57 protein-coding genes (1 of these 57 cut by a window edge) are annotated in these 55,759 nt (G+C 62.1%); 39 read left to right on the plus strand and 18 right to left on the minus strand.

The genetic code is table 11. The annotated features are described in order from the left end of the window. Together NG898_RS01590 and NG898_RS01595 are read right to left on the minus strand one after the other, a co-directional pair. Positions 1 to 675: the start of a metallophosphoesterase gene (locus tag NG898_RS01590; protein WP_252690809.1), read on the minus strand. Its footprint begins 840 nt before the window's first position; the window shows 675 of its 1,515 coding nt (coding positions 1-675); it begins with the start codon at positions 673 to 675; its stop codon lies beyond the left edge, outside the window. A 186-nt stretch (positions 676 to 861) separates the two neighbouring features. After that, positions 862 to 1,074 carry a hypothetical protein gene (locus NG898_RS01595; protein ID WP_252690810.1) on the minus strand — a complete coding sequence of 71 codons (213 nt, stop codon included), beginning with the start codon at positions 1,072 to 1,074 and terminating at the stop codon, positions 862 to 864. Positions 1,075 to 1,468: 394 nt separating this feature from the next. Between NG898_RS01595 and NG898_RS01600 the strand changes: the two genes are divergently transcribed. The 13 genes from NG898_RS01600 (at position 1,469) to NG898_RS01660 (ending at position 13,086) form a co-directional block, all read left to right on the plus strand. Then, complete coding sequence (locus NG898_RS01600; protein WP_252691599.1) at positions 1,469 to 1,834, plus strand: sugar dehydrogenase complex small subunit; 366 nt, start codon at positions 1,469 to 1,471, stop codon at positions 1,832 to 1,834. Positions 1,835 to 2,094: 260 nt separating this feature from the next. Beyond that, entirely contained in the window at positions 2,095 to 3,345 is a 1,251-nt protein-coding gene (icd, locus tag NG898_RS01605) for an NADP-dependent isocitrate dehydrogenase (RefSeq protein WP_004631917.1), read from the plus strand. A 178-nt stretch (positions 3,346 to 3,523) separates the two neighbouring features. Continuing rightward, positions 3,524 to 4,771, plus strand: a complete 1,248-nt coding sequence (locus NG898_RS01610) for a tyrosine-type recombinase/integrase (RefSeq protein WP_252690811.1) — start codon at positions 3,524 to 3,526, stop codon at positions 4,769 to 4,771. A gap of 107 nt (positions 4,772 to 4,878) precedes the next feature. Then, positions 4,879 to 5,628 (plus strand): histone H1/H5 family protein, encoded by a 750-nt coding sequence (locus NG898_RS01615; protein WP_252690812.1) that lies wholly within the window; start codon positions 4,879 to 4,881, stop codon positions 5,626 to 5,628. Positions 5,629 to 5,738: 110 nt separating this feature from the next. Beyond that, positions 5,739 to 6,044 carry a helix-turn-helix transcriptional regulator gene (locus NG898_RS01620; protein WP_252690813.1) on the plus strand — a complete coding sequence of 102 codons (306 nt, stop codon included), beginning with the start codon at positions 5,739 to 5,741 and terminating at the stop codon, positions 6,042 to 6,044. Between the two features lie 467 nt (positions 6,045 to 6,511). Beyond that, positions 6,512 to 6,772: a helix-turn-helix transcriptional regulator gene (locus NG898_RS01625; RefSeq protein WP_252690814.1), complete on the plus strand. Its 261-nt coding sequence runs from the start codon at positions 6,512 to 6,514 to the stop codon at positions 6,770 to 6,772. Beyond that, the gene (locus tag NG898_RS01630) at positions 6,750 to 7,508 is read left to right on the plus strand and encodes a hypothetical protein (protein ID WP_252690815.1); all 759 of its coding nucleotides are present in this window, start codon (positions 6,750 to 6,752) and stop codon (positions 7,506 to 7,508) included. Before NG898_RS01625 ends, NG898_RS01630 begins: the two co-directional genes overlap by 23 nt. 12 nt (positions 7,509 to 7,520) lie before the next feature. Next, entirely contained in the window at positions 7,521 to 7,739 is a 219-nt protein-coding gene (locus tag NG898_RS01635; protein ID WP_252690816.1) for a hypothetical protein, read from the plus strand. Between the two features lie 51 nt (positions 7,740 to 7,790). Continuing rightward, positions 7,791 to 8,057: an Ogr/Delta-like zinc finger protein gene (locus tag NG898_RS01640; protein WP_252690817.1), complete on the plus strand. Its 267-nt coding sequence runs from the start codon at positions 7,791 to 7,793 to the stop codon at positions 8,055 to 8,057. A 248-nt stretch (positions 8,058 to 8,305) separates the two neighbouring features. Next, positions 8,306 to 8,482: a hypothetical protein gene (locus NG898_RS01645; protein WP_252690818.1), complete on the plus strand. Its 177-nt coding sequence runs from the start codon at positions 8,306 to 8,308 to the stop codon at positions 8,480 to 8,482. Then, positions 8,475 to 8,813: a DUF1484 family protein gene (locus NG898_RS01650; protein WP_252690819.1), complete on the plus strand. Its 339-nt coding sequence runs from the start codon at positions 8,475 to 8,477 to the stop codon at positions 8,811 to 8,813. Before NG898_RS01645 ends, NG898_RS01650 begins: the two co-directional genes overlap by 8 nt. 8 nt (positions 8,814 to 8,821) lie before the next feature. After that, on the plus strand, positions 8,822 to 11,623 hold the full coding sequence (locus tag NG898_RS01655; RefSeq protein WP_252690820.1) for a toprim domain-containing protein: 2,802 nt from the start codon (positions 8,822 to 8,824) through the stop codon (positions 11,621 to 11,623). A 1,163-nt stretch (positions 11,624 to 12,786) separates the two neighbouring features. Then, positions 12,787 to 13,086, plus strand: a complete 300-nt coding sequence (locus tag NG898_RS01660) for a hypothetical protein (RefSeq protein WP_252690821.1) — start codon at positions 12,787 to 12,789, stop codon at positions 13,084 to 13,086. Positions 13,087 to 13,472: 386 nt separating this feature from the next. Here the strand turns inward: NG898_RS01660 and NG898_RS01665 are convergent, their stop codons facing one another. After that, complete coding sequence (locus NG898_RS01665) at positions 13,473 to 13,658, minus strand: hypothetical protein (RefSeq protein ID WP_252690822.1); 186 nt, start codon at positions 13,656 to 13,658, stop codon at positions 13,473 to 13,475. A 235-nt stretch (positions 13,659 to 13,893) separates the two neighbouring features. Here NG898_RS01665 and NG898_RS01670 point away from each other — a divergent pair, with 235 nt between their 5' ends. Both NG898_RS01670 and NG898_RS01675 read left to right on the plus strand, forming a co-directional pair. Beyond that, entirely contained in the window at positions 13,894 to 16,536 is a 2,643-nt protein-coding gene (locus tag NG898_RS01670; protein WP_252690823.1) for an AAA family ATPase, read from the plus strand. A gap of 24 nt (positions 16,537 to 16,560) precedes the next feature. After that, positions 16,561 to 18,825, plus strand: coding sequence for an nSTAND3 domain-containing NTPase (locus NG898_RS01675; protein WP_252691600.1), 2,265 nt, complete (start codon positions 16,561 to 16,563; stop codon positions 18,823 to 18,825). A gap of 450 nt (positions 18,826 to 19,275) precedes the next feature. Here the strand turns inward: NG898_RS01675 and NG898_RS01680 are convergent, their stop codons facing one another. Continuing rightward, on the minus strand, positions 19,276 to 20,025 hold the full coding sequence (locus NG898_RS01680) for a GntR family transcriptional regulator (protein ID WP_252690824.1): 750 nt from the start codon (positions 20,023 to 20,025) through the stop codon (positions 19,276 to 19,278). After that, on the minus strand, positions 20,022 to 21,716 hold the full coding sequence (locus NG898_RS01685) for a sigma-54-dependent Fis family transcriptional regulator (protein ID WP_092972714.1): 1,695 nt from the start codon (positions 21,714 to 21,716) through the stop codon (positions 20,022 to 20,024). The genes NG898_RS01680 and NG898_RS01685 overlap by 4 nt, the downstream gene beginning before the upstream one ends. A gap of 447 nt (positions 21,717 to 22,163) precedes the next feature. On the opposite strand from NG898_RS01685, the gene NG898_RS01690 reads away from it, so the two are divergent. After that, positions 22,164 to 23,540: an OmpP1/FadL family transporter gene (locus tag NG898_RS01690; protein ID WP_252690825.1), complete on the plus strand. Its 1,377-nt coding sequence runs from the start codon at positions 22,164 to 22,166 to the stop codon at positions 23,538 to 23,540. A gap of 48 nt (positions 23,541 to 23,588) precedes the next feature. Here the strand turns inward: NG898_RS01690 and NG898_RS01695 are convergent, their stop codons facing one another. The 7 genes from NG898_RS01695 to NG898_RS01725 all read right to left on the minus strand — a co-directional run bounded on the left by NG898_RS01695 (position 23,589) and on the right by NG898_RS01725 (position 30,158). Next, a complete protein-coding gene (locus NG898_RS01695; protein WP_252691601.1) occupies positions 23,589 to 25,367 on the minus strand; it encodes a sigma-54-dependent Fis family transcriptional regulator in 1,779 nt (592 codons plus the stop codon). Between the two features lie 252 nt (positions 25,368 to 25,619). Continuing rightward, complete coding sequence (locus NG898_RS01700) at positions 25,620 to 26,651, minus strand: 2Fe-2S iron-sulfur cluster-binding protein (RefSeq protein ID WP_252690826.1); 1,032 nt, start codon at positions 26,649 to 26,651, stop codon at positions 25,620 to 25,622. A 37-nt stretch (positions 26,652 to 26,688) separates the two neighbouring features. Then, the gene (locus NG898_RS01705) at positions 26,689 to 27,678 is read right to left on the minus strand and encodes an aromatic/alkene monooxygenase hydroxylase subunit beta (RefSeq protein WP_252690827.1); all 990 of its coding nucleotides are present in this window, start codon (positions 27,676 to 27,678) and stop codon (positions 26,689 to 26,691) included. Between the two features lie 12 nt (positions 27,679 to 27,690). Beyond that, positions 27,691 to 28,005, minus strand: coding sequence for an MmoB/DmpM family protein (locus NG898_RS01710; RefSeq protein WP_045202760.1), 315 nt, complete (start codon positions 28,003 to 28,005; stop codon positions 27,691 to 27,693). A 19-nt stretch (positions 28,006 to 28,024) separates the two neighbouring features. Continuing rightward, positions 28,025 to 28,360 carry a monooxygenase system ferredoxin subunit gene (locus NG898_RS01715; protein WP_045202761.1) on the minus strand — a complete coding sequence of 112 codons (336 nt, stop codon included), beginning with the start codon at positions 28,358 to 28,360 and terminating at the stop codon, positions 28,025 to 28,027. Positions 28,361 to 28,367: 7 nt separating this feature from the next. After that, positions 28,368 to 28,628 (minus strand): toluene-4-monooxygenase system B family protein, encoded by a 261-nt coding sequence (locus NG898_RS01720; RefSeq protein WP_045202762.1) that lies wholly within the window; start codon positions 28,626 to 28,628, stop codon positions 28,368 to 28,370. 24 nt (positions 28,629 to 28,652) lie between these two features. After that, positions 28,653 to 30,158 (minus strand): ferritin family protein, encoded by a 1,506-nt coding sequence (locus NG898_RS01725; RefSeq protein ID WP_252690828.1) that lies wholly within the window; start codon positions 30,156 to 30,158, stop codon positions 28,653 to 28,655. Positions 30,159 to 30,866: 708 nt separating this feature from the next. On the opposite strand from NG898_RS01725, the gene NG898_RS01730 reads away from it, so the two are divergent. From NG898_RS01730 to NG898_RS01830, 21 genes are all read left to right on the plus strand, one after another. Beyond that, positions 30,867 to 31,076: a phenol hydroxylase subunit gene (locus tag NG898_RS01730; RefSeq protein ID WP_045202764.1), complete on the plus strand. Its 210-nt coding sequence runs from the start codon at positions 30,867 to 30,869 to the stop codon at positions 31,074 to 31,076. A 55-nt stretch (positions 31,077 to 31,131) separates the two neighbouring features. Then, positions 31,132 to 32,139: an aromatic/alkene monooxygenase hydroxylase subunit beta gene (locus NG898_RS01735; protein WP_252690829.1), complete on the plus strand. Its 1,008-nt coding sequence runs from the start codon at positions 31,132 to 31,134 to the stop codon at positions 32,137 to 32,139. Positions 32,140 to 32,174: 35 nt separating this feature from the next. Continuing rightward, complete coding sequence (locus NG898_RS01740; protein ID WP_012430589.1) at positions 32,175 to 32,444, plus strand: MmoB/DmpM family protein; 270 nt, start codon at positions 32,175 to 32,177, stop codon at positions 32,442 to 32,444. Between the two features lie 45 nt (positions 32,445 to 32,489). Continuing rightward, on the plus strand, positions 32,490 to 34,034 hold the full coding sequence (locus NG898_RS01745; protein ID WP_252690830.1) for an aromatic/alkene/methane monooxygenase hydroxylase/oxygenase subunit alpha: 1,545 nt from the start codon (positions 32,490 to 32,492) through the stop codon (positions 34,032 to 34,034). Then, positions 34,031 to 34,396 (plus strand): phenol hydroxylase subunit P4, encoded by a 366-nt coding sequence (locus NG898_RS01750; protein WP_252690831.1) that lies wholly within the window; start codon positions 34,031 to 34,033, stop codon positions 34,394 to 34,396. The genes NG898_RS01745 and NG898_RS01750 overlap by 4 nt, the downstream gene beginning before the upstream one ends. Positions 34,397 to 34,399: 3 nt before the next feature. Continuing rightward, on the plus strand, positions 34,400 to 35,464 hold the full coding sequence (locus tag NG898_RS01755) for an NADH:ubiquinone reductase (Na(+)-transporting) subunit F (RefSeq protein WP_252690832.1): 1,065 nt from the start codon (positions 34,400 to 34,402) through the stop codon (positions 35,462 to 35,464). A 15-nt stretch (positions 35,465 to 35,479) separates the two neighbouring features. Then, positions 35,480 to 35,845, plus strand: coding sequence for a 2Fe-2S iron-sulfur cluster-binding protein (locus NG898_RS01760; RefSeq protein ID WP_252690833.1), 366 nt, complete (start codon positions 35,480 to 35,482; stop codon positions 35,843 to 35,845). Positions 35,846 to 35,868: 23 nt separating this feature from the next. Then, positions 35,869 to 36,813 (plus strand): catechol 2,3-dioxygenase, encoded by a 945-nt coding sequence (locus NG898_RS01765; protein WP_252690834.1) that lies wholly within the window; start codon positions 35,869 to 35,871, stop codon positions 36,811 to 36,813. Positions 36,814 to 36,871: 58 nt separating this feature from the next. Beyond that, entirely contained in the window at positions 36,872 to 37,324 is a 453-nt protein-coding gene (locus tag NG898_RS01770; protein ID WP_252690835.1) for a GlcG/HbpS family heme-binding protein, read from the plus strand. A 49-nt stretch (positions 37,325 to 37,373) separates the two neighbouring features. After that, positions 37,374 to 38,828: a 2-hydroxymuconic semialdehyde dehydrogenase gene (locus NG898_RS01775; protein ID WP_252690836.1), complete on the plus strand. Its 1,455-nt coding sequence runs from the start codon at positions 37,374 to 37,376 to the stop codon at positions 38,826 to 38,828. Beyond that, positions 38,825 to 39,676: an alpha/beta fold hydrolase gene (locus NG898_RS01780; protein WP_092972736.1), complete on the plus strand. Its 852-nt coding sequence runs from the start codon at positions 38,825 to 38,827 to the stop codon at positions 39,674 to 39,676. The genes NG898_RS01775 and NG898_RS01780 overlap by 4 nt, the downstream gene beginning before the upstream one ends. A 25-nt stretch (positions 39,677 to 39,701) precedes the next feature. After that, on the plus strand, positions 39,702 to 40,484 hold the full coding sequence (gene dmpE, locus NG898_RS01785) for a 2-oxopent-4-enoate hydratase (RefSeq protein ID WP_045202774.1): 783 nt from the start codon (positions 39,702 to 39,704) through the stop codon (positions 40,482 to 40,484). Between the two features lie 31 nt (positions 40,485 to 40,515). Continuing rightward, entirely contained in the window at positions 40,516 to 41,307 is a 792-nt protein-coding gene (dmpH, locus tag NG898_RS01790) for a 2-oxo-3-hexenedioate decarboxylase (protein ID WP_252690837.1), read from the plus strand. Between the two features lie 37 nt (positions 41,308 to 41,344). Further along, entirely contained in the window at positions 41,345 to 42,280 is a 936-nt protein-coding gene (locus tag NG898_RS01795; protein ID WP_252690838.1) for an acetaldehyde dehydrogenase (acetylating), read from the plus strand. Positions 42,281 to 42,293: 13 nt separating this feature from the next. Continuing rightward, positions 42,294 to 43,340 carry a 4-hydroxy-2-oxovalerate aldolase gene (dmpG, locus tag NG898_RS01800; RefSeq protein ID WP_045202777.1) on the plus strand — a complete coding sequence of 349 codons (1,047 nt, stop codon included), beginning with the start codon at positions 42,294 to 42,296 and terminating at the stop codon, positions 43,338 to 43,340. A gap of 19 nt (positions 43,341 to 43,359) precedes the next feature. Then, complete coding sequence (locus tag NG898_RS01805) at positions 43,360 to 43,569, plus strand: 2-hydroxymuconate tautomerase (protein ID WP_260780134.1); 210 nt, start codon at positions 43,360 to 43,362, stop codon at positions 43,567 to 43,569. A gap of 1,133 nt (positions 43,570 to 44,702) precedes the next feature. Continuing rightward, a complete protein-coding gene (gene cydP, locus NG898_RS01810) occupies positions 44,703 to 44,882 on the plus strand; it encodes a cytochrome oxidase putative small subunit CydP (protein WP_092972754.1) in 180 nt (59 codons plus the stop codon). Beyond that, positions 44,879 to 46,435 (plus strand): cytochrome ubiquinol oxidase subunit I, encoded by a 1,557-nt coding sequence (locus tag NG898_RS01815; protein ID WP_252690839.1) that lies wholly within the window; start codon positions 44,879 to 44,881, stop codon positions 46,433 to 46,435. Before cydP ends, NG898_RS01815 begins: the two co-directional genes overlap by 4 nt. Before the next feature lie 10 nt (positions 46,436 to 46,445). Beyond that, a complete protein-coding gene (cydB, locus tag NG898_RS01820; RefSeq protein ID WP_252690840.1) occupies positions 46,446 to 47,588 on the plus strand; it encodes a cytochrome d ubiquinol oxidase subunit II in 1,143 nt (380 codons plus the stop codon). Between the two features lie 23 nt (positions 47,589 to 47,611). After that, positions 47,612 to 47,740, plus strand: coding sequence for a cytochrome bd-I oxidase subunit CydX (gene cydX, locus NG898_RS01825; protein ID WP_024974957.1), 129 nt, complete (start codon positions 47,612 to 47,614; stop codon positions 47,738 to 47,740). Then, entirely contained in the window at positions 47,737 to 48,024 is a 288-nt protein-coding gene (locus tag NG898_RS01830) for a cyd operon YbgE family protein (RefSeq protein WP_252690841.1), read from the plus strand. The genes cydX and NG898_RS01830 overlap by 4 nt, the downstream gene beginning before the upstream one ends. 118 nt (positions 48,025 to 48,142) lie before the next feature. Here the strand turns inward: NG898_RS01830 and NG898_RS01835 are convergent, their stop codons facing one another. The 3 genes from NG898_RS01835 to NG898_RS01845 form a co-directional block, all read right to left on the minus strand. Then, complete coding sequence (locus NG898_RS01835; protein WP_252690842.1) at positions 48,143 to 48,763, minus strand: DUF4126 domain-containing protein; 621 nt, start codon at positions 48,761 to 48,763, stop codon at positions 48,143 to 48,145. A 78-nt stretch (positions 48,764 to 48,841) separates the two neighbouring features. Continuing rightward, positions 48,842 to 49,297 carry a YjjA family protein gene (locus tag NG898_RS01840; RefSeq protein WP_252690843.1) on the minus strand — a complete coding sequence of 152 codons (456 nt, stop codon included), beginning with the start codon at positions 49,295 to 49,297 and terminating at the stop codon, positions 48,842 to 48,844. A 191-nt stretch (positions 49,298 to 49,488) separates the two neighbouring features. Beyond that, positions 49,489 to 49,692 carry a cold-shock protein gene (locus NG898_RS01845; protein ID WP_004631953.1) on the minus strand — a complete coding sequence of 68 codons (204 nt, stop codon included), beginning with the start codon at positions 49,690 to 49,692 and terminating at the stop codon, positions 49,489 to 49,491. 575 nt (positions 49,693 to 50,267) lie between these two features. Here NG898_RS01845 and clpS point away from each other — a divergent pair. Both clpS and clpA read left to right on the plus strand, forming a co-directional pair. Beyond that, complete coding sequence (gene clpS, locus NG898_RS01850; protein WP_011002382.1) at positions 50,268 to 50,594, plus strand: ATP-dependent Clp protease adapter ClpS; 327 nt, start codon at positions 50,268 to 50,270, stop codon at positions 50,592 to 50,594. Then, entirely contained in the window at positions 50,591 to 52,879 is a 2,289-nt protein-coding gene (clpA, locus tag NG898_RS01855; RefSeq protein ID WP_252690844.1) for an ATP-dependent Clp protease ATP-binding subunit ClpA, read from the plus strand. The genes clpS and clpA overlap by 4 nt, the downstream gene beginning before the upstream one ends. A gap of 72 nt (positions 52,880 to 52,951) precedes the next feature. Here the strand turns inward: clpA and dut are convergent, their stop codons facing one another. The 3 genes from dut to coaBC are packed head-to-tail and all read right to left on the minus strand — an operon-like array spanning position 52,952 to position 55,643. After that, positions 52,952 to 53,398, minus strand: a complete 447-nt coding sequence (gene dut, locus NG898_RS01860) for a dUTP diphosphatase (RefSeq protein ID WP_252690845.1) — start codon at positions 53,396 to 53,398, stop codon at positions 52,952 to 52,954. Further along, positions 53,395 to 54,441 (minus strand): LLM class flavin-dependent oxidoreductase, encoded by a 1,047-nt coding sequence (locus tag NG898_RS01865; RefSeq protein WP_252690846.1) that lies wholly within the window; start codon positions 54,439 to 54,441, stop codon positions 53,395 to 53,397. The genes dut and NG898_RS01865 overlap by 4 nt, the downstream gene beginning before the upstream one ends. Beyond that, positions 54,438 to 55,643, minus strand: a complete 1,206-nt coding sequence (coaBC, locus tag NG898_RS01870; RefSeq protein WP_252690847.1) for a bifunctional phosphopantothenoylcysteine decarboxylase/phosphopantothenate--cysteine ligase CoaBC — start codon at positions 55,641 to 55,643, stop codon at positions 54,438 to 54,440. Before coaBC ends, NG898_RS01865 begins: the two co-directional genes overlap by 4 nt. Between the last annotated feature and the right edge of the window lie 116 nt (positions 55,644 to 55,759).

Here is a 55,759-nt window from a genome sequence, read left to right on the forward strand (position 1 = left end):
GCCGGCCACGTCGGGCGGGCAGGCGTTTTCGCGGTAGTGGTAATCGCCCACGTGCAGGACGAGGTCGGGGTTCATCTTGGCGGCCGTGGCGGCAGCGCTGGCAAACGGCCACGACAGCGGGTCGTTACACGCCTGGAACGTGTTGCTCGACTTCTTCATGCGGCAGCCGGTGTCCGCCAGGATCACCACGCGCTGCGGGTTCGCCTTGGGCAGGGGCAGCACGCGCGCGCCGATCGACGCGGCCTTGGCCGTGGATGCCACGGTGGCTTCGCAGGCGTTCACAGGGAAGGACGAAGCTTTCGAATCGCTGGCGGCGCTGGCCGTGGTGCGCTGTGCGGGGGTGCCGGCGGCCACACGCAGCGTCATGCGCGTGGAGGTGCCGTCCACCGTCAGGAGCGGGCAGACCGAGCTGTCGACGGGCGAGGCGCTGTTCGTGTAGCTCGTGACGGCGCGCACGACAGCCTGGTTGCTGTCGCCGATCTCCACCCAGGCAGCCTGGATGTTGGCATCAGCCGTAGCTGCGTCCGACGGCGTGGCCGTCGACACCGGCGTCGAATCAGACGACGAGCCACCGCAGCCGGCAATCACGGCGGCAGCGGCCAGCGCGGCAAGAGAGAGCATCGTGAACACGGTGCGTTTTCGCCGCACCGGAGCGAACATCGATCGGAATTCCATTGCGCCATCCCTGTTTCTTGTTGTGAGGAACGGGCAAGGTACTCAAGCTTGATGGCGCTATTTTGACAGCCCTGCATGCGCGGCCGGTATTTCCGTTCGGCAGGCGAGGGCGAAAAAAAAGCAGATGCATGAGCACCTGCTTTTTCTGTATCGACCGAGCCGCGTGGGCCCGGCAGAAACACAAGCTTATTGCTTGGCGGCGTCAGCAGCCGGAGCCGAAGCGTCAGCAGCCTTCTTGGCAGCCTTCTTGTGGTGGTGCTTCTTGGTCTTCTTGGCCTTCGGAGCAGCCTTTTCGGCAGCAGCCGGAGCAGCAGCTGCGTCAGCAGCCGGAGCGGAGGCTTGAGCGAACACACCGGTGGCGAACAGGCCGGCGATCAGGGCAGCGATCAGCTTCTTCATGGTGAATCCTTTTATAGATCAGTGAGTTAACCAACGACCCGCTAAATGAGTCATCTGCAATAACGCAGGCCGTTACAGGCGCGTTGACACGTTGCACTGAATTTTTTGTGGGGGCAGACAGAAGAATCCTTACTTCCTGATCCGCGATGTGGCGCATGTTGCGCTGCGCAAGAAAGATGCCCGCCCCCCAGCTTGGGCGCCCGCGTTTCGGAGCGGTCTGATTGGATGGCGGCGCTTGCACCCCCAGAATGCGAGCCGATTTTGCTCAAGGCTTGCCGTGTCTCTCCCGCCGTCATCTTCCCGTCCCGCCAAGCCCGCCGCCCCGGTTCTGCCGGCCCGTTTCCGGCGCCGCGATTTTGTCCTGGGTTGCGGCGCGTTGATTGTGCTGGGCGCCGTGCCCGGTTTGTGGCCGCCTTCGCACGGCGCTTCCGCCCTCGACGATTTCATGCTCGTGTCACAGACGATTTCCGGCGCGCCGCTGGATCGCCACGCTGGGCTGTCCTGTTTCAGCCATCTGCACCGGAGTGACGATCGCTTTATCGAGCACATCCAGACGCTTGCGTGGTTGGTGCGCCGGCATCCGGGCGTGGATGCTGCCCGCCTGGTCCGCTTGCTTGATGCTGACAACGCGCGCGATCTGCGTGCCGCGTTGGTCCGGGTGGTGGACGCCTGGGGCGCCCTGCGGGATCCGGAAGCCGCCTCGGCCGATGTTCGCGCCTTGATGGCGTGCGCTTCCGATACCGGCCGGACGGGCCGTTGACGGCGCCCGCTCAGGGGCTCGAAGTATGGCGGATGGTGAAATTTTCCGGCATAATGCGGAATTCACTCTTGTGTCTTATATAAGAGTTGCGGCTTGCGCCAGATGCGAGATTTTGTGCGGTGCATCGTGAGCGCGTCATCGTAGGCCGTTAGAATCGCCAGTTCATTGCAGCGCGCCACGCCGGCCAACCCGTGAGCGGCGCGCTGTGCTGTCAACCCCCACCGTCCACCCGCTACCTGCGGTCTGCACTGGAGTCGTCCATGTATCAACACATCAAGGTCCCGGCCGGCGAGAAGATCACTGTCAATCAAGACTTCTCCCTGAACGTTCCGAACAACCCGATCATTCCTTACATCGAAGGTGACGGCACCGGCTTCGACATCACCCCGGTGATGATCAAGGTGGTGGACGCAGCGGTTGAGAAGGCTTACAAGGGCGAGCGCAAGATTTCGTGGATGGAAATCTACGCCGGCGAGAAGTCGACCAAGGTGTACGGCCCGGACGTGTGGCTGCCGGAAGAAACCCTGCAAGTCCTGAAGGACTATGTGGTGTCGATCAAGGGCCCGCTGACGACGCCGGTGGGCGGTGGCATCCGTTCGCTGAACGTGGCGCTGCGCCAAGAACTGGACCTGTACGTCTGCCTGCGCCCGGTGCGCTACTTCAAGGGCGTGCCTTCGCCGGTCAAAGAGCCGGAGAAGACCGACATGGTCATCTTCCGCGAGAACTCGGAAGACATCTACGCCGGCATCGAATTCGAAGCCCAGAGCGACAAGGCCAAGAAGCTGATCAAGATTCTGCAGGACGAGTTCGGCGTCAAGAAGATCCGCTTCCCGGAAACCTCGGGCATCGGCGTCAAGCCGGTCTCGCGCGAAGGCACGGAGCGTCTGGTGCGCAAGGCCATCCAGTACGCGATCGACAACGACAAGCCGTCGGTCACGATCGTGCACAAGGGCAACATCATGAAGTTCACGGAAGGTGGTTTCCGTGACTGGGCCTACGCGCTGGCACAGAAGGAATTCGGCGCCGAGCTGATCGACGGCGGCCCGTGGTGCAAGTTCAAGAACCCGAAGACGGGCAAGGAAATCATCGTCAAGGACGCGATTGCCGATGCCTTCCTGCAGCAGATCCTGCTGCGTCCGGCCGAGTACTCGGTTGTGGCCACGCTGAACCTGAACGGCGACTACATCTCCGACGCCCTGGCTGCGCAAGTCGGCGGTATCGGTATCGCCCCGGGTGCCAACCTGTCGGATTCGGTGGCGATGTTCGAAGCCACCCACGGCACGGCTCCGAAGTACGCAGGCAAGGACTACGTGAACCCGGGTTCGGAAATCCTGTCGGCTGAAATGATGCTGCGTCACATGGGCTGGACGGAAGCCGCTGACCTGATCATCTCGTCGATCGAGAAGTCGATCCTGTCGAAGAAGGTCACGTATGACTTCGCCCGCCTGCTGGAAGGCGCGACCCAAGTGTCGTGCTCGGGCTTCGGTCAAGTGATGATCGACAACATGTAAGATCGTTTCGCCAGGTTTCACGGCGAACCAGAAACCCCGGTTGATCAACGATCTCCGGGGTTTTTTACATTTCAGATCCTACCAGGCGATATCATGGCAACCCTCATTTAGTGAGGGCAATTGTGAGGTTGATTGGGGGTGATAAACCCTCGCTAACCTCACTTCTGAGGGTGATCCCATGCGCCACTTTAACTATGTCCTAACCCCCACGCGGATCAACAACGCCAAGCCGAAAAAGAAGCCCTACAAACTGACCGACGGCGGGGGCCTGTTCGTGTTGGTCTCCCCTGGCGGGGCAAAAAATTGGAAGTACCAGTACCCCTTGGACGGTAAGCGTCCCGACGTCTCTATTGGGCGTTATCCAGAAGTCAGCATTGCGGATGCCCGTGACCGGCACGCAGAGTATCGGGCGATGGTTGCGCGCGGCGAAGACCCGGCTGCACATAACCGTGAAGTGAAGGCTGACCGCGCAGCACGTGAGGCGCTGGATGCGGATGACCGCTCGTTCAAGGCGTTCTCTCTCAAGTGGGTCGATGAGCGCCTGGCAGGGAAGACGGAGGGCTACCGAAAGCAAATCCACTCCCGCTTGGCTCGATTCGTGTGGCCAGCCATCGGGCGCAAGCCGCTAGCAGATGTGAAGCCGGCCCATGTATTAGCCATCATTGAGGAGCTTCGTGCCACGCCGAATACGGCTGAGGGCGTGCGCGGAATCATCCAGCAGTGCTACGACTATGCCGTGCAGAAGCTTTTGGTAGAGTCCAATCCAGCTCGCCCGTTGCGAGGCGTGATTACTGTCCCAAAGGCGGTACACCACCGACACCTCTCCGAATCCGAGCTGGGCGCGTTCTGGCGTGCGCTTGGTAAGCAGGGGGCGCACCCATCAACGATTGCCGCAGCGCGCATGCTCGTGTACAGCATGTGCCGAAAAAACGAGGTGTTGCGCGCCCGCTGGGCGGAATTCGATTTCGACAGGGCGCAGTGGGACATTCCTGCAGACAGGATGAAGTCGCGGAGGCCGCACCGCGTCTTTCTATCTAGACAGGCGGTAGAGCTACTTGAAATTCAGCGAGCAGTGAGTGGCGGCTATGAGTATGCGTTTCCGTCGCCGTCCATCCCGACAGTCCCGCTTGCGGACGCAACGTTGAATCATCTTTTCAAGCGTTTGGAGTTCGGGGTGCATGAATTCTCCCCGCACGGTACGCGTGGAACAGCAGCGACACTGCTGCGTGAACATGGGTTCGGCCGTGACGTTGTGGAATTGCTGCTCGCCCACACCGAACGTAATCAAACGGCGGCAAGCTATCACCATCACGAGCTAGAAGCGGAGCGCCGACGCGCGTTGCAGTACCTGGCAGATGAGATTGACCGGCAAGCAGCTATCTCCGCTGCGGGAAACATAGTCAATCTCGCCGAAAAAGCAGCTTGATAGCTATTGAGCCCGGTTTAGGCGTTGAGCGCAGAAAGCGGCGGGTGTGCTTGACCTGTATGCCGACAACCAGGCTTTTATTGCCGACATCTGGCACCAGTCTTCCGATGAATGCCCTTATCCAAATCGGTGGAGGGCAGGTTGAGGCGCATCTCCGACATTTTGAATTCTTGAATCACGTAAGGCATGCAATGAGAGATCTGTCTAAGGCCATAGTTGGAAGCAACCTTCGCAAGGTCGTGGACGTATGGGCAGAGGTTCAAGAAATCTTGGGCGTAGAGCGATCACGGGCGGCAGCCATTGTCGAGCGAGCGTTCAACGAATCGGATATGGAGCTCTACCTGGACGATCAAGTCCTTGGGCTCTGGTTTCCTCGCGAAGATCGGGACAGCAAGCAGCAGCTCATGAGTGACTTGGCCCTCTCCGACTTCGCGTCAGGCCGCGAAGACGATGCAGCAGGGTGGAGCAACTGGCGCTTGCATCCGGCCGATTGCGACAGGATCTTGAATCAAGTGCGGTCCATTGCAGGGCGGGGTGTCAGGTCGGCGCCTTCGGATTTTCTCGATCCAGCCCATCCCCGATACGCTCCGAAGCTAGCAGCTGCAGTTTCGGCATGGCGAGCCATTGAGGACGGTAAAGGGGCTTCACCAAAGCAGGCTATTGCGAAGTGGTTGCGTGAACATGCGGACGAATTCGGCCTGTCAGACGCCAATGGCAAACCAAACGAGACAGGCATTGAGGAGGTGGCAAAGGTAGCTAACTGGCAGCTGACAGGGGGAGCGCCGAAGACTCCTGACAGGCCGTCACCCAATGCTGCGGGCTTAGGAACAACCATACCTCCCTCCGCAGACAACTGACCTCCCCCAACCTTGGCTCCAGGGTAGGGGTTTTCTTCACCTGCCCGGCTATTTGCCGCGTCGCCGTAGCTGTTCAATTCGTGTCGCATCAACGCTTGAGGTAACGCGACATGAAATCAAACCTGAACGGCACACCAGCCGCTATTCCCCAGGGCATCAAGCCCCGTAGCAACCCGACCGGTGCTCTTCCGGAGACTGGCTATGTCCGCCAGTCCCAGCTAATTCCATCCGTCCTGCCGTTTTCTAGTACGACTCTTTGGCGGAAAGTGAAGGACGGTTCTTTCCCCGCGCCGACAAAGCTCTCTTCGCGTGTCACCGCTTGGCGTGCCGAAGACGTGCGCGCTTACCTTAGCGACCCAACAGGCTATCGCGGGCACGTAATGCACGAAGGGCCATGCGAGGGCACATGTGCATAAGCCAGGTGCATAAATCCGCATAGTTTTCTGCGGCCGCCAATGCCGCGCAGCGCCACGGTGCGTGCCGCTCCGAGAAGGTTATGCACGCGCATAAAAACCACTCGATGAAGCGCGCCGGTGAGGCGGGGTCCCAACGGCGCGCGGTAGGTGCGCGCACGTCTGGTGCCTCGTCACCACCTCCACGCACGAACGTGGCCGCAGCGGCGCTGTAGCGGCCCGCAGGCGCTCGCCAAGCGCGGCGACATGCCGAGCAACCCTTGCGGCACGCAGCGCCTCTGCGGCCTTGTGGCGCCGCGCTTGCGCTGCATCTGCCTATCGGTCAGGCGCCGCAACGTTGTCCACCCATGGGGCACAACATTCCTGCATTGCCCCAAGCCGCGCGCTTGCCGAGACTGGCAAGGCTCTGAGCAGTACCGAGCACCGCCGAGCAATTCCGCTCGATTCCAACCCATCGACGAGGAACGCAAATGATCCGTTCGCACATCGAGGCGCCCAACACGCGAGCCGCCACTGCAGCCATACACGGCAAGGCGGGCGTGTTGGCTGAGCGCTTCATGCGGCTGCCGGAAGTGAGCGCCACGTGCGGCTTGCCCACGTCGTCCATCTACGACGGCATGCGCCGTGGCGACTTCCCCAAGCCCGTGCCACTCACCGGTAAGACCGTCGCGTGGCTCGCATCCGAGATCCACGAGTGGATGGCCAGCCGTGTCGCAGCCCGTCAACCCTGAAAGCCTTTCCATGCAGACCACAACACCGCAACTACCGCCCGAGCTCCAGGCGCACGTGGAGCAGTACCAAGACATACGCGCCAGCTTCGAGACTGCGCGCGATGAGGCCGACCGAATCGATGCCGAAATAGAGCATCAACGCAAAGCGGCAGAGGGAGCAGAAAGCGAGGCCACCGAGGCCCGCGAAGAAGTCGCCCAGCTGCTGCGGAAACCCGGCACGTCAGCCAAAGAGATTCAACGACTCAAGGCGAAAGAGCGTGCGGCCTACACGCTCGCCGAAGACTACCGTTCAGTGATGGCCGAGCTTGAGGCAGCACATGAGGAGGCAGCTGAGAAAGCGGGCATCGCCAAAGACAAAGAGCGTCGATGTTACGTGGCCCTTTTGAGCACCTATGCCGATGAGCTCATTAAGCAAGCCTGCACCACGTTGGAGCCCTTGTATCGGGCGATTCGAATGCAGCAATGGGCCTTCGCGGCGCAGACAGGGCGGGGCATGGCTCAGTGGGAACACTGGACCGACAGCGCCCGCAATGCTGCTCTGTCAGTCATGGACGGCCATATCCAACGGGGTCTCCAGTCGTTCAAGTTCGATGTCGAGGGGGATCCCTTGTTCCAGGCTGCGCAGCGCCCCGCTGGCCTGGGCCGATTCAAAGAAATGACCCCTGCCACCATCCACTTTAGGCGGGTGACAAAGCAGCTAGCCGCTGCACAACAGCAGCAATCCATCAACCACTAACGGAGCCCAACCATGTCGATTCACCACTGCCCTGGCTGCAACAGCCTGACCGCCCCTAACGGCACCATCCTCCGCTCCGACGGCCAACGCGAAGCGCTCTACCGCTGCAACGGCCACAGTTGCGGCACAGTTTTCTCCCACGCGCTGCCTGTAGGCGCCGCGCCTGACGACAGCATCCAAACCTACCGCCAGGCACGCAACGAGCAAGACGTGATCCGCACCGACTGCTAACGCCACCGCCATTGCCGGCACCACGCCGGCAATGCGCTCTCCTTTGAAGCCATGAAGATCAATTGCCCTCACTGCAGCAGCGTCGCGAACATCCGCTCCAGCCGGCGGGTAACGCGATTCACAAGAGAGCTCTACTGCCAGTGCTGCAACCTGGAATGCGGCCACACGTTCGTTGCGCTGACGGAAGTTGTGCGCACGCTGGCACCGAGCAACACGCCCGATCCAGAAGTCGCGCAGCAGTTGGCAGCGCGATCAGCAGCCGGCGCAGAGCAACACGTCAACGGTTGTGAGCTCAGCTTGACACCACTTGCCCGATGACCAAAAATCTAGCTGTCACCGAAACAGCGGTGGCCGGGTGTGGAAACCCGATCTCTACAGGCGGACAGGCCGCGTTCGCGGCATTTTTTTCGTCCGTATCGCCTTCGCACGCCCTTTTTATGGCGGGCCGGGCGGGGCCAGCTTCGGCTGGGCCGGTTTCCTGTAGGCCGGTTTTCCACCCCCGCTGTCTGGCCCGCCACCCTCATGTGGAAATGAGCGGCGGGTCTCCACTTCTACAGGAGGCCGCAATGCCTAACGCTTTCGCTCGTCCTGAGCAAACCGCTTTCCCGCAAATTATTGCCATCGTTCGCGCTGCACTGCGCGACGCCGTTGCAGCGCCCGATGACCGCGCATCACTCGATGTTGCTGGCGCCGCGCTTCTTGCCGTGGCCGCAATCGCAAAGGCGGAGGTGGCACATGGATAAGCACATGGACGCCACGCCTAGCCTCGCGATGATGCAGCAGCGCCAGCTCGTTTCTCAGCTCGTGCACCAGGTGCAGCAGGCAAGCAGTCGCGCTGCAGCGCAGTTCGGCGCACCACTGGAGCAATTGCTTGATGTGGGCGAGCTCATCCGCCAAACCACCGAGCAAAGCTGCGCCGAGCTCTGGCGTGTGAGCGCTGGGCTTGACGGCATCCTGCGTCTTCTCGACCTGCAGAGCGACCGCTCGGCTGAACACGAAAGCCTGCATTGCTTGCTTGCTCCGCTCAAACAACAGTTGGACCGTGCCCTGTGTAACGTCCACGACATGCTGTGAGGGGCGCCATGCAGACGCAACACAATCCGGCCATGCGTGACTGGTTCGACCAGCTCAAAGGTGGCATCGACCTGCACGACCTGGCAGAGCGCCTGGACCTGCGCCGCACTGCCGCCAACGGCAACTATCACAGCCCGCACCACGCAGACAGCAGCCCGTCGCTGTCGATCTTTGAAAAGGGCCGCGCCTGGAAGGATTGGTCGCAAGACGTTGGCGGCTCCTGCATCGACTTGGTGCTGCACTGCCGGCCCGAAGTGGAGACGCCGCTTGAAGCGGCAAAGCTGCTCGGCGAGTGGTACGGCATCCCCGCACCTGCGCCCGCGCAAAGCAGCCTGCCAGCCCGCAAGAGCACAGAGGAATACATCGCCGAGCGGTGCAGGGCGAACCCTGAGCCCGCTGTCGCCTACCTGGCCAGCCGCGGCATTGATGAGGCCGTCAGCCGCCGCGCCATCCAGACCGGCGCACTCGGCTGGAACACCTGGAACAGCAACAAGGTGCCCGCTGGCGAGCCCGGCCATGGTGGGCCGGCTGCTGCGTTCATCGTGCGTGCGGCGGCATCCGCTGCCGTTGTCGCCGTAGACCTGCGTTATGTCGACGCCACGCTCAACGGCAACGTCAAGACGCAGTGCCAGGGCGAAAAGCTCGGCCACGGCTGGACAAGCGATTGGCGCCGCCTGCAGCGGGCACGCACCGTGTACATCGTCGAGAGCCCCATCAACGCGCTATCGGTGGAGTGCTGCCACTTGCCGGAAGGCTGTGCAGCCTTTGCCATTCGCGGTACCGCCAACGTGGATAAGATCGACTGGTCGTTTCTGCGTGACAAGCGCGTAGTGATCGCGCTCGACCATACCGACGCGGTGAATGAGCGCACAGGTCAGCGCCCCGGCCTGGCTGCGGCATGGAAGCTGTCGGAAGTGCTGACCGCTGCCGGCATCGGGTCGATGCTGGTTGACATGCAGGATTGGGAAGAGGGCGAGGATATCAACGACGTGCTCAAGGCATATGGGGCGAGCGAGCTCACTGCGCGCATGGGTGCGTTGGAGCCGTGGCTTATTCCCGGTATGCCAGGCGGCGGCGAGCGCATGAAGGGAACGCGTCGCATCTTCCTGCCGCTGCACGATTTCAGCGTGTACTGGCGCTTCCGCGTCAAAGAGGATTTCACGCACTACGTGGGGAAGTACAAAGAACCCGAGGACGACGACGGAGGGACGAGCCCCACAGAAGAGCTCGCAGACTTGTGCTCGTTCCGCGTCGCGGGCATTTCACGCCTGCGTATCCAAAGCCATCTGGCCACCATCAACGGCACACCCGACACGCAGCCCGAAACCGTGTTCGGCATCAGCGCCCAAGTGCCGCGCTTCGGTGCGGCGTTGCAGCGCGAAGTGGCCAGCAACGACCGGCTCTACAACCTGGAATGGTGGCGCGGCAAGTTCGGCCATATCTGGATGCCGGCGCAGTTCGCACGCATGGTCAACGTTCTGGAGCGCGCTGCCGAGCTCGGTGCCCGCGACGTGGTGAACTTCGTCGGCGTGGCATGGCGCGACGGCGAGCTCGCCGCAATGGAGGGCAGCGACTGCTATTTCCTGGAGCCGCACAAGCAGTGCCTGTATCACAACATGGCATTCCCGCGCGGCAGCCGGCAGAACGCCCGCGCCGTCATCGCGGCCTATCAATCCACTTTCCACAACAACGCAGCCGCTATCGCGCTTGTGTGGGGGCTTGGCGCGCACCTGAAAACGGTGCTCGGCTTCTACCCGCATCTGCAGATGCAGGCTGAGAAAGGCTCGGGCAAATCGAAGCTCCTGGAGAGCCTGCAAACCACGCTCGCTTTTCAGGTGTTGTCGGGCCAGATGCTCAAGACCGACCACCGCCGCCGCGCGTCCGTCTCCTGGACATCGCACCCGGTGGGGTGGGATGAATTCTCGAAGCTGCCCAAGATGGTGCTGTCCGATATCGACGGCTTGCTGCAGTCCACCTATCGTTTCGAGTTCACGCGCGTCGGTGCCGCACTCACGCCGTACCTTATGTGCGCGCCGGTGCTGCTCGCCGGCGAAGAGGTCGACGTGGAAAGCCTGCAGTCGAAAATCTGCCGCACGTCGCTGTCTGTCGCCAAGCAGGGCGACATCATCCCGCATACCCTGCCGCAATTTCCCGTGTGGGAATGGCTGCAGTTCATCGCGCAGATTGATCCGGCGCGCATCCGCGATCTGCACGCTGCGTTCCTGGACGTGTGCAAAAAGCGCAGCCGCGCAGAAGCCAGCGACGCCACCGCGCGCCGCATGATGGAGAACTACGCTGCCATCATGACCGCTTGGGCGCTTCTGGCGGAGTTCGCAGAGATCGACGTCGACCAAGGCGCGTTTGTGGACGATGCGCTGGCCGAGATGAACGCGCACATCGCCGAGACCAACGGCTCACGCCAGCCGTGGGTGTGGATCATGGAAATCTTGTTGTCGGAGCTCGACGCCGGCCGCTACCAGTATCCGCATTGCTGGGACACGATTCAGACCGACAGCGGCCGAGAAATGGCGCTGTTCCTGCGGCCAAGCCACGTGATGGACCACCTCTCAACGGCGCCGCACCTGCGGCCCAAGTTTGATGGGCTGCCGATCAAGACGGCGCGGGTGTTCAAGCAGCAACTGCTGCAGTCTGGCGTGGTCGCCGTGCACAACGGCAAACAGATGGACGATGTGGAGAAGCGCATCTTCAACCGCCGGCACGGGCACATGACTGCGTTGAGTCTGGCCAAGATGGAGAAGCTCGGGCTGTACGCGTCGCCGGCGCCATCGGACCACGGCATACCGCCGTAGCGCCTGGCCGCAGCTATCCAACGGAGCCCGCCTTGTGCGGGCTTGTTTTCTTCCGGACTTGTCGCCATCCCCCACAGGATATCTAGGGGCGAGAGACGGGCTGCGTTCGACCAAGAGCGGACGTCACAATAGCGCTGCGGAGCTACGCCCAATGTCAAACCTGAATCCCGCCCACACGTAGCCTTTAAGGAGGCACGGGGTAGCATGCAGCTTCTGGCGCTCTACCCGGCGGAATTGATGGACTGCACTCCGGCGTCGGCGCCTCGCGGAGCGACAAGTTCAAAGCCTTCAAAGGCGCCATCCAACGGCGACCTATTCTGACTCACGCTTAAGCCCCCTCTCAAAAGGGCAATCAATTCCGTGCGCATCAATCTGAACGCTCGTTTTCCGCGCTGTGAAATTGCTCGGCGGAAAATATTCATACTGAACTTTTCGCATCAATCATAAAAATTCTAGCGCCAGCCAAAAATTGGGATGTGCATCGAGATTGATAAAAAAAGAAGTATTTTTTTTGATCAACTTGCACACTTTGCATCACCCACAAAACGTCACCAGCAAACGGTTTGGTTGCCTCCTCAGCACCGTCCGTGTCGGCGGAACAACAGGGTGCAAAAAAAATTCCGCTTAAAGAAGTTATCAAATGAGTAACACATCAACCTAGAAACCGCATGGCCGAGCGGTTTGCGGCAGATTGAATGGATAACATGTATCAAACGAGCCGGCGACAACCTCGCCAAACTATCACTCGCCTCATTGCAAACTTTTGTTGGGCCGCTCTAGAATGAGCGCTAATTACCCGTTGTCACTCTTATGCCAGAGCGTGTCAGGTAGAGGAACTATGAAAAGACTTTGAGAGGGCCACCGGCAAACGTGCCGTTGCTGGTGCGCCAACAAAAAGGAAAGGCCCGAGCAGCGCCGCAACCACGCCAATGGATGCGCTACTCAGGCCTCAGGCACTGCGCTGAAGATTCCGGCGCCAGCTAGCTGGCGCTGGTCGCGCTTTTTCGCGTGTCGCGTATATGCGCTCGCTTTTTAGTGCGACTGATCTTCAGAGCTCCATTTTAGGTGCGACCTCTCCTAATCCGAAAGATTTTTCGCAAATCACCGGCTTTGGAAGGGCGACTGTCTGATTTTTGCCGCAACGCGCGGCAAGGAGCACTGTTATGCCCAAGTTTGTTGTTCGAGTGACCATTCATGATGGTCGTGAGCAGGACTATCAACGGCTGCACGAAGCGCTGGAAGCCATTGGCTGTCTTCGTAGGGTCATGTCTGGCGATGGTCGATGGTACCAATTGCCAGACGCCACGTACGTCTACAAGCCATCCACGCCCGCCAACGCAGAATCGGTACGCGATCGCGTGGCTCCGATTGTGAAGCTCACCGTTCCCCGCACGACGGCGCCAGAAGTGTTTGTGGCCGAGTATTCATCGTCGGCGTGGTCTGGTCTCACCGTAGTGAAGTAGGAGAGTTGTGCTGCGGTCGACCCGCACTTCTGCCGGTCGACCGCCCCTGATCCTTTGCGCACCGGCAGCCGACACCAGTCCGTCCATGCCGCACCCATCGACAAAAGCGCACCACCACCTCCCCACCCGTTCACCTCCCGCATGCGCTTCTGCAGCGGCCCAATGTCACTGAGCGCAGATACGGCGTCGGCCGATTCGACAAAGCTCCAACGAGCAGCCCCATGAGGGCGGAGCGCTATGCCCGATCGCTTCACGGGCGACCATGCGCCGTTGGCTGGTGCTTTGGTCTTCCATCGGGATACACGCAAACTGACAAAACCCGTGGCACCGTGTAGTTCTCCGCCTAACCCATTGATTTATAAAGAAAGGGGTGCCACGGTTTTGCCTCAAGATGCCACGGTTTCGGTCCAATCCGCCACATGGCCATTTTTGCCTGCCGTCCCTACTTCTTTCTTTTTTCCTTTAAAAATCAAAGAGAAAGAGAAAGAAGGCGGAGAAAAAGAGAGGAACGGGCGTGCCACGGTTTCGAGGGATTGCCTATTTTTTAGGCCACGGAATTGGAGGTGTGCCACACCCCATTTCGTGGCATTCCGTGGGCGGCAAATTCGTTGTAGCGTAAGGCTTTGCGGGCAATGTGAGCGGGTGTGCCACGGTGCCACAGTTTTTTTTGCCTGTGTGGTCCGGAACTCGTGGGTTTTGGGCGCCCGATAGTCCCCGAGCGCAGCCCTGCGGCCCGGAGCAGCAGGACGTCTTCAGGCAGATTTATCTGCACATAGCTGCGTGTCTTGAACTGGAGGGTGAAGCCTCATGACTCAGCCGGTGTTCAACATCTTTGACGCCCTGTCTGCTTGGGGCAAGACACTTCCTACTTGGCAGCATTTTCTGCTGAGCAAATTGGTGGAGGAAGTCGAACTGTCGGACGCCGTGCTCGATGAGGTCTTTTCTGAGTACTTGATTGACCAGAACCTGGCTGGTCCCGACGCCGCTCGTGTTGCTTGGGACCTCGCACTCCCTCAGTTCAAGCTCGGTGCTCCTGCAGTGGCGAGTACCCTGACGAGGATGACTGGCGTCTCTGGTGTCAACGCGCTGACGACCGGTGAAACGCTAAGCTTCGGCCCCAAGCTCACGGTGATCTACGGACCCAACGGGGCGGGAAAATCCGGCTATGCGAGGGTGCTGAAATCCGCATGCTTTACGCGATCAAAGGATATCGGAATCCTGGGCGACGTGAAGGTTGTGAAGAGCAAGCAGCCAAAGCCAACTGCGAAGTTCTCCTTCGACGACGGTTCCACGGTGGACTTCATTCATCAGGAACCCTGCCAACGAATGCGAGATGGCTTCGCGGTCTTCGACTCGAGCTGTGTACGTGTGCATCTGGACGGCCGTAACACTTTCCAGGTCATGCCGTATCTGTTCGATGTCTTCCCGCGCATGGTGGCGGCATTCACCGAGGTGCAGACTAAACTCCGAGACCAGATCACGCGGCGCACGCCCGCCGCCGACAAGTACGTCATCCAGGACAGCACATCTGAAGTCGCGATAGCACTCTCTGCTCTCAGTGCAAAGACCGATCTTGCTCGGCTGAACGAGCTCGCTGTGTATAGTGAAGCCGAAGCTGCCCAGCTCTTCGCGATCGAACAAAAATTGGTCGAGTTGCGGACTACGGACCCGAAAGAGATCGTCAAGAGGAACGAACAGCGCATTGCCGACCTGAAGGCCGTTCATGCGTCCATCGGTGCCCTGACGCAATCGGTGCAACCGTCGCTTGTGCAAGGCATTGCTGAAGCGGCGTCGAAGATAACGGTGCTTGTGGAGCAAGGTGCGGCCCTTTCAGCCGCCCGTTTTGGCGGAGAGCCGGTTCAACCTGTCGGAACCCGTGCATGGCTGGATCTGCTGGGCGCTGCGATCATTTATGGTGAGGAAGCGTATCCAGGCGCCCCATTTCCTCCTCAGATGGACGGTGCGCGCTGCGTGCTATGCCAACAGACCCTAGATGCCGCCAGCGCGGATCGCCTGACCAAGTTCTACCAGACGGCTACTAGCGATGTAGAAGCTCAACTTGCTAATACTAGACGCACGCTGAAATCGCTCAGCCAGGCGCTTGGTAACGTAGGACTGTCATTTTTTCGCGAGGAAAGCGCCGCGCGACGCACCGTGGAAGAACTCGATGCAGCACTGGCGGCGGACATCGTTAGCCACGTGGAGGGCTTTCGGACAGTTGTAGGTGTGCTGGCCGATGCGGTGGCGGCAGAGACGCCTCCGGCACTGTCGCTGCTCGCATGTGACGCTGTGTCGGACCGCCTGTCCGCGATCGCAGATCGACTGGATCAAGACAACGTAAGGCTCCGGCAGAGCGATCCTCAGGTGTTGATCGACGCGCTGCTTCTGGAAATGCAACTGCTTAAGGACCGACAGTGGCTGGCCGGTCAGTATGTTGCCATGGCGGAAGCGGTCGAAGATCTGAAATGGGTGGCAAAAGCGAATGCATGCCTTCGCAGCCTGCCCGCCATCCAGCGCGATGTTACAAGCAAGCAGAAGGCCTTGGCCAAGGAACTCGTTGCACAGGGCTTCATCGCCCGATTCAACGAGAACTGCGCCGCGCTTCGGCTGACACTGCCGGTGCAATTCAGGTTTGCCGGCGAGGCAGGGACCACGGATCGAAAAATTGAAATTGCAAACGCCGGGATGACCGGGGTCGATCCTTCGCAAGTGCTCAGCGAGGGAGAGCAGACGGCCGCTGCGCTGGCCGACTTTCTGACGGAGGTGGAACTCAATGGCGCTTGTGCCGGCGTAATCTTCGACGATCCAGTAACGTCGATGGATCATGTTCGCAAGGAAGCGATCGCGCAGCGCCTGGTGGCTGAAGCCAATAAGAGGCAGGTCATCGTCTTCACGCACGACATCCTGTTTACAAACTACCTCGCGACCGCTGCCCAAGAGAAGGGGGTGGCATTCGCCGGACGCACAGTATGGCGCGATGATGCCAATTTGCCGGGGGCCATCGACCGGCTGGCTTTTCCACACGAACACTATGAGGGGGCTGCGCATGATCGGGCCAAGGGGCACTACGAGTCGGCGCGGACCTTGACAGGCGACCCGCAGCGGGATGCCTTGGAAAAGGCCTGTGGCAGTCTGCGAACTGCCTATGAGGATTTCATCCAGAGGAGGCTGTTCCACAACGTGGTGCGGCGTTGGCGCGAGAACATTCCCTACACGGTGAATCAGGTGTACTTCGACGAAGCGATTGCGGCCCGCATTCATGATCGGATGGTCGCGCTATCGCGCTACATCGATGCGCATTCCCATTCGGAGGATTTTCATGAGGTGCCGCTCACAGTCGATTTTGTTAAGAGCGAACTGGTCAATTTCGATGCGATCAAGTCGGATTACAAAAAGGCCCGCACGGAATGGGAAAAGACGAGGCCAACTGCCACAACTGTCTTCAATTGAGTCGCTTTTGGAAAACGCTTGAACATGTATGACCTACACCGATTGGGGTGGAACAGCTTCCAGCAGCTTTGTCTGACCATCGCCCGGGAGATTCTTGGGCAGACGGTGCAGTCATTCTTGGATTCGAATGATGCGGGGCGCGATGGTGCTTTCGCGGGAAGCTGGACCCCGTCACCAGGACAGCACTTCAGCGGCAACTTCGTCATCCAATGCAAGTTCTCCAGCAAAGCGGGAAGTTTGCTGACGAAGTCCGGCATCGCGGATGAAATTCCCAAAGTTCGCAAGCTCGTTTCCAGTGGACTTTGTGATGTCTACATCCTGATGACGAACGCCGGTGTGTCCGCAAAGCAGGAGGCTCAGATCAAAGCTGCGCTGAACGACGCCGGAGTGCGGGACGTGCTGATTTGCGGGGCCACTTGGATTGAGGACCAGATCAGAGAGAACGCGCGGCTGCGGATGCTCGTGCCTCGCGTCTATGGTCTCGGCGATCTGAGCCAGATTTTGGACCAGCGGGCCTACGCTCAGGCTCGCGCCGTTCTTGAATCGTTACGTGATGAGTTGGCCAAGGTCGTCATCACGGAGTCCTACCGCAAGGCCGTCAATGCGCTCGACAAGCATGGGTTCGTCTTGCTGATTGGTGAGCCTGCTGCAGGCAAGACGACGATCGCTTCAATGCTAGCGATGGCGGCCGCCGACAAATGGAAGTCATCGGTTCTCAAATTGGCCGAACCTGCCAAAGTCGTGGAGCGGTGGAATGTTGACGAACCTTCGCAGTTCTTCTGGATCGACGACGCATTCGGTGTGACGCAGTACGAATCGCCGTTGGTGCATGGCTGGAACCACTCGCTTGCGCAGGTCAAGACCATGTTGCGCAGAGGCGCCAAGATCGTCATGACCTCCAGAGACTACATCTACAACAAGGCCCGCCAGGACCTCAAGGAAAGCGCATTTCCTCTGCTCAGCGAGAGCCAAGTTGTGATCGATGTACATGATCTGTCCGACTTGGAAAAGCAGCAGATTCTTTACAACCACCTCAAGCTGGGCAAGCAGGCCACTGAATTCCGAGCCACCATCCGACCTCACTTGGAGTACATAGCGGCGCATCCGCGCTTCATTCCGGAGACCGCACGACGTATTGCAGACCCCTTTTTCACAAAAGATCTCTACCTTGGCAGCTACCATTTGGGCGAGTTCGTAGAAAAGCGGGAACAGCTTCTTCTCGAAGTGATCCAGGGTCTGGACGCGAGCAGCAAAGCGGCGCTGGGCTTGATCTACATGAGAAAGGACCATCTTGAAAGTCCGATCATGTTGCAAGGCTCTGAGCAGAGCGCCATCGAGAGGCTGGGCAGCACGTTGGGAGACTGCATTCAGGCGCTCGATGCACTCAATGGCAGTCTCGTGACGCTCATGCAAGTCGATGACCAGCCGGTATGGCGATTCAAGCATCCAACGATCGGCGATGCCTACGCCGCCACCCTGGCTTTCAGCTCGGACCTGCTTGGCATCTTTCTCAGCGGTAGCTCCACCGAGAATCTTCTTTCGCAAGTCACATGTGGGAAGGTTGGCGTCGAGAAGGCTGTCGTTGTCCCTAAGTCGCTGTTTCCGGCGATGATGGGGCGCCTACGGGATTTTTCAGCCAGCAACCAGTACAAGGTTGAGTGGATGTCTTCGTGGGGCGCTCGGTGGACGCTCTATCGATTTCTCGCCAAGCGCTGCTCGAAGGATTTTCTGGCGGCGTATCTTGAGCAATCTCCAGATGTCTTGCTGCGCGTGGCTAAGCCGGGCCTAAGTCTGAGCGTCGTTCCCGAAGTTGATCTTGCCGTGCGCTTGCATGAATTCGGCCTTCTTCCTGAGGAGACGCGCAAGGCGTTCGTTGAGACCGTGAGCGCTTACGCTGTTGAGGGGCAAGATCTGCATGCGTTGGACGATATCGGGGTGCGGAGTGTGTTCGAGGACAGCGAGTTTGACGAACTGGTCGAAGCGGTGAGAGTGAACTTGCTCCCAAAGCTCGAGGATGTCCGGATCAATGCGCAGGGCAGTCACAGGTCTTCCGACTCGCCGGATGAACACATGCAGGGAGTCCTCGAATCGCTCGGCACCCTCAAGAAGCAGTTTCGCAAAGACGAACAAGTGGTCAAGCGCATTGACAAAGAAATCGCTCGCGTGAACGAGTGGATCTCCGAAACTGAGCCGCCGGAGTCGAAGGTGGGGCCGAGAGTTCTTGGCGCCGTGGAGCATTCAGACGAGAGACACGGCACGAGAAGCATCTTTGACGATATTGCCGATTGACCCCCACCGGGCAGATTGTGAGGGTGATTGTGAGGGCGATTTCATTCGTGTAACGCCTCGATCAAAGCGTGGCAAAGGTTTGCTGGTGATTTACGTAGAATGATCGAGTAAGCTCGTTTCGCCTGATTTCACGGCGAACCAGAAACCCCGGTAGATCAACGATCTCCGGGGTTTTTCTTTTCAGGTCGTACTAGGCGGCATCATGGCAAGCGTCACTTGGTAGAGACCATTCGGAGGGGTAAGGAGGAGCTTGAAAAACCCTCCTTAATCTCACTTCCGAGCGAGAATCCGGCACTGCGGCCGCGCGGCCTGCAACTTGTAGCGTCCTGTGTGTACGCGAAACGGCCCTGGCGGCATGGGCGCTGTGACCGCTGGCAGAAGGGATGTCCAGGCCAAATTTTGCCTTGTGCGAATCGCCCACCACGTCATCACATCCCCTGTTTGCTACCTTTATTCACTCGTCCCAGTCTCCAGTCCGAGCTTTGCCAGTAACTCGTATGTAAGTCGGATGTGCACTTCAACCGCCAATGCCGCACGTGCTTCCTGCCGCGCCATGGCCGCTTCGAATATGGCCGTATGTTCCTCATGCACGTTGCGGCTGCTGGGTTGCGCGCTACCCCGCCGAATGGCCACGCGCCGATAACGTTCGCCATGGCGGTAGAGCAGGTCCAGCAGGTACTTGCTCCACGGTGAACGGTGCGCGGCGATGAGTGCTTCATGAAACTGCCGGTTGGCACGTTCCCAGTGTTCGGGATTGGCCGATGGACCCAGCGATTCCGCGTCGCTCAGGGCGTCAAAGGTGGCGCGCAGGTGTGCTTCCCATTGCGCATCGCCGTGACGGATGGACAAGCGCACAGCTTCCGTCTCCAGCATCACTCGCGTGTCGGTGAGGTCCTGCAGGTCGGCCAACGAAATTCCCGTCACGCGATAGCCGCGCTGGCCCTCCACCGTGACGAGCGCGTCCGAGACGAGGAGCGCCAACGCTTCGCGCAGCGTACCGGCCCCCACGTTATATCGATCCTTGAGATGTTCAACGCGCAGGCGCTCGCCCGGAGCGAGACGGCCCTGAATGATGTCCTGCCGCAGATCGAGGTAAGCGCGCTCGCATAGGGTACGAGGCACTTCGGGTTCTGTATGCGCAACCGTGGTTGTGCTGGCCGCTTGTGCGCCAGACACACCGGCTTGTATGGCGCGTTTCATTCTTCGCTACCTCTGTCTAGATGCCGCTTGAGGCGATAGGCCAATTGGGGACGGGTGAGGCCCAGCTGGCGTGCGGCGCCGGAAAGATTGCCCTTGGCGCGTTCGACCGCTAGGTCAAGCAGTTGCGTTTCCAATGCTTCGAGACTCAGGCCGCTGTCCAGAATGCGCGCGCACAGGGTCTGTTCGCTTTCGAGCCGCACGGGTGCCAGGCGACCTTGGGGACTCAACTGCGATTGCATGCCTGAGGGCTGGTTGGGAAAAAGGTGTTCGATCTCGATGCTTTCACCCTGTGGTGCGAGGATGACGCCGCGCTCCACGAGGTTCTCCAGCTCTCGGACGTTGCCGGGCCAGTCGTGATGCATGAGCGCTTGCATCGCGCGTTCCCCAAAACCAGCGAGGCGCTTCTGGTGCAAGGCCGTGAAACGGGCCAACAGGTGATTGGCCAGCGGCTCGATATCGGTCATGCGTTCGCGCAGCGGCGGGATGCAGATCGGATAGACGTTCAGCCGATACAGCAAATCGCGACGAAAGCGCCCCTGAGCTACCGCGGCTTCGAGATCGACGTTGGTGGCTGCCACGAGACGCACGTTTACCTTGCGTGTGCTTTCGGCGCCAAGCCGCTCGATTTCGCCTTCTTGCAGGACGCGAAGGAGCTTGGCTTGGGCGGGCAGCGGTAAGTCGCCCACTTCATCCAGGAACAACGTGCCGCCATCCGCCCGTTCGAAGCGGCCGGTGCGCGCCGCGTGGGCACCGGTATAGGCGCCGCGCTCGACGCCAAACAGCTCGGCTTCGATCAGATCGGCCGGCAGGGCGGCGCAATTGACGGCGACGAACGGGCCCGTTGCTCGGGACGAGCCTTCGTGAAGTGCCCGCGCAAAACGCTCCTTGCCCACGCCAGTCTCGCCTGTGAGCAGCACCGTCACGTGGGTGGCAGCCGCACGGTTCAGCAGTTCGTGGGCGCGCTGGAACGCGGGCGAGCGGCCTACCAGCATGCCCGCTGCCACGAGCGGCTCACGTGTCGACTCGATCGTGGTTTTGAGGGCTTGCACTTGTTCGCTAAGCGCCGCAATCGTGTCGAGCAATGACTCGTCTTCAAAGTACTGGCGCTGCTCATCCCCGTCGGGCCATTCATCAATCGGTTTGCCCACGATCTCACAGTGATCGGCGCCACATGCGGCACAGGTGCTTTCCTTGAAGAGGATAAGGCGGCCCATGAATGCACTGGTGTAGCCGCTGGCATAGCCGAGCTGGATCCAGCAAGCCGGTTCGTCCACCACGCCGTAGGCTTGGCGGTGGGCGTGTGCTTCCCAGGAGTTGTCCCAGCGGAACTCGCCAAAGAACCGCCCGCTCGCGGGGTCGAAGTCGAGCTGGACCGGTGTGACACGCACCGCCCCTTCGAGCATGTGCAACTGCGGGCCGACCATGAAGGCGGCATCGAGTGACAGCGCTCCACGCGTCTTGCGAGCAAATTCGGCATCGCGACGCCCGGAGGCATACCCCATGCGGGTCAACAGGCGGCGCGCATGAACCGGCCCTACCGAATTGATCAGGTCTTGCCGCAAACCGCTCAGCGCGGCGGTGTGCAGCAACAGCATGCGGCGCTCGCCCAGCCAGATGGTGCCGCTCTCGGGTTCGAAATGCAGCAGGCGCCGCAGGTCGGCGTCTGAGGGGTAATTGAACTTGGCTTGCACAGCGAGCGGCCTCCTGTGTGAGGGCGGAATTGGCCGGAATCTCGATATTCTCCTGGATAAGCAGGGAGACAGCAAGCACCGGAAACAGCGGGGTTTCCGGCAGGGGCGAGGGCTTTGATCAATTGATCAAGCGCCGATGCTGACCAATCCCACCAAATCATCAAAAAGGAGCAGGGGGTCTCCGTACCGGGAGCAGGCGACCCTACTTGGGGCCCGGAATACGCGCGGTAAATCGAGCCGAAACGTCATGGTTTTCCCTTGAAATATCGAGATTATTTGGCGAGGCGGTCGCAACTGGCATGCCTTCTGCAAACCGACTCCCCGCGACCGCGCAGCAGCGCTTTGCCGGTCGCGATTCCGGCGGTGTGTCCGCGGCGCATGTTCGTCGCGACCGGGCAGTGCCGCCGTCTTGTTATCTCGCATCAATCAATAGACAAGGAGACACCCGTGAAAGGCAACTACGTTCGCGCGGCCACGGCCATCTGTGTTGCGGTCTGTGGGACCCACGCCAGGGCGACAGACGTGTTCAATCTGGAGGGTTTTGGTCCGATCTCGCGCGCAATGGGCGGAACGGGCGCGGCCTTCGATATCGGGGCCGCCGCCATGATGGAAAATCCCGCGACACTTAGCCTGATGGGCGAGGGCCGCCATTTCAGCCTGGGGCTCGATGTTGTGTCGACCGACATCAAGGCCACGAATACGGCAACCGGCGAGACAGCGAGTTCGGGCAACCACGGCAATAACAACGGGCCATATTTTGCGCCGCAGACCGCGTTCGTTTATCGGCAGGGCAGGTACGCGTTTGGGGCCGGCATTTTCGCGGAGGGTGGCCTGGGCACGCAATACGGCGGCAGCAGCTTCCTTTCGCGTACCTCCAACGGTGTGGACACCGGGCTGGACCAGTTCTCTCGGCTGCTGGTGTTGCGTGTGCCGTTTTCGGCGGCATACCAAGTCACCGACAAGCTGACCGTGGGCGCATCGCTGGATGCGGTCTGGACGTCGCTGAATCTCGGGACACTGCTGGATGTTTCCCAGATCGGCACGCTGGCCGGCCAGGGGCGCGTCTCGGGCACGCTTGTTCCCACCTTGTTGGGCGTGCCAGGGCTTTCCGGCGGTTACATCAACTTCGCACGCAATGCGCCGGTCGGGGGCGGCGCTCAGGCCTGGGGCATCGGCGGGCGGCTGGGTCTGACCTATCAGGTCACGCCGGATACCCGCATCGGTGCTGCGTATAACGCGAAGACACATGTTGGCGACCTCACGGGCCAAGCAACGCTTGCCGCCGTCAGTTCGGTCGCGGGCAACATTCCGCTCAAGGGCGACGTGACGGTTCGGAACTTCCAGATGCCCGCCCAACTGACCGTAGGCATCAGTCATCGGTTCAACGATCAACTGCTGGTGTCAGCGGACTACCAGCGTGTGTTCTGGTCAAGCGTGATGAAGGACATGAACGTCGGGTTCGTGCAGTCAGGCACGGGTGCCAATCTGGATCTGTCGCTGCCGCAGAACTACCGCGATATCAGCGTGTTCGGGATCGGCGCCGAGTACCGTTACAACGCAAAGTGGACGTTCCGTGGCGGGTTCCATTACGCGCAGGAGGCCATTCCCAGCAACATGCTTTTGGCCGTGGTGCCCGCCACGCCCACGACGAGCCTGACCGGCGGCGTTTCCTATGCAATCGGCAAGAACGATGTGATCGACTTTGCGCTGTCGGTAGCGCTGCGCAAGACGCTGGCCAATTCGAGTCAGCCCAATACGGCGGTGCCGATCAGCGTGACGCACTCGCAAGTCAACGCCGTGATTGCGTACCAGAAGCGCTTCTAGGGCGCACGTGCCTGGGCGACGAAACCTTGTCGCCCAGTCTTGCACGGATCAGCTTCCGTCGACCGGAATGTGATACTTGCGAAGCCGGTAAGCCAGCGTCGGGCGACTGATGCCGAGCACCCGTGCCGCGCGCGACAGGTTGCCGTTGGCCTCCACCACGGCGGCGCGCAACATCGCCACCTCGGTTTCCTCCAGGCCTGGCCGGGGAATGGCGGTGCTGGACGGCGCGACGTCTTCAGCCGTCTCGCTGCTCTGCCCGATATTGCCGCTGCGTTTGAGGATGAACGAGGCGGTGTCGATCTCCTCACCGCTGGTGAAAAGATGGCACAAGTCCAGTGACCCGCCATCTTCGGCCAGGATCACGGCGCGTTCGATCATGTTCTCCAGCTCGCGGACATTGCCGGGCCAGTCGTAGGCGAACAGCGCATCGACGGCACGTTCGCGAAAGCCGGTGATCTGCTTGTCGTGCTTCTTGGCCAAGCGCTGGAGGAACCAGTTCATCATCAGCGGGATGTCGTCCCGCCGTTCGCGCAGTGGCGGCACCTGGATCGGGAAAACGTTCAGCCGAAAGAACAGGTCTTCGCGAAACTGGCCCGCCTTGGCGGCTTCGCGCAGGTTCACGTTCGTGGCGGCAATCACCCGCACGTTGACCTTGCGTGTGCGCGTATCGCCCACGCGCTCGATTTCCCCCTGCTGCAACGCGCGCAACAGCTTGCCTTGTGCGGTCAGGCTGAGCGTGCCGATCTCGTCGAGGAAGAGCGTGCCACCGTCGGCGCGCTCGAAGCGCCCGGGCCGCGACGTGGTTGCGCCCGTGAAACCGCCGCGCTCCACGCCAAACAATTCCGATTCCATCAGATGCTCGGGAATCGACGCGCAGTTGACGGCAACGAATGGCCCGTCAGCGCGTTTGCTCAGGCGATGCAGATTGTTGGCGAAGACCTCCTTGCCGACACCGCTTTCCCCCAGGAACAGCACGGTGGCTTCGGTGGGGGCCACCTTGTTGACCATATGGCAGACGGTGTTGAAACCGGCCGAGATTCCCACCACGCCGAAGCTGTTTTCCGGTGCGCTGGCCAGGCGCGCGGCTATGCGGCTTGTGGCCGGCAGTGGGGCCTCGGGCTGGGGCGCCCATTTGACGAAATCGCCAATCTGCAGGAAACGCAGGTCGTCTTCGGCGTCTTCCCACTCTTCAACGGGTTTGCCAACTACGCGGCATTTCGCATGCCCCATGCCGCGACATTCGATCTCGCGCCAGAGGATGGGGCGGCCCATGAAAGCGCTGGTGTATCCGCACGCGTAGCCGATCAACATCCAGCACACCGGTTCGTTGCCGATGCCGTAGCTGGCGACGTGGGCCTCGGCCTCGGAGCTGTCGATCAGGTAGAAATCGCCGAAATAGTGGCCACGCTGTACATCGATATCGAGTGCGACCGGCTCGCAATGCACCATGCCTTCCAGCGACACCAGTTGCGGGCCTGCCAGGAAGTCGTCGTAGCTGTTGAAGCCTGCGCGAACCTTGCGCGCCATGGCGGCATCGTGCGTACCGGCCTGATAGCCGATGCGGGTGATCAGCCCGCGCGCCGTTTCCTTGCCCAGGCTTTCGATGAGCTCTTGCCTCAGCGCGCCGAGCGAGCTGATGTGCATGAGCATCATGCGTTGGTCGTCCAACCAGATCCGGCCTTGCTGCGGAGCGAAGCGCAAGCGTTTGGCGAGGTCGTGGATGGCCGGCACGCGGATCTCGGTGGCTCCCGGGTGTTTCGGGTCGCGATCGGGTCGCGCCGGTGCCGTAGCGTCGGATTTGGATTGTCGCGGATGCCGTTTTGCCATGGTCTCCTCGATCGCGGCCAGATGGGGTGCCGTCGCGACGGCGAGCGGCTGGCGCTCACGCGGCACCGTCCGGCTGTTGTTGTCGGACGGTCCGCGGACGTCATACAAGGTTTGATCGAATGAGCTTAACCTCAGCTTCCAGATATGGGGATTGGTGAAAATACGCGACATGGCCGATCTGCGAAATTGATCGTCAATGCTGTGCTGTGTTCGTCGCGTTGCTGGGCTCGCGATTCTTGATGGGTTGCTGGCTTAAACGAAGCGGTCGAAGTGCATCTGTTCGAACGGCACGTGATGCGTGTGCATCAGTAATGTCTGCACGGCTTCGATCATGGGCGGAGGTCCGGCGAAATAGAACTCGAATTGGTCCAGCGGTGTTGCCAACACCCGCTCGACCTCGGCGTGTACGAAGCCGGTCGGTCCTTGCCACGCAAGCTCGGGCGCAGGCGCAGACAGCACGACCGAGAGTGCGAAGCGGCTGTCTGCCACGAGGTCTTCAAGTGCCGCCATGGCGCCGAGGTCGGGCTGTGAGCGCCCGCCGTAGAAGAAGTGCACGCGTCTCGCGCGGTTCTCGGAAAGCGCTCCACGGGCGACCGACAGCATGGGCGCAAGCCCCGAGCCTCCGGCAATGCACACAATGTCGCGTGCGTTGTCGTCACGCAGGTAGGCGTGGCCATAGGGGCCATCGAGCGTGATGGTTTGCCCGATTGCAACGTGATCGAACAAGGCGTTGCTGCCAGCACCGCCGGGAACGCGCCGGATCACGAATTTCCAGATGCCGTCCTCGTGGGGGAGGTTCGACATCGAATAGGCGCGCGCACCCCGCGTGTGCGGCGGATACAGCAGCGCGTACTGGCCCGGACGGAACTCTGCCGGGGCCTGTATCTGAAATGTGAACTCGCTCATGTCGGGCGTCAGCTCGCGCCGGGCCAGCAGCACGGCCGGCCAGCGGCCCGGTGATACGACCGGGAGATATGCTTCGTCGCAGCGCACGCGGATCGTGCAATCGCCCAGCAGGCGTGACTGGCAGGCGAGATGTTTGCCGCGCTTGCGGTCGCGTTCGGACAGCCCGGGTGCTTCCGGCCAGATGGATTCCACGAGACCCGAGAGCAGGTCAAAGCGGCATGCACCGCAGCCCCCGACGCTGCACTCGTGGGGCAGGGCAATGCCGGCGCGTAACGCGCCCCGCAGCAAAGTGTCTTCTTCTGCAGCGACGGAAAAAGCGGCGCCGCCTTCGATGGTGATCTGGTGTGTCATCGCCAGTTCCGATGTGTCGTTGGCCATGGTTTGGATGGAATAATGTCGCCCGGGCTGTCTGGTCTCACAGGCCGATGCTGTGCCGGAACTCGCGCACCGCAGCGGTGGCGCGCGCCTGCGCCGCTGGCGCGTCGGGCAGCGCTGCGCAGTACGCCACGATGGCTTCATCGGCCAGGGGCTCCCATTTGGCGAGCCAGCCGGTGATGACCTCGCGGTTTCCGGGCTGTTCCAGGGCCATGCGCACAAGTGCGCCGGCCCAGCGGCGATGGCGTTGCGCATCGGCCAGTTGCGCGTCGGTCAGCAGGCCAAGCAGGGTGTCGCCGTTGTGCCGGGCCGCTTCGCCGAGACCGCGCAATACGGCTTCCTCCACCGCCGGCCGTACCACCAGGCTCAGGGCAACGAAGCACTCGGCCCAGTCCCACGCCACCAGCGCGTGTTCGACCAGCTTGCGCCAGCCTTGCCATGCCGGGTCCTGCTCCCAGTAGCGGCGTTCATCGGTGCCGAAGCCGAGGTCGCTGAAGGTCTGCGACAGCTCCTTGGTGCGGTACGCGGTGTGTGTCAGCCAGCGCAGCGAATCGGCCGTCTGATAAGCCGCGCAGTTCGAAATGGTCGAGGCAGGCGCCAGTTGCGTCAGATAGGCCGAGCCCATCTGCAGCGTGTGGAACAGGTAGCGCGCGGGCGTGTACAGGCGAGCCAGCGTGCCTGCCCAGGTGCGTTCGAGCATGGCGTCGTGCCCGCGCTCGGAAAACTGGTCGAGCAGCCCGAACACATAGGTCTCCTGCCCGTCCTGCAGCATGTTGTACGTGCGGTAGACCAGTTCATCCGGATCGCGGAACGCGTTCCAGTCGGGGTGGGTCAGGGGAGATGCGTTGCGGTTGCGCTTGAACCACTGCGCCATCTCGAAATTCGGGTCGAGTTCGAACGGCGCATCGGGGTTGTCGGTGGTGTAGTGCAGGTTGGTCGAGACGATTTCGTACTCGCTGGGCTTGCGTCGCCGCGCGGCCAGATGGCTCCAGGTCTTGAGCGGCTTGAGGACTTCAGCTTGCGTTGTCATGTGTGTCTCCGATTACAGCGTTTTTTCGTAGTAGAAGCGGACGTAGTCATCCGTCGTTTCGATGCGGCCGGCGAACGAGCTGAGGTTGACTTCGAGCTCGGACATCTTGAACGGGCGCCCCAGTGCCTCTTCGAGCGTGGCGCGGCGCAGGATCAGTTCGCCGTCGGTGTCGATGCGCACATAGGCGAGCTTGTCGTCGATGCGGATGCTCTTGCCCGGGTTGTCTTCCTGCGCGGCTTCGATGACGCCGGCAGTGATGCTGCTCGCGCGCAGTACGGGACCGACGCGATTGTTGCGGTAGGCCTCGGCGGTGTTGGCGATACTCATGGTGGGTTCCTGGGCGATGTCAGCAATTGGCGAAGAGAGGCTCAACGCCCTCGACAGCGACGAAGATGTCGTCGCCTTCGACTTTCAAGGCGTACTCGGCAAGCCGGCAGCCGCCGGGGTTGATGCCTTTGCCGGTGTTGGCATCGAAGGTCCACTGATGTGCGCGGCACATCAGCACCCGGCCGTCGAACTTGCCCTCGGCCAGCGGGATGTCCTGGTGCGGGCAGATTCCCTGGAACGCGCGCGGTTCACCCCCTTCGGGGCGCACCAGCACGATCACATGGCCGGCGACTTCGACCTCGGTCATGTCGCCTTCCCAAAGCTCGTCGAGCGAGCACACTTTCTGGAAGTTCATCGCGGCCTCATGCATCGCAAAAAATGAATTCGAGCGCTTCCATCGGCTTGATGTCGGTGTCGGCCAGCTTGGCGTTGCGCGGATAGAATTGCTCGCCGCCCTGACGCCGGACCCTGACGATCTTGCCGGGCTGCGGTGCCACGCGGCGCCCCACCGAGTGGTGTGCCGCTGCTGCGGCCACCTCGTCGATGGTGTTCTCGGTATCCACCGCGACGAGCTGCAGCACGAAGTCGTACTGAAAATTCGAAATCACAGGAAAAAGTGCCATGTCGTCCTCCGTTTGCGTGCCGCCTCACGCGGCTTTCTTTTGGTAGCGCTGATTGCGATACGCCTCGACCCACGCGTAGTGATGGGCGTCGTCACCGCACTCGCCAGGCGCCAGGTTCATGTACTGAAGTGCGCCCATCAGGTTGGGTGGCTGGATCTGCCCCGCGAGGAATCGGTCGACCAGCGTCAGGTGGTCGCGATAGCGCAGCGGGTCTTGCTGGAAGACCCAGCGGTCGATCTCGGAATTGAAGTGGTACGTGCGGCCCTTGTAGTCGAGCGGGTAGTCCTTCACGTTCCAGCCGTTGCCCGGAATTGCGCAGATCGGCAGCTGGCTCATGTTGCATACGATCGGCAGTGTCTCGGGCACGGTCAGCTCGGGCTTGCCGGCCAAGAGGTTGTCGATGATGACGTCCCAGGCTTTGCCGAATGTGTCGTTCCAGCCGGGGTATTTTTCTTCGAGCCAGTCGCGGCAATCAGGCGTCATGCCGGCTGCGGGGTTCCACCAGATCGTCGGACGCCAGAACCAGATACCCATCTGGTAGGCGTGGTGCTGGTAGTCGAACTCGTTGATCATCTGATCCCAGTACCAGGGCAGGTCCAGGCCCAGGTCGATCAACGTGCGTTCAAACTGCCCGACGATCCACTCCGTCATGAACTCCTTGAACGACTCCTTGCGATGGTGCAGCGGCGTTGCGTAATCCATCGAGGTGCCGGTGAGCAGCGAGAACAGCCGCCAGGCGCGCGCAATGGCAATGTCGACGAGTTTCTGCGCCTGCTCCTTGCGGCCGCTTGCGATCAGGATCTGCAGTGCCGGACCACCGATCTGCGCATGCCGCGACTCGTCGGTCTGGATGCTTGAGATGAGGCTGGCGAAGGTGAAATCACCCGCCTCTGCAGCGTCGGCGGCGAGGCCGAGGAACTGCATGTTGGTAAAGCCCGTCTCGAACGCGAACGTCAGCATGATCGCAATATCGATCGCGCTGCGCGACATGAACAGATCATCGAACGTGCTGCGTGCCGCGATCGCGCCCCATTCGTTGGTGTGATAAGCCTTATGGGCCCAATCGAACTGACGGTCCTTGGCGCAATAGTCGTGCGGGAAATACAACTGCAGCTGGCCGTGCCGATTCTCGTCGAGCATGCCGAAGGTGGCCATGTTGCGCATGCCCGGTGCGCGGCCGAAGCGGGCCATGCGTGCCTCGGCACTCATCGCGGCGTATTCGCCGAGCGCGATGGCGCCGTAGTGCGCCTTCAGAATCGACAGCCAGCCCGGGTCGGCGTCTTCGAACATGCGGCTGCGTTCTAGCGCAGCCTTGACCGAGTACGCACCGGCATCTTTCTCGCGCTGGATGCGGACGTATTCGGGATACGACGTCTTGTATGGCTCGTCGTAGGTTTCCCATGTCTGCATCGGTACGCCCTGCGCGCCGGTCATGATGTCGGGAAACAGCTCGGACTCGGTGACGTAGCTCGGGGTCCAGTTGGTCGTGCGTGCGATGTCGTACCACGCGGCGCGTTCCAGTAACGCCATGGTGATGTCTCCTTGGTGGGTCTGTAGTGCTTTTGCTTGGTGGTCTCAGCGCGGTCGCATTTGCGCTGGGCGGTCCTCCATTGCAAGGGCGGTGCCAACCGCAGCGGCTGCCGTGGGTTGGTGCAGCGCAAAATTCCGTGACGCCTGTATCGACGCACACCCTCGACACGCCTGTGCGCTGCCTGTGTGCAGTGCAGAAGCGTCCGTCCCCATCGCGATTTCAGTTTTTGATCAGATTCGGTCGCCGTTGCCTGGCCGTCTGATTTGATCAATTGATAAGAATCTCGAGAATCTGGATTCTGCTTGGAGGTAGAACGCCCCGGACATCGGAGATACGCCTATCCGTCGTCCGAGTGTTCTCTCGAAGGTGGAGCGCGCGGCTCGCAATGAGCGTGTCGTCCGCCAGTTTTCCGATTATTCCAAGCCTGTAAAGCCACGGTCGGGCTCGACGATTTGATGAAAGCCGCCCCAAGTGGCTCGATCAAATGATCAATTCGCCTGCCTGATCAAGCGAAATTCGCAGCCATTGTCCCGTGTTTTGCGTGCGTGACACCGCATAAAGGCTGTCTCGTTGTTGGGGTTTTCCCTTGAAATATCGAGATTGTTGAAGAAAGTCCGCCCAGCTGGCACAGCTTCTGCAAAAGAGGAGCCGTCACCGGCGACAGCTCAGCGTCGGTGGCAATCCCGACCTCAACAGCGGATATGCCCATGACCACGCAAATCAACCTGTCATCCGACGAGATGCCCATCGTCGATCTCACGCGCAAATACGTGAGTCGTATTGAGCGACGCGACGATGGGCTGGTGAGCTTCGAGTTCGCCATCGGCTGGCCCGAGCTGAGTGTCGACTTGCTGCTGCCCGAGCCGGCCTTCACCGCGTTCTGTCAGCGCCACCAGGTGACGAGGCTGGATTCCTGAGACGGCGCAGACCGTCCACCGCCACACCCCATAAAACACCCAGGAGACAACCCGCATGAACATCGACTTGCAGGCCCGCGAAATCACGCCGCAGCGGCAGACCTTCGCCCACGTTGCCCGCCTCATCGGCGAAGGCAAGGCAGCCACGCGCTACCAGGAAGCGACTTACGGCGCGCAGTCCATGGCGAACTTTCACTACCGTCCGACGTGGGACCCAGCGCACGAGTTGTACGACCCGAGCCGCAGCCGCATTCACTTGGCTGACTGGCAGGCGCTCAAAGATCCGCGCCAGTTCTATTACGCCACCTGGACCATGACCCGCGCGCGTCAACAGGAAGCGGTGGAAGCGAACTTCCAGTTTGTCGAGTCGCGCGGGCTGGCATCTGCGATGGGGGATGCGCTGCGCGACCGCGCGCTGCAGGTGCTGCTGCCGCTGCGCCACGTGGCGTGGGGCGCCAACATGAACAACGCGTCGATCTGCGCGTATGGCTACGGCACGGCCTTCACCGCGCCCGCGATGTTCCACGCCATGGACGATCTCGGGATTGCACAGCTGATTACCCGTCTGGCCCTGGCACTGGACGAGCCTGCCGTGCTCGATGCGGGCAAGCTGGCCTGGCTGGAAGACCCCCGTTGGCAAGGCTTGCGCCGCTACGTGGAAGACAGCTTCGTGGTGCAGGACCCGGTCGAGCTATTCATGGCCCAGAACCTTGCGCTGGACGGTCTGTTGTATCCGCTCATCTATGGGCACTTTGTCGATGACCACCTCGCGCTGCAAGGCGGTACGGCCGTGGCCATCCTGACCAGCTTCATGCCCGAGTGGCACGACGAAACCGCGCGCTGGATCGACGCGGTCATCAAGACCATGGCGAGCGCATCGGAGCCCGAAGCCGCTGGCAACCGCGCTTTGCTCTCGCAATGGTTCGCGCAGTGGGCCGACCGTGCACAGGCCGCGCTGGCACCCGTGGCCGAGATGGCTTTGGGCGAGCACGGCGCCGCGGCACTGGGCGAAGTGCGTGCCGCCCTTGACGCTCGTGCGGCCAAGCTTGGCCTGTCGCTCTGAACTCCACGTCTTCCGATTGCTTGCAGAGGAAACCCATGTCTCAAGTCTTTATTGCCTTCCAGGCCAACGAGGAGTCGCGCCCTGTGATCGAGGCCATCGTGACCGACAACCCGGAGGCCGTCGTCACCTATCCGACTGGCCTGGTCAAGATCGACGCCCCAGGGCGCCTGACCATCCGCCGCGAAACCATCGAAGAGCAGACAGGCCGGCCCTTCGACCTTCAGCAACTGCACGTCAACCTCGTCACGCTCTCGGGCCACATCGACGAAGACGACGATCAGTTGACGCTGAGCTGGCAGCACTGAACACGCAAGACCTCGCACACCTACACATACGAGAGGAGACACCCGATGGACACCCGTGTTGCCAAGAAGAAGCTTGGCCTGAAAGAGCGTTACGCCGCCATGACGCGCGGCCTCGGTTGGGAAACGACCTACCAGCCGATGGACAAGGTCTTTCCGTACGACACCTACGAGGGGATCAAGATCCACGACTGGGACAAGTGGCAAGACCCGTTCCGCCTGACCATGGATGCGTACTGGAAGTATCAGGGCGAGAAGGAGAAGAAGCTCTACGCCGTGATTGAGGCTTTTGCGCAGAACAACGGTCAACTCGGCATCAGCGATGCGCGCTACGTCAACGCGCTCAAGCTGTTCATCCAGGGCGTCACGCCACTGGAATACAACGCGCACCGTGGGTTTGCCCACGTGGGCCGTCAGTTCACGGGCGAAGGTGCGCGCGTGGCTGCGCAGATGCAGTCCATCGACGAACTGCGCCACTACCAGACCGAGACGCATGCGATCTCGCACTACAACAAGTACTTCAACGGCATGCACAGCCCGAACCACTGGTTCGACCGTGTCTGGTACCTGTCGGTGCCGAAGTCGTTCTTCGAAGACGCATGCACGGCCGGTCCGTTCGAGTTCCTGACAGCGGTCAGCTTCTCGTTCGAATACGTGCTGACCAACCTGTTGTTCGTGCCGTTCATGTCCGGCGCCGCGCACAACGGCGACATGAGCACCGTCACCTTCGGCTTCTCTGCGCAGTCCGATGAGTCGCGCCACATGACGCTGGGCATCGAATGCATCAAGTTCATGCTGGAGCAGGATCCCGACAACGTGCCCATCGTTCAGCGCTGGATCGACAAGTGGTTCTGGCGCGGCTACCGGCTGCTGACCATCGTCGCGATGATGCAGGACTACATGCTGCCCAAGCGCGTGATGAGCTGGAAGGAGGCCTGGGAGATGTACGCCGAGAGCAACGGCGGCGCGCTCTTCAAGGATCTGGCGCGCTATGGCATCCGCGAGCCGGCGGGCTGGAAGGACGCGTGCGAAGGCAAGGACCACATCAGCCACCAGGCGTGGGCCACGTTCTACAACTACGGCGCGGCCGCACCGTTCCACACGTGGATTCCGAACGAGGACGAGATGCAGTGGCTCGCGCAGAAGTATCCGGACTCCTTCGACAAGCTCTATCGCCCGCGCTTTGAATTCTGGCGAGAGCGGGCCGAGGAAGGACAGCGCTTCTACAACAAGACGCTGCCGATGCTGTGCACGACCTGCCAGGTGCCGATGTTCTTCACCGAGCCGGGCGACGCCACCAAGATCGCCTATCGCGAGAGCGACTACTTCGGCAACAAGTATCACTTCTGCTCGGACCACTGCAAACACATCTTCGACGACGAACCCGAGAAGTATGTGCAGAGCTGGCTGCCTGTGCACCAGGTCTACCAGGGTCATTGCTTCCCCGAGGGCACGGACCCGACCGCCGAAGGGTTCGACCCGTTGATGGCGGTGCTCAAGTACTACGAGATGAACATCGGACGTGACAACTTCGACTTCGAAGGCTCGGAAGATCAGAGGAACTTCGCCGCCTGGACGGGAGAAACAGCATGAGCGTCGTGACCAATCCGAAAGCCGCGCCCTACAAGTTTCCGATGAAGGACGTGCGCGAGAACTTTCCTGCGCCGCTGCTCTACATCGGGTGGGAAGACCACCTGATGTTCAGTGCGCCGGTCTGCCTGCCGCTGCCGCCCGACATGCCTTTCGGTGCGCTGATGAGCCAGGTGCTGCCAGGCATCTACGCCGAGCATCCGGACTTCGCGCGCATCGACTGGAGCGCAGCCCAGTGGTTCAAGTCCGGCCAGCCCTGGACGCCCGATGCGGCCAAGTCGTTGGCCGAGAACGGTCTGGGCCACAAGGACGTGATCCGTTTTCGTACGCCGGGCCTCACCGGCATCAACGGTTCCTGCAGTTAAGCCATGTGCAATCAACTCACCATCGAGCCCATTGGCGCCACGCTGGACGTGGCCGAGGGCCAGACCCTGCTCGACGCCGCGTTGCGCTCGGGGGTGTACATCCCGCATGCGTGCGGCCACGGACTGTGCGGTACGTGCAAGGTGCAGGTCACGCACGGCGAGGTGGACCACGGCCCAGCCAATCCCTTCGCGCTCATGGACATCGAGCGTGAAGAAGGGAAGACGCTGGCGTGTTGCGCCACCGCGCTGAGCGACGTCTGCGTCGAAGCCGATGTAGACGACGAGCCGGACGCGCGTGTCATTCCCGTGCGGGATTTTGTGGCGACGGTCACGCGCGTTGAAGCCCTCACGCCCACCATCAAGGGGTTGCGCCTGAAGCTCGACCAGCCGATCGACTTCCAGGCTGGCCAGTACGTGATGGTGGAGATTCCAGGGCTCGGTCAACGGCGTGCCTTCTCGATCGCCAATTCACCGAGCAACGTGGCGAGCACGGGCGAGATCGAGTTGCAGGTGCGCCGCGTCCCAGGCGGCGCCGGAACCGGCGTGCTGCACGAGCAAGTTGGTGCGGGAGACACGCTGCACGTGACGGGCCCGTACGGCCGGTTCTTCGTGCGGCAGTCAGCGGCCAAGCCGATGCTGTTCGTCGCAGGTGGTTCGGGTCTGTCCAGCCCGCGGTCGATGATCCTTGATCTGCTGGAACAGGGCTGCACGTTGCCCATCACGCTGGTCAATGGACAACGCAGTCGTGAAGAGCTGTACGGCCACGAGGAGTTTGTTGCCCTGGCCAATCGCCACCCGAACTTCCACTACGTGCCGGTGCTGTCGAACGAAGCCGAGGGGAGCGCCTGGGACGGTGCGCGCGGCTTTGCCCACGACGCTGCCAAGGTGCATTTCAACGGGCAGTTCTCGGGGCACAAGGCGTATCTGTGCGGGCCGCCGCCGATGGTGGAGGCTGCCATCGGCGCGCTCATGCAGGGCCGGCTGTTCGAGGATGACATCTACACCGAGAAGTTCCTCTCGGCTGCCGATGCCAACGCGCAGCGCAGCCCGCTGTTCAAGCGGGTTTGAAAGGAGGGCCACGCAATGCTGGATACCCGACCCAAGGTGGATGTGTGCGTGGAACAGACCCAGGAGCACTACCCATGCGCCACCACCGAGAGCTTGCTGACGGGCATGTTGCGCCTCGGGCGCAAGGGCATTCCCGCGGGCTGTGTCAATGGCGGCTGCGGGGTGTGCAAGGTACGCGTGCTCGAAGGCAGCACCGTGCGCCTGGGGCCGCTCAGCCGTGCCCACGTCAGCGCGGACGAAGAAGCGCAGGGCGTGACGCTGGCCTGCCGTGAAGCACCGCTGACCGCCGTCCGGCTGGCTGTGCTGGGCAGATTTGAAAAACCGTTTTCCAGAGGCTTCGCCGCATCTGCGGGGGCGCAGTCCGACAAAAAACCGCAGTGAGTTTGATCAACCAGGAGACAAGCATGGGTGTTCTACGAATCGGGCATGCCAGCCTAAAGGTGATGGACATGGCCGCCGCCGTTCGGCACTACGAAAACGTGCTCGGCCTGAAGGTGACGATGCAGGACAACGCCGGCAACGTCTACTTCAAGTGCTGGGACGAGTGGGACAAATACTCGCTCATCCTCACGCCGTCGGACCAGGCAGGCCTCAACCATCTCGCCTACAAGGTAGAGAAGGACGCCGACCTCGACGAACTGCAGGGGAAGATTGAAGCGTGGGGCCTCAAGACGGTGATGCTGCCAGAGGGCTCGCTGCCGGCCACCGGCCGCATGCTGCAGTTCAATCTGCCGAGCGGCCACGAGATGCGGCTCTATGCGATGAAGGAGGTGGTCGGCACCGAGGTGGGCAGTCTCAACCCCGACCCGTGGCCGGACAACCTGAAGGGCGCGGGCGTGCACTGGCTGGATCATGCCCTGCTGATGTGCGAGCTGAATCCGGAAGCTGGCATCAACACGGTTGCCGAAAACACGCGGTTCATGCAGGAGGTGCTGGGCTTCTTCCTGACGGAGCAGGTCGTCGTCGGGCCGGGCGGCGCCGTACAGGCTGCCGCATGGCTGGCCCGCAGCACCACGCCGCACGACATCGCGTTCGTCGGTGGTCCGCGCAGTGGCCTGCACCACATCGCCTTCTTCCTGGATTCATGGCACGACGTGCTCAAGGCTGCAGACGTCATGGCCAAGAACCAGACCAAGATCGACGTGGCACCTACACGCCACGGCATCACGCGCGGGGAGACGATTTACTTCTTCGACCCCAGCGGCAACCGCAACGAGACGTTCGCTGGACTGGGCTACCTCGCGCAGCCAGACCGTCCCGTCACCACGTGGAGCGAAGACAAGCTGTGGACCGGCATCTTCTACCACACGGGTGAGGCGGTGCCGTCGTTCACCGATGTCTACACCTGATCTGTCCGAGCCTGTTTGCCGAGCCGCCTGAACCGCCATTTCCACGTCCCGTCTTGCCATGTCCACACGTACTGCACACGACGCCACCTTCCTCAGCGAGGTACGCAGCCAGATCACGCTCCCCGCGGCCCAGGCTGCTGTTGCGGCGGCGGTGGAGTCGGCGCAGGCGCAGGGCCTGCGTATCAACGTGGCCGTGGTCGATGGCGGCGGCACGCTCGTGGCTTTTGCGCGCATGTCGGGCGCGTTTCTGCACTCGATCGACATTGCCATCGACAAGGCCTATACGGCGGCCAGCTTCGGTTTTCCCACCGCGCAGTGGGGCGACTTGCTGGCCGGCGATGAAATGCTGCGCCTGGGGCTGGCCGAGCGCCCGCGACTGGTGATGTTTGGCGGTGGCCTGCCGATCATCAACGCGGGCGAGCGCATCGGTGGCATTGGCGTGTCTGGCGGCTCGGCGGAGCAGGACGAAGCGTGCGCCCGCGCGGGGCTGCACGCGATCGGCCTGTCATGAAGAGCTCTCCTCAATCAAAAGAAGAACCGTTTGTTTCGGGAATCCAACCGTGAAGCAATTCCTCAATTTCATCAATGGCGAATTTGTCGCCACCAGCAAGACGTTCGAGAACCGTGCACCGGTGGACAACCGTGTGATCGGTCTGGTTCACGAGGCGGGGCAGGCCGAGGTGGATGCCGCCGTGGCCGCCGCACAGGCTGCCCTGCATGGCGACTGGGGCCGCATGACCGTGGTCAAGCGCGTCGAGTTGCTGCACGCGGTGGCAGACGAGATCAACCGGCGTTTCGACGATTTTCTTGAAGCCGAGCTGGCCGATACCGGCAAGCCGCGCAGCCTGGCGGCACACATCGACATCCCGCGCGGCGCGGCCAACTTCAAGGTGTTTGCCGACATCGTGAAGAACGTGCCCACAGAGAGTTTCGAGATGGCCACGCCCGATGGCGGTACTGCCGTCAGCTACGCGCTGCGCTCGCCGCTGGGCGTGGTGGCGGTGGTGTGCCCGTGGAACCTGCCGTTGCTGCTGATGACGTGGAAGGTCGGCCCGGCGCTGGCCTGCGGCAACACCGTCATCGTCAAGCCCTCGGAAGAGACGCCAGCCACGGCCACGCTGCTGGGCGAGGTGATGGCGCACGTGGGTATTCCTAAGGGCGTCTACAACGTCGTGCACGGCTTCGGGCCGGGCTCTGCGGGCGAGTTCCTGACGCGGCATCCCGGCGTCAACGGCATCACCTTCACAGGCGAGACGCGCACCGGAGAGGCCATCATGGCCGCGGCCGCTAAAGGCGTGCGACCGGTGAGCTTCGAACTGGGTGGCAAGAACGCGGGCATCGTGTTTGCCGATGCCGACTTCGACAAGGCCGTCACTGGCATTACGCGCAGTGCGTTCGAAAACTGCGGGCAGGTCTGTCTGGGCACCGAGCGCGTCTACGTGCAGCGGCCGATTTTCGACAAGTTTGTGCAAGCACTGAAGGAGAAGGCCGAGGCGTTGAAGATCGGACCATCAGGTGAGCCGGGGGTGGGTCTGGGCCCGTTGATCTCTGCCGAGCACAAGGCAAAGGTCATGTCGTACTACGAACTGGCCCGGGCCGAGGGCGCCACGGTTGTGACTGGCGGCGGTGCCCCCGACATGCCTGCCGCGCTGGCCGAGGGCCATTGGGTGCAGCCAACCATCTGGACCGGCTTGCCGGAGAGCGCCCGCATCATTCGCGAAGAAATCTTCGGCCCCTGCTGCCACATTGCCCCGTTCGACACCGAGGAAGAAGCCATCGCGCTTGCGAACGCCACGGACTACGGCCTGGCCACCACGGTGTGGACGCAAAACCTGGGCACGGCGCACCGCATGGCGCGCGCCGTTGAGGTGGGACTGTGCTGGATCAACAGCTGGTTCCTGCGCGACCTGCGCACCGCATTCGGCGGCGCCAAGGCATCCGGCATCGGCCGCGAGGGCGGCGTGCATTCGCTGGAGTTCTATACCGAGCTGCGCAACGTGATGGTGAAGCTATGAGCACGATCAACCTCGAGGGCGCGGATGCCCGCTACGTCCGCACCGGTGCGGTACAGACCTACGTTCACGATGTCGGGCAGGGCGCACCGGTGCTGCTGATACACGGATCAGGCCCGGGTGTGAGCGCATGGGTCAACTGGCGGCCGGTCATGCCTGCGCTGGCCCGGCAGCGCCGCGTGATTGCGCCCGACATGCTGGGCTTCGGCCTGAGCGACCGGCCCGCGGGGCAGGTCTACAACATGGACGTTTGGGTTCAGCAAGCCATCGACCTGCTGGATGCCCTTGGCTTGCCGCAGGTCGATCTGGTCGGCAATTCCTTTGGCGGCGGGCTGTCACTGGCGCTGGCGATCCGGGCGCCCGAGCGTGTGCGGCGGCTGGTGCTGATGGGCGCGGTGGGCGTGCCGTTTGCCATCACGCCGGCGCTCGATGCGGTGTGGGGCTACACACCCTCTTTGGCGGCCATGCGCGGTCTGCTCGACGTGTTTGCTTACGACCGCGGCCGTGTGACCGACGAACTGGCGCAACTCCGCTACGAGGCCACCATCGTGCCGGGTGTGCAGGAATCCTACGCCGCCATGTTCCCCGCACCCCGGCAGCGCTGGGTGGATGCCATGGCGAGCGCCGAAGCCGACATCCGCGCGCTGCCGCACGAAACACTGGTGTTGCACGGGCGGGAGGATCAGGTGATCCCGGTATCCAACTCGCTCACGCTGGCTGACTGGATTCCCAATAGCCAGCTGCACGTCTTCGGCCACTGCGGGCACTGGACACAGATCGAACACAGCGCCCGTTTTGCCCAGCTCGTGAACAACTTCCTGGCCGAAGCCGATGCCGGCGCAGCCACCTGAACCACTCTCTTACGCAGACCTTCATATGGACGCCCTCAAGATCCAACACTACGGCGACGCGCTCTACGAATCGCTGCGCTCGCGCACACCGGTGGAGCCGCTGACTGACCGCGAACCCGGCATCACCATCGACGACGCCTACCAGATTCAACTGCGCATGATCAGCCGCCGCATCGAAGCCGGCGAAACCGTGATCGGCAAGAAGATCGGCGTGACCAGCCAGATCGTGATGGACATGCTTGGCGTGAACCAGCCCGACTTCGGCCATCTGCTCTCGGGCATGGTTTTCAACGAGGGCGAGCCGGTCGACACCGGCAAGATGATCGCTCCGAAGGCCGAGGCCGAGGTGGCCTTCGTGCTCTCGCGCGACCTGTGCGGCCCCGGCGTGACGGCGGCCGATGTGCTGCGCGCAACCGACTGCGTGATGCCATGTTTCGAGATCGTCGATTCGCGCATCCGCGACTGGAAGATCAAGATCCAGGACACCGTGGCCGACAACGCCTCGTGCGGTGTCTTCACGCTCGGCGGCACACGCCGCAGCCCGCGCGATCTTGATCTGGCGCTGGCCGGCATGGTGCTGGAGAAGAACGGCGAGATCGTGAGCACCTCGTGCGGCGCCTCCGTCCAGGGCTCGCCGGTGAACGCTGTGGCGTGGCTGGCGAATACGCTGGGGCGGCTTGGCATCGCGCTCAAGGCCGGCGATGTGATCTTGTCGGGTTCGCAATCGCCGCTCGTGCCTGTCAAGCCGGGTGACAGCCTTCACTGCAGCGTGGGCGGCCTCGGTAGCACCTCGGTGCGCTTCATCTGACACCCAATCGAGCATCGAGGAGACACACACCATGGCACTGAATCGCCAAACCATTGAAGCGCTGGCTGCGCATGTGGAATCTGCGCAGCTGCACGTACGCGACATCACCAAGATCACCGACGAATACCCCGACATGGACTGGGCCGATGCCTACGACATCCAGGACGAGATCCGTCGGCGCAAGGAAGCGCGCGGGCTGAAGATCGTCGGCTTGAAGGCGGGGCTGACCTCCTTCGCGAAGATGAAGCAAATGGGCGTTGAAACGCCGGTCTTCGGCTTCGTGAGCGAGGACATGGCCCGTGCGGAGGGCAGTGAAATTCGCATGTCGGAGCTGATCCACCCCAAGGTGGAAGCCGAGATCTGCATCGTCACCAAGGCTGCGCTGCGTGGTCCGGGCTGCCATGTCGGCAATGTGCTGGCGGCCATTGATTTTGTGATCCCGGCTGTCGAGATCATTGACAGCCGCTACCGCGATTTCAAGTTCGACCTCAAGAGCGTGATTGCCGATAACACGTCGGCCGCGCGCTTCGTGGTCGGTGGCCGTTCCCGCAATCTGGAGGAGCTGGACCTGCGCACCCTGGGCGTGGTGCTGGAGAAGAATGGCCGCGCTGTCGCCATGGCGGCGGGCGCTGCCGTGCTTGGCCACCCGGCGGCCGCCGTAGCCATGATGGCCAACCACCTCGGCGCACGAGGCCAGGAGATCCCGGCTGGCACCTTCATCATGACCGGCGGCGTGACCGAGGCGATTGCGGTGGCAGCAGGCGACAGCGTATGCGTGCGTTTCCAGGATCTGGGCAACGTGTCGATGCGCTTCGTGAATTGAATGCCAAGTTGAACATTGCGTATTGGAGACCGCGACCATGACTCAAAAGATCAAATGCGCCCTGATCGGCCCCGGCAACATCGGCACCGATCTGCTGGCCAAACTGCAGCGCAGCCCCGTGCTCGAACCGGTGTGGATGGTGGGCATCGACCCGGAATCCGACGGGCTCAAGCGTGCCCGCGAGATGGGCATCAAGACCACGGCAGACGGTGTCGACGGCCTGCTTCCGTACGTGCTGGCCGACGGCGTGCAGATTGCCTTCGACGCCACCAGCGCCTATGTGCATGCGGAGAACTCCCGCAAGCTCAATGCGCTGGGCGTGTTGATGATTGACCTCACACCTGCGGCCATCGGCCCGTATTGCGTGCCGCCGGTCAACCTGAAAGAGCACCTCGGCCGCGCCGAGATGAACGTCAACATGGTGACCTGCGGCGGGCAGGCCACCATCCCGATGGTGGCGGCAGTCAGCCGCGTGCAACCCGTGGCGTATGGCGAGATCGTTGCCACGGTGTCGAGCCGGTCGGTGGGGCCGGGCACCCGCAAGAACATCGACGAATTCACGCGCACCACGGCCGGTGCGGTCGAGCGTGTGGGTGGAGCGAAAAAGGGCAAGGCCATCATCGTCATCAACCCCGCCGAGCCACCGCTGATCATGCGCGATACCGTGCATTGCCTGACGGAAACTGAGCCGGATCAGGCGGCCATCACCGCGTCGATCCACGCGATGATCAAAGAGGTGCAGAAGTACGTGCCGGGCTACAAGCTCGTCAACGGCCCGGTGTTTGACGGCAACCGCGTGAGCGTGTTCCTGGAGGTGGAGGGTCTGGGCGATTACCTGCCCAAGTACGCCGGCAACCTCGACATCATGACCGCCGCCGCCGCGCGCACTGCCGAGATGTTCGCCGAGGAAATCCTCAAGGGTGAACTGACCCTGCGCGCCACCTCGGCCGCCCCCGCCACTGAAACCGCCTGACGAGGAGCCTCACATGACTACGCTGCAAGGCAAGAGCATTACCGTTCACGACATGACGTTGCGCGACGGCATGCACCCCAAGCGCCACCTGATGACGCTTGAGCAGATGCGCTCCATTGCGCAGGGGTTGGACGCCGCCGGCGTTCCCCTGATTGAAGTCACCCATGGCGACGGCCTGGGCGGCTCATCGCTCAATTACGGTTTTCCCGCGCACAGCGACGAGGAATACCTGGGTGCTGTTATCCCGCTCATGAAGCAAGCCAAGGTGTCGGCGCTGCTGCTGCCCGGTATTGGCACGGTTGACCATCTCAAGATGGCGCGTGAGCTTGGTGTGCATACGATCCGTGTGGCCACGCACTGCACCGAAGCCGATGTCTCGGAGCAGCACATCAGCTACGCGCGCAAGCTCGACATGGACACCGTCGGCTTTCTGATGATGGCGCATATGAACAGCCCCGAAGGCTTGGTCAAGCAAGCCAAGCTGATGGAGAGCTACGGCGCCAATTGCATCTACATCACCGACTCAGCCGGCTACATGCTGCCCGATGACGTGAAGGCGCGCCTTGCTGCCGTGCGCGACGCGCTCAAGCCTGAGACCGAACTGGGTTTCCATGGCCACCACAACCTGGCCATGGGTATCGCCAACTCCATTACCGCGATCGAATGCGGTGCCACGCGCATCGATGCGGCTGCAGCGGGGCTGGGAGCCGGTGCAGGCAATACGCCAATGGAGGTGCTGGTGGCGGTGTGCGACCGCATGGGCATCAAGACCGGCGTGGATGTTTGGAAGATTCAGGACGTGGCTGAAGACCTTGTGGTGCCCATCATGGATTTCCCCATCCGCATCGACCGCGACGCGCTCACGCTCGGCTATGCCGGTGTGTACGGCAGCTTCCTGCTGTTCGCCAAACGTGCAGAAAAGAAGTACGGCGTACCGGCCCGTGATCTGCTGGTCGAACTGGGCCGGCGCGGCATGGTGGGCGGTCAGGAAGACATGATCGAGGACACGGCACTCACCATGGCTCGTCAGCGCGGCATCCTTGCAGCGCAGGCGGCCTGAGTATCGCTGGCCATTGCAAATACCAAGGAGGAAAGCTATGCCTTTTGCGCAGATCTACATGATCGAAGGTCGCACGACCGAACAGAAGCGCGCCGTGATCGACAAGGTCACGGCCGCCCTTGTCGAGGCGACTGGTGCTCCGAAGGAGAACGTCCGCGTATGGATTCACGATGTGCCAAAGGAGAACTGGGGCATTGCGGGCGTGTCGGCGAAGGATCTTGGGCGGTAGCTCAACTGTCTTCGGCCCCACGATTTGGCAGCCGCAGCAAAAAGAGCACGTCACGACGACGAGAACCGGAACTGGTCTTTCTACCGTGACCATCGAGAGCCGAGTGAAGGTGATTGTGAGAGCGATTTCACTGGCGAAATTATCGATGGCAGACAGGGCGGAGCGTTGACGGGCGATCTGGCGAGAATGACCGCTACCCGTCGCTCGCGGCTCCGGCCGCGATGGATATGAAAAAACCCCGGCAGCTTCGGCTGACCGGGGTTTTTTTATTTCAAGCCGCAACCGACCGTCTGCAGATGCTCGCAGGCTTGACCGGTTCGTACTCTCAAAAGGGCGGGCGAGCCCCAGCAAGCCCCAACGCCGATGCTGCAACAAGGGCGCCGCGGCCCATGCGCTGGGCCTCGCCCATCGATCAGCGGGGTTGCTTGGGATGTTCTGGCGAGTCCGTCGTGCTCGTTGCGGAATGCTTGGGGGCTGCGGCGCGCGCGGACAGGGCACGCAAAAACTCACGCGCAGCGCCAACACCTTTCTCATATTCGATGAGCGAATCGCCCGCCGGGGAATCGACGGATTGGGAGATCGAGCGGGTCACGGCATTCCTCTTCATCTGATGAACGGAACCGCGCCCAACCCTTGGGGGAGGGGTGGGCGAGCACAGGCAAGGTGGAAAACCGAGGTACAGCGATCGGCACGGCCGAAGCCGTTCAAGCCTGGCTCGCCCCAAGAGGGAGACGAAGCCAAGCCATAGTGTTTGAGGACAAGCACCTATGCTCGGCGCTTGCCCGCTATACCCAAGGTTTCCACACCTCGATCGCTTCCTCTATGGCACTGAAAGCGACGGCGCAGAGTGTACCGATGGCCGCTTCGTCTGAGCAGGGGCGAAACTATAAATCAGAATTTGCTGACGACCGCGCCAACCCCATGGTGACGCGGCTGTGCGGTGGTCCACACGGGCCAGATCCACGAATCTTTACGGTTTTGGCTTGCCGGCGGTGCTTGATGACCATCAAGAAACAGCAGCAACGGTTTGTCACTCCTTCCATCCGTGACTAGACTGGATCACATGTGACTTTCTGTGCCACTGGCGGGACCCCCTGCAAGTGGCACCGACGCGCGCCAAGTCTCGTCCGCCCGTGAGCCCCAACGACCGCCGACTCGTCCGCCATCTGCTCATCGTCGTCGCCATCAAGCTGGTGGTGCTGAGCGCGCTGTGGTGGGTATTCGTGCGAGATCACCGGGTGCCGGTCGACGCCGAGCGGGCCGCTGATCGCCTGATCGTGACACCGTCAGCAGCGCAGGGAGGGCAACCGTGATTTCCGAGCATCTCGTCGATCTGTCCAGGCTGCAGTTCGCAGCCACGGCGATGTACCACTTCCTGTTCGTGCCGCTTACGCTGGGCATGGTCTGGCTGCTGGTCATCATGGAAAGCGTCTACGTGATGACCAACAAGGTCATCTGGAAAGACATGACGCGCTTCTGGGGCAAGCTGTTCGGCATCAACTTTGCGCTGGGCGTGACGACGGGCATCACGCTCGAATTCCAGTTCGGCACCAACTGGGCGTATTACTCGCACTACGTGGGCGATGTCTTTGGCGCGCCGCTGGCCATTGAAGGGCTGATGGCGTTCTTTCTGGAATCCACCTTTATCGGCCTGTTCTTCTTCGGGTGGGATCGCCTTTCCAAGACGCAGCACTTGCTGGTGACGACGCTGATGGCGATCGGCACCAATCTTTCCGCGCTGTGGATTCTGATCGCCAACGGCTGGATGCAGAACCCCGTCGGCGCCGAATTCAACTGGCAGACCATGCGTATGGAGATGCACGACTTCTGGGCCGTGGTCTTCAATCCCATCGCGCAGGCCAAGTTCGTGCACACCGTGTCGGCGGGTTACGTGACGGGCGCGATGTTCGTGCTGTCGATTTCGAGCTGGTACTTGCTGCGCGGCCGCGATGTGGAATTCGCGCGGCGCAGCTTTCGCGTGGCGGCGGCGTTCGGCCTGGCCAGCGTGTGCTCCGTGATCGTGCTGGGCGATGAGTCCGGCTATACCGTGGGCGAAGCGCAGCAAACCAAGATGGCCGCCATCGAGGCCATGTGGGAGACCGAGCCCGCGCCGGCCAGCTTCAACGTGATTGCGTCGATCAACCAGCGCGAGCAGAAGAACGACTGGGCGGTCGAGATTCCGTGGGTGATGGGGTTGATCGGCACGCGCTCGGTGTCCAAGCAGATTCCGGGCATCCACGAGATCAAGGCGCGCAATCGTGGCCGAATCATGAGCGGTATCGAAGCTGTGGCCGCGCTGGAGACGGTGCGCCAGCACCCCGGCGATGCGGCGGCGCTCCAGACCCTGCAGATCCATCAGCAAGACTTGGGCTTTGGCCTGCTGCTCAAGAAGTACGTGACCGACGTGCGGCAAGCCACGCCCGAAATGATCGACAAGGCTGTCGACGATACCGTGCCGCGCGTATGGCCGATGTTCTGGGGCTTTCGTGTGATGGTCGGGCTGGGCTTCCTGATGCTGGCGCTGTTTGGCCTGTCGTTCTGGAGCACGTTGCGGCCGCAGCGCAAGGCACCGGCATGGCTGCTGCGCTGGGCGCTGTGGATGCTGCCCGCCCCATGGATCGCCATTGAACTGGGTTGGGTGGTGGCGGAGTACGGGCGTCAGCCGTGGACCATCTACGGCGTGCTGCCCACGCATCTGAGCGTGTCGACGTTGAGCGAGGCCAGCCTGTATGGGTCGCTCGCGGGCTTCATCGGTTTCTACACGCTGCTGCTGATCGTTGAGATGTACTTGATGATCCGGTTCGCGCGCCAGGGGCCGGGCAGCCTCGGCACTGGCCGCTACGATTTCGAAGCCGCCCACGCCTGAGGAGAACGCCATGTTCGATTACCCAACCCTCAAGGTCATCTGGTGGCTGCTCATCGGCGTGTTGCTGATCGGCTTTGCCATCATGGACGGACACGACATGGGCGTCGGCACGCTGCTGCCCTTTGTCGGCAAGACCGACGACGAGCGCCGCGTGATGATCAACACCATCGGCCCGCACTGGGACGGCAACCAGGTCTGGTTTATCACGGGCGGTGGCGCCATCTTTGCCGCATGGCCGCTGGTCTATGCCACCGCGTTCAGCGGGTTCTACTGGGCGATGCTGGCGGTGCTGTGGGCGCTGTTTTTCCGGCCGGTCGGGTTTGACTACCGGAGCAAGATCCACAACGCCACGTGGCGCAAAGTGTGGGACGTGGGTCTCTTCATCGGGGGCGCGGTGCCGCCGCTCATCTTTGGCGTGGCGTTCGGCAACCTGCTGCAGGGCGTGCCGTTCCACTTCGACAATTTCATGGTGGTGACGTACACCGGCACGTTCTGGCAACTGCTGAATCCGTTTGCCATCCTGACGGGCGTGGTGTCGAGCGCGATGATCACCATGCATGGCGGCATCTACCTCGCCCACCGGACGGAGGGCGTTGTCCAACAGCGCGCCACCAATGCTGCCACTGGCGCGGCTATCGTCGCGGTGGTGGCGTTTATTGCGGCCGGCGCGTGGTTGTATGCAGGGAGCATCGAAGGCTACATCATCACCTCGGCCATCGACCCTGCTGGGCTTGCCAACCCGATGGCCAAGACCGTCGCGCGCACGGCTGACGCATGGTGGCGAAACTATCAGAAGCAGCCGTTGCTTTGGGCGTTGCCGGCAATCGGCGTGATTGGCCCGCTGCTGGCCGTCGTGCTGTCGCGGGCGGGGCGCACGCTTGCCGCGTTCGCGCTGTCGTCGCTGGGGCTGGCGGGCATCGTCGCGACGGCCGGGGCATCGATGTTCCCGTTCGTGCTGCCTTCGTCGAGCATGCCAGGCGCCAGCCTCACGGTGTGGGACAGCGTTTCCAGCCACTTCACGCTGGGCCTGATGTTCTGGGCGGCGATCATCTTCACGCCCATCGTCATCGCCTACACAAGCTGGTGCTACCGTGTGATGCGCGGCAAGGTGACGGTCGAGCACATCCGCGCCAACGAGCACTCGGCTTACTAACCGCGGCACAGGAGAGCAAATCCATGTGGTACTTCAGTTGGGTCCTGGGTGTCGGCTTTGCTGTGCTGCTGGCGGTGCTCAATGCAATGTGGGGTGAGGTGAGCGACGACCGCGCCGCCAATGCGAACAATCCGAACCCGGACCGCGAATGAGCACAGCGAACGTGAGCACCACCGACAAGCCGCGCATCCACGCCGCCAGCCTGGCAGCCGGGTTGCTCGTGATGGCGGTGGGCACGGTGTATCCGTACATCCTCGCCAATCGCGACGGGCATGCCGACCACGGTCTTGCCGTGCTGCTGTTTTGGGCGATGAGCGCGGGGCTGGTGCGGGGTGTGGGGTTTGTTCCGCGCAACAAGGTCTGGCGCGTGCTGTTTTCCGGGTGGGCGTGCGCGCTGGCCCTGACGCTGTTCGGGTTGCTGCGCGCCTTTGGGTAGCGCCTTAGAGTCGCTAACAAAACCTTCCTGGCGTCGTTGCTCCTCCTTGCCGTACCTTTGTACTGTCTGCGTCGTCGCGCCTAGCCAGGATCGCTGCGCTAGGTTTGGTTAGCGACTCTTAGCGCGGCAGCCGGGTGGTACCGGTCGGCGGCGGCTCAGGTGATCGCCCGCGCAGCGCATCTCGCAGGCGCCGCACGCCGCGCCACAGCTTGGGCAGTAACCACACCGATACCAACAGCAGCAGCCCCAGCACCACCAAGAACGCAACTGGCAGGAAAAATGCCATCAGCAAACCACCGCTGGCGGCCACGTCTTCACTGAACGACGCCACCCAGTTCGAGAACGGTTCCGGCGACGTGTTGATCAGCGCGCGCGTGCCGGCCTTGGTGGCATGTGCTGTGCCGGCCAGCGTCCCGCCAATCAATCCCGCAGCCACCATCCATTGCGGATCGAGCTGCCCGAACGCGGCCGCAGCCAGAATTGCGCCCGCAGGCACGCGGATGAAAGTCTGAATGCCATCCCACACGGAATCGAAACCGGGAATCTTGTCGGCGAGAAATTCCGCCACGGCCAGCACGCCGGCCAGGCCGATCACCCACCACGATTCCAGCATCTGCAGGCCCGGCGGCAAATGCAGCCAGCCCGTGCGGCCAAGCACGCCGGCGGCAAATACGGCCAGATAGAGGCGGAATCCGCTGGTCCAGGACAGCCCGGCGGCCAGCGCGGCGGTTTCCAGCATGTGGCTCCTTGGGGCGGAAAGGGTAGGCGAACGGCCAGTCGATATTGCAGTGTAGTGCGCGCTCGCCGACGCCGCGGCTTAAAGCAGTGATTTGCCCTGCGACAGGATCTTGTCGCAAGCCTGCCGGGTGATCTGCGACTTGATGCTGCTCAGGTCGAATGCGTTGCCATCCGAGCCGGTCAGGATGCCTTTTGTGCCGTCGGTGTAACCCGGGTTGGACGCTGGCGCACCGCCCAGCTTGCCGAGCAGCTTGTCCTTGACCGACGCCGCATCGGTCGCGCCGCCCAGGTAATTGTTCTTCATGCAGAATTCCAGCACGCCAGCTACATTGCCGGTGCTCCCCGACGTCAGTGACCCGAGCGACGGCACACCGCCCAGGCTGCCGATGCTGCCAAGGCCGCCTGTGGCGCCCTGGCTGTTGCCCTGCGTGGCCCCCTTGATGAGGTCGCCAAGCTGGGCGCGGGCGGCAGCAGGAAGTAGCACGGCAATCAGCAGCGTGGCCGTGGCGGCGGTGCGGGGCAGAGAATGTTTCATGGGCGGGGGCCTCCTTGAAATGACACGGGGATCATCCATGCCGTAGCGCACAACCCGCTGAAATGAAGTATTGCGCGCGGCGAGATATCTCCGGCATTGTCTCGCGCCGAGGCAACAAAAAACCCGGCATGTCGCCGGGTTTTTTGCATTTGGACACCGTCGCCATCCGGCGGGGTGCCGCGCAACGCCAATCAGGCAGCCTGGATGTTGGTGGCCTGCTTGCCCTTCGGGCCTTGCGTCACTTCAAACGAGACGCGCTGATTTTCCTTGAGCGTCTTGAAGCCAGCCATTTGGATGGCCGAGAAATGCGCAAACAGCTCTTCGCCGCCTTCGTCAGGCGAGATGAAACCGAAACCCTTGGCGTCGTTAAACCATTTGACCGTACCGAGTGCCATGAAAACCCCTCCGTTAAAACACAAGTCCGAGCCGGGAGGTATGCCTGTCGGGGCAGTGCAGAGCGGTACCGCGCAGTCATCGCCCGGCCGCCGGCCTGCACGGCACGACGAATGGCGCGGGTGGAACCGCGCCGCAAGCGATCGGTCTTCTTGTGGCAAACGCCACAGCCTGAAGCGGTTGTCGATCTGTTGTCGACTGGTGTGAGGCCTCCCGGGCTCACCATTCATGCGGCTCGCTGCCAACGGTTTGCGGGGCAGTAGGGCGCACATGCTGAATTCGATTGTTCGAGGATTGTAAGAGACTGTCAAGGCCACAAAGGGTGGGTTTGTGGCGAAAAACGGTCAGTTTCTGAAGAGGTTTTGCTCGAAATCCAGCCGATCGCCTCCAAGTACGGAAAACGATTGGCATCTCAGGCGCGGAGCTTGCGCCGGTTCCAGCCAACGCAGGGGCGGTAAAACGCCTCGCGCCCGAGGGCTGACGGACGCACGCTCCCCGGGCCAAACCGTTTGTAGACCTTGAAGTCGGTGTTATTTCCCCAAATTGCGAACTCGAAAGGAGTGGTTAGAATAAGACCATGGCAATCCGGCAAGCGACCACTCCACAACACGATGCAGGCACCGTCCTCGAGCGGAAAGAGCAAGCGCTCAAACCGCCCGCGATGTACAAGGTGCTGCTGCTCAACGACGACTACACCCCGATGGAATTCGTCGTGATGATTCTTCAGCAGTATTTCAGCAAAGACCGGGAGACCGCCACACAGATCATGCTGACTGTGCATCGGGAAGGTAGGGGCGTGTGCGGTATCTACACACGGGATATCGCCGCGACGAAAGTGGAATTAGTGTCAACCCATGCACGGCAAGCGGGGCATCCGCTGCAGTGCGTGATGGAGGAAGCATGATCGCGCAAGAACTGGAAGTCAGCCTGCACATGGCGTTTGTCGAAGCCCGGCAGGCTCGCCACGAATTCATTACGGTGGAGCATCTGCTGCTTGCGCTGCTGGACAATCCGACGGCCGCGGAGGTGCTGCGCGCCTGCGCCGCCAATATCGAAGACCTTCGCACGCATCTGAAGAACTTCATCGCCGACAACACGCCTGTGGTGCCCGGCACGGACGAGGTGGACACGCAACCCACGCTGGGTTTCCAGCGTGTGATCCAGCGCGCCATCATGCACGTGCAATCCACGTCCAACGGCAAGAAGGAAGTGACGGGCGCGAACGTGCTGGTCGCCATCTTCGGCGAGAAGGATTCGCACGCGGTGTACTACCTGCAGCAGCAGGGCGTGACCCGGCTGGACGTCGTGAACTTCATCAGCCACGGCATCCGCAAGGACCAGGCTGAGCCTGCCAAGCAGGGCGAAGGCAACCCCGAAGGCGAAGGCGGCGACGGCAAGGAAAGCCCGCTGGAGCAGTTCACCCAGAACCTGAACGCGCTGGCCAAGGCCGGCAAGATCGATCCGCTGATCGGCCGTGAGCAGGAAGTCGAGCGCGTGGTGCAGGTGCTGTGCCGCCGCCGCAAGAACAACCCGCTGCTGGTGGGCGAGGCCGGTGTCGGCAAGACGGCCATCGCTGAAGGCCTGGCATGGCGCATCACGAAAGGCGAAGTGCCGGACATCCTCGCGAAGTCCGTCGTCTATTCGCTCGACATGGGCGCGCTGCTGGCCGGCACCAAATACCGCGGTGACTTCGAGCAACGCCTGAAGGGCGTGCTGAAGTCGCTCAAGGACAACCCGAACGCGATCCTGTTCATCGACGAGATCCATACGCTGATCGGCGCAGGCGCCGCTTCGGGCGGCACGCTGGACGCAAGCAACCTGCTCAAGCCGGCGCTGTCGTCGGGCGCGCTCAAGTGCATCGGTGCGACGACGTTCACGGAATATCGCGGCATCTTTGAGAAAGACGCAGCGCTGTCGCGCCGCTTCCAGAAGATCGACGTGGTGGAGCCGACGGTTGATCAGACCGTGCAGATTTTGCGCGGCCTGAAGTCCCGTTTTGAAGAGCACCACGGCGTGAAGTACGCATCGTCGGCGTTGACTGCGGCGGCTGAGCTGTCGGCGCGCTTCATCACCGACCGCCATTTGCCGGACAAGGCGATCGACGTGATCGACGAAGCCGGTGCCGCGCAGCGCATCCTGCCGAAGTCGAAGCAGAAGAAGACCATCGGCAAGGCGGACATCGAAGACATCGTTTCGCGTATTGCCCGCATTCCGCCGCAAAGCGTGTCGCAGGACGACCGCAGCAAGCTGCAGACGCTGGAGCGCGACCTGAAGTCGGTCGTGTTCGGACAAGACCCGGCGATCGACGCGCTGGCCTCGGCCATCAAGATGTCGCGTGCCGGCCTGGGCAAGACGGACAAGCCGATCGGCTCGTTCCTGTTCAGCGGCCCGACGGGCGTGGGCAAGACGGAAGTTGCCAAGCAGCTCGCGTTCATCCTGGGCATCGAGCTGATCCGCTTTGACATGTCGGAGTACATGGAGCGCCATGCGGTGAGTCGGTTGATCGGCGCGCCTCCAGGCTACGTGGGCTTCGATCAGGGCGGTCTGCTGACGGAAGCCGTGACCAAGAAGCCGCACTGCGTGCTGCTGCTGGACGAGATCGAGAAGGCGCACCCGGACATCTTCAACATCCTGCTGCAGGTGATGGACCACGGCGCGCTGACGGACAACAACGGCCGCAAGGCGGATTTCCGCAACGTGATCATCATCATGACGACCAATGCGGGCGCCGAGACGATGAACAAGGCAACGATCGGTTTCACCACGACGCGCGAACAGGGCGACGAGATGGCCGACATCAAGCGCATGTTCACGCCGGAGTTCCGCAACCGTCTGGATGCGACCATCAGCTTCCGCTCGCTCGATGAGGAAATCATCATGCGCGTGGTCGACAAGTTCCTCATGCAGCTGGAAGAGCAACTGCACGAGAAGAAGGTGGATGCCATCTTCACCGAGAAGCTGCGTCGCTTCCTGGCGAAGAAGGGCTTCGACCCACTGATGGGTGCACGTCCGATGCAACGGTTGATTCAAGACCTGATCCGCAAGGCGCTGGCCGACGAACTGCTGTTCGGCAAGTTGACCAATGGGGGCAAGGTGATCGTGGACCTGGACGATGCCGACGCGGTAAAGCTGGAGTTCTCCGAGAACGAGGCGCCGCCGGCACCCGCTCAGGAAGAAGCCGAAGCCTGACAAGGCTGTCTGTTGCTGCAAATAAAAAGGCCCGGAATTTCCGGGCCTTTTTCTTATGCGCGGGCGATGTTGTCAGTGGCGCCCCGTGCTACCGAAACCACCCGCGCCACGCTCGCTCTCGGCAAAGTCGTCGACGATGTTCAGCTCGGCTTGCACCACCGGCACGATCACCAATTGTGCGAGGCGCTCCATCGGATTGAGCACGAACGCCGTGCTGCCGCGGTTCCATGTGCTGACCATGAGCTGGCCCTGGTAGTCCGAATCGATCAGGCCGACCAGGTTGCCGAGCACGATACCGTGCTTGTGGCCCATGCCAGAGCGCGGCAGGATCAGCGCGGCATAGCCCGAGTCGGCCAGGTGGATGGCCATGCCGGTCGGGACCAGATGCGTGGTGCCGGGCTCGATGGTGAGCGGGGCGTCGATGCAGGCGCGCAGGTCCAGCCCGGCGCTGCCGGTGGTGGCGTACTGCGGGAGCTGTTCGTGCAGGCGGGCGTCGAGGATCTTGACGTCGAGTTTCATGCGGGGCAGGCCGAAGAGGTTGCAGAAGCCGGAGATGGTAGCGCAAACGCCTCCGCCAGCAGCTCATACGAGCGCAGGCGCGCCTTGTAGCTGGGTGCGACGGTCAGCACGATCAGTTCATCGGCGACGAAGCGTTCCTTGAGCGCATGCATCTGCTCGGCCACGGATTCCGGTGTGCCGATGATGCTGCGTGGCCGCTCGCGCATGACGATGGCCTGGTCGCGCTCAGTATAGACGTGGGCTTCGCCTTGTTCGACGGTTGGGATCGGGCCGTTTACGCCCAGCGCCATCTGCACGCGGCGCAGGTCAATCGCGGCTTCATAGCGGCGCGCCTCGGCGTCGGTGTCGGCGGCGATCACGAAGATGGCGGCGGCGCTATATGGGCGCGCATCGTAGCCGGGCTCGAAATCCGTGCGGTACTGCTGGGCAACGATGTGCCCGACGTGCGGGTTGATGAAGTGCGCGAACGCGAAACGGATACCCAGGCGCGCGGCCAGCGCGCCGCCAAAATCGCTGGAGCCGAGCATCCACAACTCGGGTTGGGTATCGATTTCGGGTTGCAACAGAACGCCGGCTGCCGGGTGGTCTGGCGGCAGCGTGCCTGTCAGGTGCCAGATCAGTTCCTGCACCTGCTGCGGGAAGATATCGCCGCGGTTGTAATCGCCCATGGCCACGGCTTGCGCGGTGCGCATGTCGCCGCCGGGTGCGCGGCCGACGCCCAGGTCGATGCGGTTGGGGAACAGCGCTTCCAGCAGGCGGAACTGCTCGGCCAGCTTGAAGGGGCTGTAGTAGGGCAACATCACGCCGCCGGAGCCCACGCGCAGGTGCTTCGTGGCGCTCGCCACACGGGCGATCATCACTTCCGGCGCGGGGTTGCTCACGCCGCGCAGGCCGTGGTGCTCGGCGCACCAGTAGCGCGTGTAGCCGAGCGAATCCGTCAGTTGCGCCAGGTCGACCGTCGCGGCGATGGCATCGCGTGCGCTGTGGCCGTAGATGACGGGGCTTTGGTCCAGGACGGACAGGCGGATTGGCGCGGCACTCATGATCGTGCCCCATGCACGCGGTCGGCGATGGCGGCGACGATCTGGCGCGCGAGCGTCAACTTGTCGGCGCGCGGCAGGCGCGTGATGCCCTTTGCATCGAAGAGTGCGACTTCGTTGTCGTCGCGGCCGAAGGTCTGCTGACCAAGATTGCCGACCAGCAAAGGAATGCCTTTCTTCTTGCGCTTAGCCTCGCCGAACTCTTCCAACCGTTCGGTTTCGGCCGCAAAGCCGACGCAGAAAGGCGCATTCGCCCGGCGCGCCACACCGGCCAGGATGTCCGGGTTCTGTGTGAACGTAAGGGACGGTACGTCGGAATCGTTCTGCTTCTTGAGCTTCTGTTCCGCGGCTTGCGCCACGCGCCAGTCGGCCACCGCCGCAACGGCGATGAAGATGTCGCTCTTGGCACCATCCAGCTCGTGCATGACGGCGTCGTGCATCTGCTGGGCGGTTTGCACGTCGATGCGCAGCACGCCTGCGGGCGTGTCCTGATGGCACGGCCCAGCAACCAGCGTGACTTCTGCACCGGCCTGCGACGCGGCACGTGCCAGCGCAAAACCCATCTTGCCGCTGGACAGGTTCGTGATGCCGCGCACGGGGTCGATCGGCTCGAAGGTCGGGCCGGCCGTCAGCAGTACGCGGTGACCGCGCAGCAGCTTGGGCTGGAAGAAGCCGATGAGCTGCTCGACGATGTCCTCCGGCTCCAGCATGCGGCCGTCGCCGACTTCGCCGCAGGCCTGGTCGCCGGCATCGGGGCCGAGCAGGGTGACGTCATCCGCGCGCAACTGGGCGGCGTTACGCTGCGTGGCGGGTGCGGCCCACATCTGGCGGTTCATCGCGGGCGCGACGAGTAGCGGGCAATCGCGCGCGATGCACAGCGTGGAGAGCAGATCGTCGGCCATGCCGTGCGCGAGCTTGGCCAGAAAGTCGGTGGACGCCGGCGCGATGACGATGGCATCCGCCTCGCGCGACAGGTCGATATGCGGCATGTTGTTGCCGATGCGGCCGTCCCACTGCGACGTGAAGACAGGTCGCCCGGAAAGCGCCTGCATTGTCACCGGCGTGATGAAGTGCGTGGCGGCCTCGGTCATCACCACCTGCACGGTTGCGCCCGCCTTGGTCAAGAGCCGCACCAGCTCGGCCGACTTGTAGCACGCGATGCCACCGGTCAGGCCGAGCACGAAATGTTTGCCTTGCAGTTCCATAACAACCCGCTTGGGAATCCGATTGACGCGATATGCGCGGGCAGGATACAACCCGGTGCCCGGGCTTCCTGCTCAACAGTGGCGATGATACCGGCTTGCCCCGCGGCGCGTCTGGC

Source organism: Ralstonia mojiangensis (assembly GCF_023955645.1).
GTDB lineage: Bacteria > Pseudomonadota > Gammaproteobacteria > Burkholderiales > Burkholderiaceae > Ralstonia > Ralstonia mojiangensis.

Excerpts from the sequence above, each read along its gene's own strand:
- NG898_RS01595 (WP_252690810.1), bottom strand. The coding sequence starts at position 1,074 with ATGAAGAAGCTGATCGCTGCCCTGATCGCCGGCCTGTTCGCCACCGGT.
- icd (WP_004631917.1), top strand. The coding sequence starts at position 2,095 with ATGTATCAACACATCAAGGTCCCGGCCGGCGAGAAGATCACTGTCAAT.
- NG898_RS01610 (WP_252690811.1), top strand. The coding sequence starts at position 3,524 with ATGCGCCACTTTAACTATGTCCTAACCCCCACGCGGATCAACAACGCC.
- NG898_RS01615 (WP_252690812.1), top strand. The coding sequence starts at position 4,879 with ATGAATGCCCTTATCCAAATCGGTGGAGGGCAGGTTGAGGCGCATCTC.
- NG898_RS01620 (WP_252690813.1), top strand. The coding sequence starts at position 5,739 with ATGAAATCAAACCTGAACGGCACACCAGCCGCTATTCCCCAGGGCATC.
- NG898_RS01625 (WP_252690814.1), top strand. The coding sequence starts at position 6,512 with ATGATCCGTTCGCACATCGAGGCGCCCAACACGCGAGCCGCCACTGCA.
- NG898_RS01635 (WP_252690816.1), top strand. The coding sequence starts at position 7,521 with ATGTCGATTCACCACTGCCCTGGCTGCAACAGCCTGACCGCCCCTAAC.
- NG898_RS01640 (WP_252690817.1), top strand. The coding sequence starts at position 7,791 with ATGAAGATCAATTGCCCTCACTGCAGCAGCGTCGCGAACATCCGCTCC.
- NG898_RS01645 (WP_252690818.1), top strand. The coding sequence starts at position 8,306 with ATGCCTAACGCTTTCGCTCGTCCTGAGCAAACCGCTTTCCCGCAAATT.
- NG898_RS01650 (WP_252690819.1), top strand. The coding sequence starts at position 8,475 with ATGGATAAGCACATGGACGCCACGCCTAGCCTCGCGATGATGCAGCAG.
- NG898_RS01655 (WP_252690820.1), top strand. The coding sequence starts at position 8,822 with ATGCAGACGCAACACAATCCGGCCATGCGTGACTGGTTCGACCAGCTC.
- NG898_RS01660 (WP_252690821.1), top strand. The coding sequence starts at position 12,787 with ATGCCCAAGTTTGTTGTTCGAGTGACCATTCATGATGGTCGTGAGCAG.
- NG898_RS01670 (WP_252690823.1), top strand. The coding sequence starts at position 13,894 with ATGACTCAGCCGGTGTTCAACATCTTTGACGCCCTGTCTGCTTGGGGC.
- NG898_RS01675 (WP_252691600.1), top strand. The coding sequence starts at position 16,561 with ATGTATGACCTACACCGATTGGGGTGGAACAGCTTCCAGCAGCTTTGT.
- NG898_RS01680 (WP_252690824.1), bottom strand. The coding sequence starts at position 20,025 with ATGAAACGCGCCATACAAGCCGGTGTGTCTGGCGCACAAGCGGCCAGC.
- NG898_RS01695 (WP_252691601.1), bottom strand. The coding sequence starts at position 25,367 with ATGGCAAAACGGCATCCGCGACAATCCAAATCCGACGCTACGGCACCG.
- NG898_RS01700 (WP_252690826.1), bottom strand. The coding sequence starts at position 26,651 with ATGGCCAACGACACATCGGAACTGGCGATGACACACCAGATCACCATC.
- NG898_RS01705 (WP_252690827.1), bottom strand. The coding sequence starts at position 27,678 with ATGACAACGCAAGCTGAAGTCCTCAAGCCGCTCAAGACCTGGAGCCAT.
- NG898_RS01710 (WP_045202760.1), bottom strand. The coding sequence starts at position 28,005 with ATGAGTATCGCCAACACCGCCGAGGCCTACCGCAACAATCGCGTCGGT.
- NG898_RS01715 (WP_045202761.1), bottom strand. The coding sequence starts at position 28,360 with ATGAACTTCCAGAAAGTGTGCTCGCTCGACGAGCTTTGGGAAGGCGAC.
- NG898_RS01720 (WP_045202762.1), bottom strand. The coding sequence starts at position 28,628 with ATGGCACTTTTTCCTGTGATTTCGAATTTTCAGTACGACTTCGTGCTG.
- NG898_RS01725 (WP_252690828.1), bottom strand. The coding sequence starts at position 30,158 with ATGGCGTTACTGGAACGCGCCGCGTGGTACGACATCGCACGCACGACC.
- NG898_RS01730 (WP_045202764.1), top strand. The coding sequence starts at position 30,867 with ATGACCACGCAAATCAACCTGTCATCCGACGAGATGCCCATCGTCGAT.
- NG898_RS01735 (WP_252690829.1), top strand. The coding sequence starts at position 31,132 with ATGAACATCGACTTGCAGGCCCGCGAAATCACGCCGCAGCGGCAGACC.
- NG898_RS01740 (WP_012430589.1), top strand. The coding sequence starts at position 32,175 with ATGTCTCAAGTCTTTATTGCCTTCCAGGCCAACGAGGAGTCGCGCCCT.
- NG898_RS01745 (WP_252690830.1), top strand. The coding sequence starts at position 32,490 with ATGGACACCCGTGTTGCCAAGAAGAAGCTTGGCCTGAAAGAGCGTTAC.
- NG898_RS01750 (WP_252690831.1), top strand. The coding sequence starts at position 34,031 with ATGAGCGTCGTGACCAATCCGAAAGCCGCGCCCTACAAGTTTCCGATG.
- NG898_RS01755 (WP_252690832.1), top strand. The coding sequence starts at position 34,400 with ATGTGCAATCAACTCACCATCGAGCCCATTGGCGCCACGCTGGACGTG.
- NG898_RS01760 (WP_252690833.1), top strand. The coding sequence starts at position 35,480 with ATGCTGGATACCCGACCCAAGGTGGATGTGTGCGTGGAACAGACCCAG.
- NG898_RS01765 (WP_252690834.1), top strand. The coding sequence starts at position 35,869 with ATGGGTGTTCTACGAATCGGGCATGCCAGCCTAAAGGTGATGGACATG.
- NG898_RS01770 (WP_252690835.1), top strand. The coding sequence starts at position 36,872 with ATGTCCACACGTACTGCACACGACGCCACCTTCCTCAGCGAGGTACGC.
- NG898_RS01780 (WP_092972736.1), top strand. The coding sequence starts at position 38,825 with ATGAGCACGATCAACCTCGAGGGCGCGGATGCCCGCTACGTCCGCACC.
- dmpE (WP_045202774.1), top strand. The coding sequence starts at position 39,702 with ATGGACGCCCTCAAGATCCAACACTACGGCGACGCGCTCTACGAATCG.
- dmpH (WP_252690837.1), top strand. The coding sequence starts at position 40,516 with ATGGCACTGAATCGCCAAACCATTGAAGCGCTGGCTGCGCATGTGGAA.
- NG898_RS01795 (WP_252690838.1), top strand. The coding sequence starts at position 41,345 with ATGACTCAAAAGATCAAATGCGCCCTGATCGGCCCCGGCAACATCGGC.
- dmpG (WP_045202777.1), top strand. The coding sequence starts at position 42,294 with ATGACTACGCTGCAAGGCAAGAGCATTACCGTTCACGACATGACGTTG.
- cydB (WP_252690840.1), top strand. The coding sequence starts at position 46,446 with ATGTTCGATTACCCAACCCTCAAGGTCATCTGGTGGCTGCTCATCGGC.
- cydX (WP_024974957.1), top strand. The coding sequence starts at position 47,612 with ATGTGGTACTTCAGTTGGGTCCTGGGTGTCGGCTTTGCTGTGCTGCTG.
- NG898_RS01830 (WP_252690841.1), top strand. The coding sequence starts at position 47,737 with ATGAGCACAGCGAACGTGAGCACCACCGACAAGCCGCGCATCCACGCC.
- NG898_RS01835 (WP_252690842.1), bottom strand. The coding sequence starts at position 48,763 with ATGCTGGAAACCGCCGCGCTGGCCGCCGGGCTGTCCTGGACCAGCGGA.
- NG898_RS01840 (WP_252690843.1), bottom strand. The coding sequence starts at position 49,297 with ATGAAACATTCTCTGCCCCGCACCGCCGCCACGGCCACGCTGCTGATT.
- NG898_RS01845 (WP_004631953.1), bottom strand. The coding sequence starts at position 49,692 with ATGGCACTCGGTACGGTCAAATGGTTTAACGACGCCAAGGGTTTCGGT.
- clpS (WP_011002382.1), top strand. The coding sequence starts at position 50,268 with ATGGCAATCCGGCAAGCGACCACTCCACAACACGATGCAGGCACCGTC.
- clpA (WP_252690844.1), top strand. The coding sequence starts at position 50,591 with ATGATCGCGCAAGAACTGGAAGTCAGCCTGCACATGGCGTTTGTCGAA.
- dut (WP_252690845.1), bottom strand. The coding sequence starts at position 53,398 with ATGAAACTCGACGTCAAGATCCTCGACGCCCGCCTGCACGAACAGCTC.
- NG898_RS01865 (WP_252690846.1), bottom strand. The coding sequence starts at position 54,441 with ATGAGTGCCGCGCCAATCCGCCTGTCCGTCCTGGACCAAAGCCCCGTC.
- coaBC (WP_252690847.1), bottom strand. The coding sequence starts at position 55,643 with ATGGAACTGCAAGGCAAACATTTCGTGCTCGGCCTGACCGGTGGCATC.